Below are 55,363 nucleotides of genomic sequence, written 5' to 3'. Positions count from 1 at the left end.
TCAGGCGCGACACCGTCGGGTCGGTACGCCCGGGGGTGTCGCGCCAGTCCAGGGAACGACGATCCTCGGCCGGTGGTGCAGCGGACACCACCGGCCGGGCGTCGGATCCCCGGTCGTCGCTCACGCGGCGAGGCTACCCGGCCGGAGCGTATTCGACCGCGCCCTGGGGACTACCGCCCTGCGCGCCCTGGAATCCGCCTCCCTGCGCGCCCGGGATCGCGGGGCTCTCGAGTCCCGGGATGCGGTTCTGCGGAGGCGATCCACCCTCGTCGGAGTCGTCGCCGGTACCACCGCCGGTTCCGCCGCCGGTATCCTCGCTCTCCTCCTCCTGACCGCCGTTGCCGGGACGGGAGGGCGCGTTCTGGGTGGTCGCCTGCGGGGCGACACCCGGAACGGGGATGGTGACGCCGGGGAAGATCTCCACGTTCTGCGTGGTGATCTCCGGAACCTCGGGAAGACTCGGCACGACACGCGAGGTGGTGGTCTGCTCACGGGTGGCGGGAGCTGTCGTCGACGCGGTCCACGCCGGCACGCCGGAGACACCGGCGATCGGTTCCGGCTTCGGGAACGACTCGACCTCGGTGCCTTCGAGAGCGCCGTCCATCGTGTCCTTCCAGATGTCCGACGGGATACCCGAGCCGTAGATCATGCCGCCCCAGCTGTTCTCGAGGGGCAGGCCCTCCTCGGTGCCGACCCACACCGCGGTCGACAGCGACGGGGTGTAACCGACCATCCACGCGTCCTTGTTGGAGCCGGTGTCGCCGAGCTGAGCGGTACCGGTCTTCGACGCGGACGGACGGCCGCCGGCCAGGGCGTGGCCGTTCGAGTACGCGGCGATCGGGGTCATCGCGGAAGTGGTGTTGTCGGCCACCGCCGCGTCGACGACCTGCTCACCGGCAGGGGTGCCACGGTCGAGGAGCACCTCGCCGTCGGACGTCACGACCTTCTGCACGAAGTACGGCTCGTGATGACGGCCGGACGCCGCGAGCGTGGCGTACGCCGAGGCCATGTCGAGCACGCGCGACTGGTACTGGCCCAGCACGATGCCGTAGTTGGGGCCGACGCCCCCCGGCTCGGTGAGCGTCTCACCGATGCCCGGCAGTTCCTTCGCGACACCCAGCTTGTGCGCCATGTCGGCGATGGCCTGCGGGCCGTTGTCCATCTCGAGCATCATCCGGTAGAAGCTCGTGTTCAGCGACCGCTTGAGCGCTTCGGCGATGGTGCACTGCCCGCACGACTCGCCCTCGACGTTGCCGATCTTGATGCCGTTGACCGTCAGCGGACCGCTGTCGTAGGTCTGCGACAACGGCACGCCCTGGTCGAGGTTGGCGGCCAGGCCGAACACCTTGAACGACGAACCCGTCTGCAGACCGGACTGGGCGAAGTCGTAACCGACACCGCTCTCCCCGCCGTAGTAGGCGCGGATCGCCCCGGACCGGGGATCGACCGACACCACCGCGGTACGCAACTCCTCGGGTTCGCCCTCGAGATTGCTCTGCGCCGCCTCGACCGCCGACTGCTGGGCCTGGGGGTCGATCGTCGTGGTGATCTGGAGACCGGCCGTATTGAGGAGGTTCTCGTCGATGCCCTCGCGGGCCAACTCGGCGAGCACCTGGTTCTTGATCAGACCTTCGGGGCCGGACGACTGGTCGCCGTTGTCGAGCTCAGCGATCGGAACGTAGGCCGGGTACTTCATACCCGACCGTTCGGCGGCATCGAGCGTGCCGGCGGCGACCATGCCGTCGAGCACATAGTTCCAGCGCGCCTCCGCACCCTCGGGGTTCTGCTCGGGATCGAGCAGCGACGGCAACTGGATCGACGACGCGAGCACGGCGCCCTCCTCGACGGTGAGCTCACCGACGGGCTTGCCGAAGTACGCGTTCGACGCCGCTGCGATGCCGTAGGCACCGCGACCGAAGTAGATGGTGTTGAGGTAGGCCGCGAGGATGTCGTCCTTGGCCCACTGGTTCGCCATCTTCGTCGACAGCACCAGCTCCTTGAGCTTTCGCGTCAACGTCCGCTCGGAACCGACGACGGCGACCTTCACGTACTGCTGGGTGATGGTCGAACCACCACCAGCGCTGTCGCGGCCGAGCACGTTGTCGCGGGCGGCACGCGCGAAGCCGGTGACCGAGAAGCCGGGATTGCTGTAGAAATCGCGGTCCTCGGCGGCGAGCACGGCGTTGCGGACGTGCACGGGGATCGCGTCGAGTTCGACCTCGGTGCGGTTGCCCTCCGGTGGGATCACCTTCGTGATGACACCCTGGCCGTCGGAGTTGAAGATGGTCGCGGCCTGGTTCGTCTGCAGCTCACCGGGGCGCGGCACGTCCTGGACGATGTACGCCAGCATGAACATGAGGATCGGGACGAGGATGCCGGCGGCGACCACGCCGTAACCGATCCGGCGGATCGTGCGCCAGCGGTTGCTCTTGCCGTCGCCCTTTCCACCCCCGGCGCCGCCACCCGAACCGCCACCGGGCGGAACCGTGGGAGGTCCGCCTGCGGGCGGGCCACCGGCAACGCGCGTCGTGGGTGCATCGTCCGCAGCACTCGCACTCTTTGCAGCACTCGCACCGACTGCAGCGCTCGCCGCGGAGACCCGCTGCGTCGGGGCATCCGCTCCGGGACGCTGTACACCTGCCGCGTCCGCTCCGGGACGCTGCGCACCTGCCGCGTCCGCTCCGGGACGCTGTACACCTGCCGCGTCCGCTCCGGGACGCTGCGCACCTGCCGCGTCCGCTCCGGGACGCTGCGCACCTGCCGCGTCCGCTCCGGGACGCTGCGCACCTGCCGCGTCCGCTCCGGGACGCATGGCGACGGTCGGATCGGCCTGCGGCGTGCGCTGGACGGGAGGCACCGCGCCGGGCGGCAACGTGCCGGGACGCGGCGGCATCGACTGGTTGGGATTACGCGGCTGGTTGGCGCCCGGGGCGGGCACCGGTCCGCGCGGTGGGTACGGCTGTCCCGGTCGGCCCTGCTGGGGGCCCGGTCCCTGCCCCTGACCGGGAGCCGGAGGACGCTGTCCCTGGCCGGGGGACTGAGGGCGCTGTCCCTGGACGGGGGCTTGAGGACGCTGTCCCTGACCCGGAGCCTGGGGCGGGTACGGCGGCCGGCTGCCGGGGCGCGGCGGTTGCTGACCTGCGGGACCACCGGGCTGTCCGCCCGGTCGGCCCGGCTGGCCCTGTGCTCCCGGCTGACCCTGCGGGCGCGGTTGCGGCGGCAACGGACGACCCTGCACCGGGCCCTGGGCAGGGCGCTGCTGTCCCGGAGCGGGCTGTCCCGGACCCGGCTGTCCCTGACCGGCACCGGCAGGAGGACCGGGACGTTGCTGCCCGGGTTGCGGTCCGGCGGGACCGCTGCGCTGGGGCGGGACGGCCTTGTTGTCCTCGGGTTCGTTGTCGGGGAAACTCACGTACTCATCTCCAACTGTTCTCGCGACGCATCACGCCGCGGCCTCGACACTGCTCCACGAAGAGCCGATCGGCGATGCCGACGGACGGCAGTCGATCGACGATGTGCGCAGCGGACGACGCGACGATCAGGTCGTGCGGGTCGGACCCAGGAGCGAACTCCACGAGAAAGCGTACGGGCACGTTGCCGGTACCCCTTCACTCGCTGGCGGTACGACGGCTCGATCCCGTCGACCGGCGACGCGGGCTCTTGGGTGCTGGTTGCGATCCCAGGACGTACGACTGCACCAGGTGATTCCAGCTGCAGGTGCGGCACACCTCGACCACGTGAACCGAGAATTCCTCCTGGCTGGCGGCCAGACGCACCAACTCTTCGGGGGTGCGCGCCGACCCGGACACCGGACCGAGTTTGTCGCCGAAGACCCACGAGACAAGAGTCAACTGCTCCTTACGGCAGATGGGGCACATCACATCGCTGCCCCGGCCGTGAAATTTCGCCGCCCGCAGCAGATAGGGGCTCGCGTCGCAGACCTCGCTGACTCCGCGTCGCCCCGAGTAGACCTCTGCGAGCAGCGAGCGCCGCTGCAACGCGTAGTCCACCACCTGCCGCTGAATTCGCACGGCTTCCAGAGTACGTGCGGGCGATGCGGCGAGGGGCGGGGAGTGGCCCACCGGACACCGAAGACGGGTGGTCGAGGTGGCACCGACGCATGTCCGATCGGGTCCGGAGAAGGGTGCCCGCCCGCAACCGGACGTGACACGAACCGTAGGGGGCGTATCGTCGTATATATCGGCGCGATATAGTTCCGTGTCGTATCAATCGGTTGGTTCGAACGGAAACAGGAGGTGACCCGTGCTGGAACTGGCGATACTCGGGCTCCTCCTCGAATCGCCCATGCACGGCTACGAGCTGCGCAAGCGTCTGACCGGGCTCCTCGGAGCCTTCCGCGCCTTCTCCTACGGGTCGCTCTATCCGACTCTGCGGAGAATGCAGGCGGACGGCCTCATCGAAGAGGATCCGGGAATTCCCGGTCCCGTGAAACGACGTGCTCGCCGCGTCTATCAGCTCACCCCGAAGGGTCGAGAACGCTTCACCGAGTTGGTCGCCGACACGGGACCGCAGAACTACACCGATGACGGATTCGGCGTGCACCTCGCCTTCTTCGGTCGCACTCCCGCCGAAGCGCGGATGCGAATTCTCGAAGGCAGGCGCCGCCAGGTCGAGGAGCGCAGAGAAGCGCTCCGCGATGCGATCGGACGAGCCAGCGGCACACTCGATCGTTACACCCGTCAGCTCCATCAGCTCGGCCTCGAGTCCAGCGAGCGCGAGGTGCGCTGGCTCAACGAACTCATCGCCGCCGAGCAGTCGTCAGCAGCACGCAACAAAGAAGGAGAACCCGACCATGGGTGAGAACAGCACCGCGGTGCGCGTGGCCATTGTGGGCGTGGGGAACTGTGCCTCTTCCCTGGTCCAGGGCGTCGAGTATTACAAGGATGCGGACGCCGAGACCACCGTCCCCGGCCTGATGCACGTCGAATTCGGTCCCTACCACGTGCGCGACGTCCAGTTCGTCGCCGCGTTCGACGTGGATGCCAAGAAGGTCGGCTTCGACCTGTCCGAGGCGATCCTCGCGAGCGAGAACAACACCATCAAGATCGCCGATGTGCCGCCGCTCGGCGTGCCCGTGCAGCGCGGCCACACGCTCGACGGCATCGGCAAGTACTACGCCGAGACCATCGAGCTGTCCGACACCGAGCCCGTCGACGTGGTTCAGGCGCTCAAGGACGCCCAGGTCGACGTTCTCGTCTCCTACCTCCCCGTGGGTTCCGAAGAGGCCGACAAGTTCTACGCGCAGTGCGCCATCGACGCGGGCGTCGCCTTCGTCAACGCTCTCCCCGTGTTCATCGCCTCCGACCCCGAGTGGGCGCAGAAGTTCACCGACGCCGGTGTCCCGATCGTCGGCGACGACATCAAATCGCAGGTCGGCGCCACCATCACCCACCGCGTGATGGCAAAGCTGTTCGAGGACCGCGGTGTCGTGCTCGACCGCACGTACCAGCTCAACGTCGGCGGCAACATGGACTTCAAGAACATGCTCGAGCGCGAGCGTCTGGAGTCGAAGAAGGTCTCCAAGACCCAGGCCGTCACGTCGAACCTCAACGGCCCCCTCGCCGGCAAGGTCCACGACCGCGACGTGCACATCGGCCCCTCCGACTACGTGCAGTGGCTCGACGACCGCAAGTGGGCATACGTCCGCCTGGAGGGTCGCGCCTTCGGTGACGCCCCGCTGAACCTCGAGTACAAGCTCGAGGTCTGGGACTCCCCGAACTCGGCCGGCATCATCATCGACGCCATCCGCGCGGCGAAGATCGCCAAGGACCGCGGCATCGGCGGCCCGATCCTCCCGGCTTCGGCATACCTGATGAAGTCCCCGCCGGTCCAGATGGCCGACGATTCCGCTCGTGCCCAGCTCGAGGCGTTCATCATCGGAGCCGACGCGTAAGTCGTTCTCCGGCAGTATTTCCGGCGAAGGCCGCATCCCTCACGTGGGATGCGGCCTTCGCCGTTGCCGCTGTGGGTTCCGGACCCGCCTACGCCATCTTCCGGATCACCGACAGCGGCAGCACCTTCATCGCGTAGCCGAGCGGAATCCACGGCCAGCCCGGCACGTACGCCTTGGCCGGTTCCTTCTCGATCGCAGCCGCCAGTGCGCGACAACCTGTTTCGGTGTCGACGATGAACGGGACCTTCTTCACCTTCTCGTTGATCTCCGACCGGATGTATCCGGGGAAGATCGTGCTCACCGAGATGTCGGTGTCGGCGAGGTCGGCCCGCATACCCTCACCGAGCGAGGCGACGGCGGCCTTCGACGCGGCGTAGGTCGTCAGGTTGCGTGGCATGCCCCGCACCGCGCTCATGGACGAGATGAGGACGACGTGCCCGCGCCCACGGGGCCGCATGAGCTCGAGGGCCGCTTCGCTCTGCGCCAGTGCACCGAGGAAGTTGGTGTTCGCCGTCTGGGCGTTCGCGCGGAAGTAGCCGGTACCGAGCGGTTGTCCCTTGCCGAGGCCGGCGTTGACGATCACCCGGTCGAGACCACCGAGCTCCTCGTCGAACTCGCGGAAGACGGTGAACACGTCGTCGTGCTTGTTCACATCGAGAGCGCGCACGCTCACGGTGATGCCCGGGTACGCGGCGAGCAGTTCGTCCCGCAGCTCCTCGAGCCGTTCGACGCGCCGAGCGGCGAGCGCGAGATTCCTTCCTCGCGCGGCGAATTCACGCGCCATTCCGGCACCGAGGCCGGAACTCGCACCGGTGATGAGGATGTTCCGTCGCTGCGGGCGGCTCATCGGCTCTCCTTCTCGTATCGATCGATCAATGCACTGCAACGGGATTCGAGATAGCCGACCACGATCCAGAAGTCCTTGAAGGCAGGATTGGAGGTGTGGCCGTGGTGATAGCGGTAGTAGATCTGCTGGGCGATCACGGCGAGGCGGAACAGTCCGAACACCTCGTAGAATCCCCAACCGTCCACCGGCAGTCCGGTTCGCTCGGAATAGTATTCGACGATCTCCTGACGAGTGAGCATGCCGGGGAGATCGGACGGCTGTCGCTTCGTCAGTAGCAGCATGTCGTCGTCGTCCGCCTGGACCCAGTAGGCGAGCGACGAGCCGAGGTCCATCAGGGGGTCGCCGATGGTGGCCAGCTCCCAGTCGAGGACCGCGACCGGATTCAGCGGATCGTTCTCGTCGAGGACGATGTTGTCGAGCCGGAAGTCGCCGTGGATCACGGTCTGCGCGACGTCCTGCGGCTGCCGAGCCGCCAACCACTCGGTGACACGGGCGAAGTCGGGGACGTTGTCGGTGCGGGCCTTGGCGTAGCGCGACGTCCAGCCCGCGACCTGCCGTGCGACGTAACCGGATCCGCGACCCAGTTCGGACAGTCCTGCGGACTCCGGATCGATGCCGTGCAGTTCGACGAGCAGATCGACGATGCGCAGGCACAGGGTGCGGGTATCCGCTTCGGAGAGGTCGAGTTGCGTGGGCGGATTCGTCCGCAGGATGGTTCCGGGAACGCGGTCCATGACGTAGAAGTCGCTGCCGAGCACGCTGTGATCGGTGCACAGGCCGATCATGGTGGGCACGTAGGGGTAGACCGGTGCGAGCATCGACTGGATGCGGTACTCGCGTGCCATGTCGTGACCGGACGACGGCTTCGCCCCGGCCGGCGGCCGGCGCAGCACGAGATCGCGATCCGGATAGCGCAGCAGGTAGGTCAGGTTGGATGCGCCGCCGGAGAACTGGCGGACCTCCGGCACTCCGGTGATGCCGGCGTGCTCGGCGAGCCAGGCCGCGACCGCGTCGACGTCGAAGGCGTCCTCCTCGCGAACGGTGCGGGCGTTGTCGGGAAGTGTGGTCATCGTCGAAATCTCCCTCTCACGCGTACTTGCCGAGTTCGAACCGGGCGACGAGCCCCTGGTGCACCTCGTCGGGTCCGTCGGCGAGACGCAGTGCTCGCGCCGCCGTCCACGCACCGGCGAGGGGGAAGTCGTCGGAAAGGCCGCCACCACCGTGGATCTGGATGGCGAAGTCGACGATCTGCTGGGTGACGCGCGGTGCGACGACCTTGATCTCCGAGACCGCCGAGCGCGCTCCGGCGAGTCCCTGCGTGTCGAGCAGCCAGGCCGCGTGCAGGACGAGCAGCCGCAGTTGGTTGATCGCGATACGGGCGTCGGCGATGCGTTCGCGGTTGCCACCGAGGTTGATGATCGGCTTGCCGAAGGCGGTGCGCTCGAGGCCGCGGCGACACGCGAGTTCGAGGGTGTGCTCGGCCAGCCCGACGAGGCGCATGCAGTGGTGGATGCGGCCGGGACCGAGCCGGCCCTGGGCGATCTCGAATCCTCGTCCGGGACCGGCGATGACGGCATCGAGCGGCAGTCGCACGTCGGTGAACGACACCTCGCCGTGGCCGCCGGGCTCGTCGAAGAAGCCCATCGTCGGGAGCATGCGTTCGACCTTCACGCCGGGGGTGTCGAAGGGCACGAGGACCATCGAATGTCGCTGGTACTTGTGGGCTTCCGGATCGGTCAGGCCCATGAAGATGAGCACCTTGCAGTCGGGATGGCCGACGCCGGTGCTCCACCACTTACGGCCGTTGAGCACGATCTCGTCGCCCTCGACCACGGCGGTCGCGGCCATGTTCGTCGCGTCCGACGACGCGACCTCGGGTTCGGTCATGCAGAAGGCCGAACGGATCTCACCGTCGAGGAGCGGGCGCAGCCACTGTTCCTTCTGCGCCTCGCTGCCGTAGTGGTAGAGGACCTCCATGTTGCCGGTGTCGGGGGCGTCGCAGTTGAACACCGCGGAGGCGAACTGCGAGCGGCCCATCTCCTCGGCGAGCGGGGCGTATTCGATGTTCGACAGTCCGGCACCGAGTTCGGCGTCGGGCAGGAAGAGGTTCCACAGGCCCTCGGCGCGGGCCTTGCGCTGCAGCTCGCGGAATTCGGGGGAGACGGCCCACCTCTCGGCGGCGTCGATGTCGCGTCGTCCCTCGCCCGGGGTGCGTCGCTCGGCCCGCAGTCGCTGTTCGACGGGCGTGACCTCGGCGACGATGAACGCTCGGAGGCGTTCGAGATAGTCGCGACTGCGCTCGGACTGTGCGAAATCCATCGGGTGCCTTCCGTCGAGTTCGACCGGGAATCTGCCCGGTCGGGCGGTCGTAACTGAGCGATGCTCAGTTAGGCTATCGGTGTGAGCACCCCGCGACAAGAGGCGTCCAAAGGACGGCGTCGCCTGCCACCCGAGGAACGTCGCCGGCAGCTCGTGGCGATCGGGCTGCAGGAGCTGTCGACGCGCCCGATCCACGCCCTGTCGATCGACCGCGTCGCCGAGATCGCCGGCATCTCCCGCGGCCTGCTGTTCCGCTACTTCCCCACGAAGCAGGACTTCTACGTCGCCGTCGTCGGCGCCGCATCACGCCGGTTGCTCCGCGCGGCGGATCCCGATCCGGACGAGCAGGATCCCCTCCGGGCGGTGCTGCACCCGTTCGTGTCGTTCATCGACCGCCACGGCGACAACTACCAGACGTTCTTCCACAGCGGCGTCGGCTCCGACCCTCAGATCCGCGACATCCACGACTCGATGCGCGACACCATGGTCGAGCGGGTCGTCGCGGCGCTGGGCTGCGATGACACCCCCGTCACCCGCATGCGGCTGCGGGCGTGGTGGGCGTTCGTGGAGTCGCTGGCCATCGACCGGTTCCGCGAAGGCACACCGAGCGTCGACGAGGTCGTCGACTGTTCGGCCGCGCTGCTGCCGGCGGTGCTGGCCGGGCCGTAGACCCGAACCACCTCCCCTCGATGGGCGGAGTGCGGATCTACAAGCCGGGGATCTGGATCGTCACGCCGGGGAACACCTCGATCTGCGAAGGCACCGGGACGGGCAGATCGACCGGCGGCGCGGGAATCGTGATCGGCGGCAGGTTCGACAGGTCGGGCGGCAGCTGGAAGGTCGGCGCCGGGGGAGCGGTGGTGGTCTCGATGCCGGCGTCCTTCGGGACACCCGCCTGACCACCGATCGGCGCCGGCCACGGGAAGCTCTCGACTGGCGTGCCTTCGAGGGCGCCGTCCATCGTTCCCTTCCAGATGTCCGACGGCAGTCCGGAACCGTAGATCGACCCGCCCCAGCTGTTGGTGATCGCCCCGGCGTCGGGGGTGCCCATCCACACGGCCGTCGACAGCGACGGCGTGTACCCGACCATCCAGGCGTCCTTGTTCAACCCGGTGTCGCCGAGCTGCGTGGTGCCGGTCTTCGACGCCGACGGCCGGCCACCGGCGAGCGCGTGCCCGCGCGAGTATGCGGCGATCGGCATCATGGCCTGGGTTGCGTTGTCGGCGACCGCGGCGTCGAAGCGCTGCTCGCCGGGTGACGGCGGACGATCGAGGAGCACGACACCGTCGGCCGTGACGACCTTCTGCACGAAGTACGGCTCGTGGAAGACACCGGACGCGGCGATCGTCGCGTAGGCGGAAGCCATGTCGATGACCCGTGCCTGGTACTGGCCGAGGACGATGCCGCCCTCCGGCGGACCGCCGTTCTCGCTCAGCGTCTGCCCCTCGACCCCGGGGATCGTCAGCGGGATCCCCGCCGCATGCGCGGCGTCGGCGATCTTCTGCGGGCCGTTCGACATGGACATCATGAGCCGGTAGAAGCTCGTGTTCAGCGACCGCTTGAGCGCCTCGGCGATCGTGCAACGTCCGCACGACTCACCCTCGACGTTGCCGATGCGGATATTGCCCACCGTGAGCGGGGAGCTGTCGAAACGCGCGTTGAGGCCGATCCCGTCGTCGAGCGCGGCGAGCAGGCCGAACACCTTGAATGCCGAACCCGTCTGGACGGGGGCCTGTGCGAAGTCGAAACCGGCACCGTCCTCACCGCCGTAGTAGGCGCGCACGGCACCGGAGCGGGGATCGATCGAGACCACGGCGGTGCGCAGTTCCCCGGGTTCGCCGGACAGCGTGGACCGAGCGGCGTCGATCGCCGCCTGCTGGGCCTTCAGGTCGATGGTGGTAGTGATGCGCAGACCTTCGGTGTTGAGGGCCTGTTCGCTGATCCCCGCCGCGGACAGCTCACGCAGCACCTGGGTACGGATGTGACCTTCCGGTCCGGTCGCCTCGGTGGCCAGCACGAGGGTGTCCGACGGCACCGTCGGGGGGAACACCTGGTCCGGCCGCTCGGCCGGGTCGAGGACCTTCATCTCGACCATGCCGTCGAGCACGTAGTTCCAGCGCTCCTCGATGGCAGGCAGGTTGTACTCGGGGTCGAGCGACGACGGTGTCTGGATCACCCCGGCCAGGACGGCGCCCTCGGAGACCGACAGTTCCTCGACGGGCTTGCCGAAGTACGCCTGGGACGCCGCGCCGATGCCGTAGGCGCCGCGACCGAAGTAGATGGTGTTGAGGTACGCCTCGAGGATCTCGTCCTTCGACCACTGCCGCGCCATCTTGGTGGAGATGACGAGTTCGCGCATCTTGCGTTCGAGCGTGCGATCGGAGCCGACGAGCACGTTCTTGACGTACTGCTGCGTGATCGTGGAACCGCCGCCGGCGGTGTCCTTGCCCATGACGTTGTCGCGGGCTGCGCGTGCGAAACCGGTGATCGAGAAGCCCGGGTTGCTGTAGAAGTTGCGGTCCTCCGCCGACAGCACGGCGTTGCGGACGTGCTCGGGGATCTGCGCGATCCCGACCTCGACACGGTTGCCCTCCGGCGGGACCACCCGGGTGATCTCGGTGGCGTCGTCGGATGCGTAGACCCGCGCGAGCTGGTTCGTCTTCATGTCCGCCGGGGTCGGCACCTCCGCCGAGTAATAGGCGGTGGCGAAGATCCCGAGCGGGACGAGCACGGCGAGAACGAACGCGACGAGTACGGCGTAGCGAACGATGCGTCCCCTGCGCTTCTTCGCTGCGGCCGCGGCGGCGCGCGAGGATGTCGACCTTGTCGGGCTCGTCACTCGTTCCACTTTCTCGGTACCGAAAATCCGGACGGGAGGGTCTCCCGCCCACCGTATGGTACGGAAACGACCACGAGACGCCTCCGGAACACCGGTACGGTGCTCTTTCTCACGTCACGGCGGGGCCATCGTCACGACAGGGTCAGCCCGATCGGCGCCACGCGCGGAACGCGAACCCCCACATCACGACGAATGCGAGCAGCACGAGGGACGGCACGATGCCGGGTTGCGGCGACGTCAGCTCGGCGACCGCAGAGATCACGGCCATCACCGTGAACACCGTGAGCAGGCCGAGCAGCATCTCGAGTCGGTTCCGGCGCGGAACCTTCCTCACGACTTGACGCCACCCGCGGTCAGACCCGAGATGATGCGTCGCTGGAAGAGCAGCACCATCACCACGAGCGGCACCATGACGAGCGTGCCGCCGGCCATGATCGACGCGTACGGGGTGACGTACGGGTCGGTGCCGGTGAACCGTGCCATCGCCACCGTCACCGGGGCCGTGCTCTCGCTCGACAGCTGCGACATCAGCAGGTACTCGTTGACGGTCGCGATGAAGGCGAGGATCGCCGTGGTGAACAGCGCAGGTGCCGCGAGCGGCAGCATGACCAGGCGGAACGCCTGCCCGCGCGTCGCGCCGTCCATGCGGGCGGCCTCCTCGAGCTCCCACGGCAGTTCGGAGAAGAACGAGGTGAGCGTGTAGACGGTCAGCGGCAGCACGAACGAGATGTTCGGGATGATCAGCGCCTGGTACTTGCCGATCCAGCCGATGTCGGTGAACAGCTGGAACAGCGGCGTCACGAGCGCGACGACCGGAAACATCGACGCGCCGAGGATGATGCCGGTGACGAAGTACTTACCGCGGAACTCGAAGCGCGACAGGGCGTAGGCGGTGAACACGCCGAGCAGCAGCGCGACCGCCGTGGTGGCGCCGGCGATGATGACGCTGTTGAGCAGCGCCCGCGAGAAGTTGACCTTGGCGTCGGGGTCGAGCGCGTCGGCGAAGTTCTGCAGTGTCGGGTTCGACGGCCACAGGGTCGTGCTGAACGTCTCCGACGGGTCGCGCAGGGCCGTGACGATCATCCAATAGCAGGGGGCCAGGCCCCACACGACGATCAGCGCGACACCCAGATAGGTGCCGACCGTGCTCATCCTGCGCTTGAACGGCACCTTGCGGGTCTGCACCGGCGTGGGCTCCGGCTCCGGCCGGCTCCGAGGAATCTCGGTGGTGACGGTCATACGACCTCCCCCTTACGCTGCTTCTCCTGCGTACTCACCGCGTTGGCGCCGAGGAACCGCACCAGCACGAAGGCGACGGCGAAGATGAGCAGGAAGGTGATCGTCGACAGGGCGGACGCGGAGTTCGAACCCTGACGCATCTGGTCGACGACGAGCACCGAGATCGTGGACGTCGCCGGATTGGACCCCATCATGATCGCGGGCAGGTCGTACATGCGCAGCGCGTCCATGGTGCGGAACAGGATCGCCACCATGAGGGCGGGCTTGACCAGCGGCAGCGTGATCATCTTGAACCGCTGCCAAGCGTTCGCACCGTCGACCTTCGCGGCCTCGTAGACGTCCTGCGGGATCATCTGCAGGCCGGCGAGGATGAGCAGCGCCATGAACGGTGCCGTCTTCCACACGTCGGCGACGATGATCGCGAAGCGCGCGGGCCACGGATCGGCGGTCCACAGGTAGTCGGTGCCGAGCAGTTTGTTGGCGGCACCGTCGTTGGCGAAGATGAAGAACCACAGCTTGGCGGTGACGGCGGTGGGGATCGCCCACGGCACCAGCACCGAGGCGCGCAGCAGGCCGCGACCCCGGAACGACTTGGCCATCACGATCGCCATCGCGAAACCGATCACCGTCTCGAGCGAGACCGTGACGACGGTGAAGAAGAAGGTGTTGAAGATCGACTGCCAGAACTGGGAGCCGAGGGTGCCCGGAGGGCACGGGATCGAGCCGGTGGCGGTGTTGCAGGTCTGGGTGATCCAGCGCGTGTAGTTCTCGATCCCCACGAAACCGCCGGTGACGAATCGGCCCGTCTCGGGGTCGAGTCGCTTCGAGTCACCGTGCAGCGACATCCACACCGCTCGTCCGAGCGGGTACAGGATGATCACGGCCAGGACGAGCATCGACGGGGCGACGAACATCCACACCGGGATCTTGCGCCGCTTCTTCACCGCCGTGACGGGAGGTGCGGGCACGCGGTGACGTCCGCCGACACGTCCGCGGTCGGGACCGGGGACGGTCCCGACCGCGGGGGCGTGTGGCGGATCCGCGGGAGTGTCGACCTGCGGGTCAGCCATGTACTGCTCCTAGAGCATCAGTTGCCGGCGGTCTCGATGCCGGCCCGGGTGTCGTCCAGCGCCTGCTGGACGGTCTTCTCGCCACGGATCGCAGCGTAGGCGTTGTCGGCGATCGCCTTCGACACGGCCGAGTAGTACGGCGACGCCGGACGCGGCTTGGCGGCCTCGAGGGCCTCCTTCAGCGTCGAGAAGTAGGGGTACTGCTCGAGGATCGAGGCGTCGTCGTAGACCTCGGCGAGAACCGGGGCGCCGCCCGCTTCCGCGTAGTACATCTGCGCCTGGCGGGTCTGCATGAACTCGAGGAAGTCGCGCGCGGTGGCGGGAGCATCCGAGAACGCGCTGATGCCGACGTTGTAACCGCCGAGCGTCGAGACGCCGGGGCCGTCGACGCCGGGCAGGACGGCGATGCCGTAGTTGCCGGCGACCGATGAGGTCTCACCGTCGGTGTAGAAGCCGGGCCACGTGCGCAGGAACAGTGCCTCGCCATTGCCGAAGGCGGTCTGCGACTCGCCCTCGGTGTAGGTCTGCGCGGCGGCCGGGATGATGCCGTCCTCGAAGTTGTCGACGATGAACTGCAGGCCCTCGGCCGTCTTGTCGTCGACGGCCGGGGTCAGGCCGTCCTCGGCGACGAAGGAGCCACCGAAGGCGTTGACGATCTCGGTGACGTTGACCGTCAGGCCCTCGTAGTTCTTGAACTGACCGATGTAGCAGGCGATACCCGCCTCCTCGGCCTTCGGGCACTCGGCCTTCAGGTCGTCCCAGGTCGCGGGGGCCTCGTCGACGAGGTCGGTGCGGTAGTAGAGGAACGCGCCGTTGGTGTTCTTCGGGGCGGCGTACAGGGTGCCGTTGTAGGTACCCGACTCGACGGTCGCGGGCAGCAGGCCCTCGGTGTCGATCGCCAGGTCGCCCTCGAGGGCGAGCAGCCAGCCGTTCGCGGCGAACTCCGCCGTGTTGGTGACGTCCACGGCGATGAGGTCGTATTCGTCGCTGCGGGCCTGCATCCGCTGGGCGATGTCGTCGTACTGGTCGTTGGCCTCCTTGGCCAGCGGCTTGAACGTCACCTGCTCGTCGGGATGCTCGGCGTTCCAGTCGGCGATGATGCTCTCGAGCGCCGCGTTCAGGGGATCCTGCCCCTCGACGATCGTGATCGGACCGCGGCCTTCACCGGAAGCAGCGGTATCCTCGCCGCCGGTCGAGGTGTCGTCGCCACCGTTGTCCGACGAGCAGCCCGCGAGAACGAGCGCGGTCGCGGCCGTAGCGGCGATCGCAGCCCTCCGCATCGCCTTCGTATTCAGAACCATCAACAACTCCCCATTTCGAGGTCGTAGAACACACGTCGGTGACCCAGCTGCACCGACACCGGCCACTACTGTGGCACGCAGCACCGGTAAAAGTCGGCATTCCGCCCATCCTGAATCGGTCGAGTGTCGACTCCGCAGACCGATCCCGGAGCGGTGATCAGCCGATCCGCTTCCCGTCGGACGTTCCGAAGACGTGCACGTGCTCGGGGTCGAAGCGCAGGTACAGCCGGTCGCCCTTCTGCGGAGGGTTGCGCCAGTCGCTGCGGGCGACGATCTGCTGGCCGATCCCGCCGACGTCGGCCCGGCCGTAGACGTAGGCCTCCGAGCCGAGCTCCTCGACCACGTCGACATCCATGGCCAGACCCTCGTTCGAGATCTCGAGGTGTTCGGGCCGGATCCCGAGCACGACCTCCTTCTCGGTGACCTGGCCGACCACGTCGCGCGGCACCGGTACGTGGGTGTCGCCGATCATCGCGCCGCGGTCGAAGACCGGGAGGCGGAACAGGTTCATCGCGGGCGAGCCCATGAAACCGGCGACGAAGACGTTCGCGGGCTTGTTGTAGAGCACGCGCGGCGACGCGCACTGCTGCAGGATGCCCTTCTCGAGCACAGCGACGCGGTCGCCCATCGTCATGGCCTCGACCTGGTCGTGGGTGACGTAGACGGTGGTGGTGCCGAGGCGGCGCTGCAGCTGTGCGATCTGCGTGCGGGTCTGCACGCGGAGTTTGGCGTCGAGGTTCGACAGCGGCTCGTCCATGAGGAAGACCTGCGGCTGGCGGACGATGGCGCGCCCCATCGCGACGCGCTGACGCTGACCGCCGGACAGCGCCTTGGGTTTGCGGTCGAGGAACTGCTCGAGGTCGAGCATCTTCGCGACCTCGACGACCCGTTCGCGGATCTCGTTCTTGGGTGTCTTGGCCAGTTTCAGCGCGAAGCCCATGTTCTCCGCGACCGACATGTGCGGGTAGAGGGCGTAGTTCTGGAACACCATCGCGATGTCGCGTTCCTTCGGATCCTGCCCGGTGACGTCCTGGTCGCCGATGAGGATGCGTCCGCTGTGCACCTCCTCGAGACCTGCGAGCATGCGCAGCGAGGTCGACTTGCCGCAGCCCGACGGTCCGACCAGGACGAGGAACTCGCCGTCCTCGATCTCGAGGTCGAGCGCGTCGACCGCAGGCGTACTCGAGCCGGGGAACAGGCACGTGGCCTTGTCGAAGGTCACCGACGCCATCTCGAAGGTCCTTTCCGAAGCGGTACACGCTCGTGCGGTAGGGGAATCTACCGTGCGTCGCTCGATCGGCTCTCGACCGGCGTGACGTCGTCGTCGTTCCACACCTGGATTCCGCGGAGGCCCGGGACGTCACCGGCGCGGAAGACGGGGTCGCGCCCCTGCTTGCGTTGCGCGCTGTAGTGATGGAACAACGCGTAGGCGATACCCGACAGCGGGATCAGGGCGATGAGGTTGACGGTGGCCATGATTCCCATGGCGAGGTCGGCCAGCGCCCACACCAGCGGCAGCGAGCCGATGGCCCCGAGGAAGACGCACAGCACGACCGCCGAGCGCAGGTAGGGCAGAATGCGGCGCGATCCGGTGAGGAACTCCATGTTGGATTCGCTGTAGTAGTAGTTGCCGATCACCGAGGTGAACGCGAGGAAGAAGATCAGCACGGCGAGGAAGTGCACCGTCCAGTCACCGAGTTGCAGCGCGAGCGCGTTCTGCGTCAGAGCGGCGCCCTCGAGACCGCTGCCGAATTCGGGTTCCGACAGCAGGATGATGAAAGCCGTGATCGAGCAGACCAGCAGGGTGTCGAAGTAGACGCCGAGGCTCTGGACCAGGCCCTGCTTGACCGGGTGGGAAACCGCGGCGGCGGCGCCGGCGTTGGGCGCCGAGCCCATGCCGGCCTCGTTCGAGAAGAGACCTCGGCGGATGCCGTTCATGAAGGCAGCGCCGAAGCCACCACCGATGACCTCCTCGAGACCGAAGGCGTTCTCGACGATGAGGCGGAAGACGGTCGGGACCTCGCCGATGTTGAGGACCACGACGATGATGCCGATGACCAGGTAGACGAACGCCAGGACCGGCACGACGATCTGGGAGACGCCGGAGATGCGGCGGATTCCGCCGAAGATCACCGCGCCGACGATGAGGGCGACGGCCAGCCCCACGATCACCTGGAGTGCCATGGTCTTCTCGCCGACGGAACTCGAGACGGCGTCGACGATCGAGTTGGTCTGCACCGCGTTGAACACGAATCCGTAGGTGATCGTGATGATGACCGCGAAGATCATGCCCATCCAGCGTTTCCGCAGCCCGTACTGCATGTAGTAGGCGGGGCCACCGCGGAAGCTGCCGTCCTCGTCGCGCACCTTGTACAGCTGGGCGAGCGTGGACTCGAGGAAAGCGGTCGCTGCACCGACCAGAGCCATCGCCCACATCCAGAACACCGCGCCGGGACCACCGAGGCTGATCGCGATCGCGACACCGGCGACGTTGCCCGTTCCCACGCGGGAGGCGGCCGAGACGGAGAAGGCCCGGAATGCGGACAGGCCCGGTTCCCCGTTGGGTAGTTTCTCGGGTTTCTCCACGACGGAGCGCAGCATGTCGGGCAGGAGCCGGATCTGGATGAACCGGGACCGGATCGTGTAGTACAGGCCCGAACCGATGAGCAGTGCGATCACCGCATACCAGAACGTGTCGTTGATATCGGTGACGAAATCGACCGCAGTGTCCATCTGCACGATCTTGGTGGGTCGCGGGTGGTTTCGCAGGAACTTCGTGCGTGTTCCCGGTCTCGTGGGCGGAGTCGGTGCCAAGCTCTACGCTCGCTGGGTGAGTTCGCACAAGATGTTGAGTCGTATCGGCGGGTTGCTCCGCCAGGCGGAGTCCACCGACAACCCTCACGAGGCCGACGCCTTCCTCGCCGCGGCGCAGCGGCTCGCGACGTCCTCCTCGATCGATCTGGCGGTCGCGCGCAGTCACACGGCGGCGAAGGAACGCCGCGCGACTCCCGTGCAGCGACTGATCACCATCGGCGAGACGGGCAAGAAGGGACTGCGCACCTACGCCCAGTTGTTCATCGCGATCGCCGGGGCCAACGACGTGCAGTGCGACATCACCGCGAACTCCACCGTCATCTACGCCTACGGCTTCGCCGACGACATCGACGTGTGCGAGGCGCTGTACTCCTCCCTGCTCGTGCAGATGGTGCGGGCGTCCGACGCATATCTGCGCGAGGGCACCTACCGGAACGAGACCACGGTGCGCACCGTCGTCGAGGAACGCGGTGGCCGCCGTGTGCGCACACACGTGCGCAAGCCCGTTGCCGCGGTGACGGCCCGGCTGAACTTCCAGTCGGCGTTTGCCGCCCGCATCGGCGCCCGGCTGGCCGAGGCGAAGCAGGAGATCGAACGCGAGGTGGAAACATCCGCGCCCGGTACGGCGTTGGTGTTGCGTGGGAAGAGTCTGGAACTGCAGGACTTCTACCGCAGTACGTCGCAGGCACGGGGCAGTTGGCGAGGAAACCGGGCCCCGTCGGCGCGCTCGGCCGATGCCCGGCGCGCGGGCGACCGCGCCGGACGCGCGGCCCGGCTGGGAACGGCACCCGAACTGCCGTCGGCTCCGAGGAGGCTGGAACGGTGACCAAGGTGCGCGACACCCGCAGAACCGCTGTGTACGAAGCGGAGTCCATCGTACGGAAGATGCTCGACCGCGCCGACGAGCGCGGTCTGCGGACCGTCGAGGTCGCCGGTTCCCACGTCACGCTCCCGGTAGAGAGACGGTTCGCCTCCATCGCCTCGGTCCAGGACTACATCGACGCCGTGCTCGCCCTCGACTGGGTACGCACCCGGTGGGAGCGCGCCGCCGCGCCGGTGCGCGTGCGGGCCCGCGCGGGCAACGCGGCCGCACACTACGAACGCGACTGCGCGACGATCGCTCTTCCCGAACACCGGGTGAACACCGCGTGGGCGTTCCGCGAGATGGTGGTGTTGCACGAACTCGCGCACCATCTCGATCCGCAGGATCCAGACGACGCCACCGAGGGGGCCCACGGGCCGGCCTTCGTCGACCGCTTCCTCGCACTCGTCGGCGAAATAATCGGTCCGGAAGCAGCATTCGCTTTGCAGGCGACAGGGATCGCCACCCCGGTGCATCCGCGGCGATAACCTCCGGTTTCCGGAATCCTTACCGGCTCGAGAACCTTTCTTCGGCATGCCCGCGGACGGCCGGTCGAGATCTGTAGCAGGCCTCGTATCCTGCTGCACAACATACTGATTGGTGCTTTTCGAGCCCGTCGTTCACTCCGGAATCCGCATGCCTACGAAGCACGCGAATCAAGGCCTCGAGTGACGTACCGTGGTTTGCATCACACAAAGACGCGCATCGGCTGCGTACCGTACCGAGACCTCCCCGGCCCCTTCCGAGCACGCCACACGACGCGCGGCATACGAAGGAGAACGGTGATGAAACCCGGAGCACGAGTCGCCCTCGGTGTGGCATCGGATATTTCCTCGGCCGTACCAAGACGAAGAGGAAGAGCCCGAACCGCCTCGGAAACGTGCGCCCGCCAAGCGGACCCGGGCGACGAAGAGCACCGGTACGCGCTCGTCCCGCTCGAGAGGATCCCGGTCATGACCATCCAACCTGCAGGGGGCGGCGGTGGAGGCGGCGGGGGCGGTATGGCCCGTCCCAACTCGTCCGGCCTCGCCGACGTCATCGACACCATCCTCGACAAAGGCCTCGTCATCGACGCGTTCGTGCGTGTCTCGCTCGTCGGTATCGAACTGCTCACGATCGACGCCCGCCTCGTCGTGGCCAGTGTCGACACCTATCTGCGTTTCGCGGAAGCGGTGAACCGGCTCGAGATCTCCGACAACGAGCCGAAGGGCCTTCCGGATCTCGTCGGCGACATCACCTCCGGCGGTTCCAAGCACAAGACGAAGGGCGCGCTCGAGGCTGCGGGGGAGAAAGTCAGCGAGTTTCTCGGGGACGTCCAGGAGGAGCGGCAGCCCGCTCGACGATCACGCAGGGGTGAGGACTGATGTCCACCGAACAGACCGAACGACCCGAGCAGGGCGACAGCGACGAAACCGCCACGACCACTGCGGTCTACGTCTACGGCATCGTCCCGTCGGATGTGGAACCGGAGGAGCATGCGGAAGGGGTGGGCAATCCGCCGGCCGAGGTGTCGGTGGTCAAGTCCGGTCGCATCGCTGCACTGGTGAGCGAGATCCCGACCGATCGCGCTCTCGGCACACCGGACGATCTCGAGGCGCACGCCGCGTTGCTCGACGGGACCGTGACGGTCGCCCCCGTGCTCCCGCTGAGATTCGGTGCCGTCCTCACCGACCGGGACGCGGTGGCCGCGGAATTGCTCGAGGGGAACGAGGACGAACTCGCCTCGGCCCTCGACCAACTCGACGGTCTCGCACAGTTCGTCGTGAAGGGACGGTACGACGAGAGGGCGATCCTGCAGGAGATCCTCGAGGAGAACTCCGAGGCGGCGCAGTTGCGGGAGCAGATCCGTGGGCAGTCCGAGGACGCGACCCGCGAGGCGCGAATGGCGCTCGGGGAAATCATCAACGCGACGATCGAGGCCAAACGGAACGAGGACACGCGCCGCACGGTCGAGGCCCTGTCGTCGCTCGACCCGATGGTCAACGAGCGGCAACCCACGCACGAGCAGGATGCCGTGCACATCGCCGTCCTCATCGAACTCGAGCGGCAGGACGAACTCGAACAGGCCCTGCAGGAACTGGGTCGGGAATGGGAAGACCGGGTCGAGATCTCGTTGCTCGGCCCGATGGCGGCCTACGACTTCGTGGCGAAATCCGACCCCGGCGAAGGAGGTTGACGATGGGTCTGCTGACCTCCCTGCTCACGCTGCCCCTCGCTCCCGTCAGGGGAGTGATGTGGCTCGGAGAGATCATCCAGGAGCAGGTCGAACAGCAACTGCACGATCCCGCCAACGTGCGGCGCGAACTCGAGCAGATCGAGGAAGCGGCGGAGGCGGGTGAGCTGACCCCCGAGGAGAAGGACGAGGCGCAGCAGGCCGTGCTGAACCGCATGATCTCCCGGGGCGGCTCCGGCCCCGCCGGGGGAAAGGAGTGATCCCGTGGCGCAGGACACCGGCCCGCCCGCGATCTCGGCGGCCGAGGCCGCATCGGCGGCCCTCACACATCTGAAGGAACTGACCTCGAAGGAAGCTCAGGGGGTCACCTCCGTCGAACCCACCGAGGACGGATGGGTCGTCGAGGTGGAGGTCGTGGAAGACCGGCGGATTCCGTCGTCGGCCGACATGCTCGCGCTCTACGAGGTGGAGGTCGATCTGGACGGTGATCTGCTCGCGTACCGGCGGACCCGGCGTTACGGACGCGGCAGCAGCGACATCGGCGCAAGGACCGGGTCATGACGGTGGTCGGTGGGGGAGGCGGCATGTCGTCGCCGCAGCCCTACGGGGGTGGAGGACGGTCGACCAATCTCGGCGACATCCTCGAACGTGTCCTGGACAAGGGGTTGGTCATCGCCGGCGACATCCAGGTGAATCTGCTCGACATCGAACTGCTCACGATCAAGCTCCGCCTCGTCATCGCATCGCTCGAGACGGCCAAGGCCGTCGGGATCGACTGGTGGGAGAGCGATCCGTGGTTGACGAGCAAGGCTCGCTCACCCGAGGTCGATTCGAGCCGGGTGGAACTCGAATTGGAGAACCGGCAGCTTCGCGAACGGTTGGCCGCACTCGAGGCCCGAGCGGAGGAACTGGAGCCGGAACCGGCGGAGATCGTGGACGAGGAGAACCGTGACTGACACGACCGGGACCTGGATGTACGCCGTGACCGACGGGACGCTCGTCGGCCACGAGACCGAGGGCGCCTCCGGCGTCGCCGGCGAGCAGGTCCGCACGGTGCAGGAGGGCGGACTGACCGCCGTCGTCGGAACGGTGCCCCTGGACGATTTCGGCGAGGCCGCACTGGCTCGCAATCTCGAGGACCTGGACTGGCTGGAAAGAGTGGCCCGCGCCCATGATTCGGTCGTCGCCGGATTGGCACGGCACGTCTCCGTGGTACCCCTTCGACTCGCGACCGTCTGCCTCGACGACGAACGGGTCCGGGCCCTGCTCACCGAGCACCGGGAGCAGTTCGCGTCTGCGCTCGCCCTCGTGACCGGTCGTACCGAATGGGGGGTCAAGGCGTTCGCCGATCGCAAGGCGCTGACCGCGGCCGCCGCGGAAGCGCATGCGGAGGGTGCGGGTTCCGGCAGGGGCACGGCCTATCTGCTGCGTCGCCGCGCGCAACTCGCAGCGCAGGAGAGCATCGAACGCGATGCGGCCGGACGCGCCGCCGATATCCACGATCGGTTGCTGCGTGTGTCGGCCGCGGGTCGCCGGAGCGCGCCGACCGATCCGGCACTGAGCGGCAGCCAGGAGTGGATGCTGCTCAACGGGACATATCTCGTCGACGACGACAGGGCGGACGAATTCTATTCCGAGGTGGAGGAACTCGGGTCCCTGAATCCGGGGATCAGGCTCGAGACGAGCGGCCCGTGGCCGCCCTACTCGTTCGCTGGAGCAGAACGGATCTCGCCGTGAGATACGCCGACGGATCGGTGGACGAGGAACGGCGGATCGCTCTGATCGATCTGCTGGATCGGGTGCTGTCGGGCGGCGTGGTCATCACCGGCGACATCACACTGTCGATCGCGAGTATCGATCTGGTGCGGATCTCGTTACGCGCGTTGATCTCGTCGATCAGTACCCTGTCGCTGCCCGGGGTCGACGTCCCCGTTCCCCGTGGGGCCCGGGAGGGTTCGTGAGCGAGCCGGCGAACTTCCCGTCGCGTATCGACGCCGATCCCGAATCCGTGGAGCGGGGTCTGGTGACGCTGGTGCTCACGCTCGTCGAACTGCTCCGGCAGCTGATGGAGCGTCAGGCCCTGCACCGCATGGATGCAGGGGATCTCAGCGACGAGCAGATCGAACGGCTCGGCACGACACTGATGCTGCTCGAGCAGCGCATGGGCGAACTGCGCGACCATTTCGGGCTCACCCCCGAGGATCTCAACATCGATCTCGGTCCGCTGGGGACACTGCTGCCCCGGGAGTGAGCCCGATCGGTCACATTCCGGCGATCTCCACGAGCTCGTAGTCCTTCACACCGCCGGCGAGCACCCGCAGGTGATCGTCCATGGTGCCGAGGGTGTGCTCGATCGCGGTCAGGCGGCTCAGGTAGTGGCCGATGGAGTGCTCGGCCGTGACACCGATGCCGCCGTGCATCTGCACGGACTCCTGGCCGATCTTCCGAGCGGACCGGCCGACCTGCAGCTTGGCGCGCGAGGCGATGGTCGGGTCGACGATGCCGTCGGCGAGGGCCATGGTCGCGTACAGGCTCATGCTCGACGCCAGCTCGTACAGCACGTACATGTCGGCCGCACGGTGGGTGAGCGCCTGGAACATCGACAGCGGCACACCGAACTGCTTGCGCTGCTTGAGGTAGCTCGTGGTCAGCTGCACCGAGGAGTCGAGGGCACCGACCGCCTCGGCGCACAGTGCCGCCTGCGCGTGCACCTGCGCCGCGGTGATGGCGGCGGACGCGTCGGCCGCCTCACCGAGCGGGGTCGCCGCAACATCGTCGAGCACGAGTTGCGCACCGCGACGCTCGTCGTGGGTGCGGTACGGCGTGCGGACCAGACCGTCCGCCGATGCGTCGACGACGAACAGTCCGACGCCACCCTCCGGGAGCTTCGCGGAGACGATGAAGGTGTCGGCGCAATCACCGTGCAGCACAGGATTCTTGCGACCGGAGACGGTCCAGGAGTCGCCGTCGCGCGCCGCGGTGGTGGCCACCTCGGTGTGCGGCCAGCGGCTGCCCGGCTCGTCGTGCGCGAACGCGAGGAGCACGGTGCCCTCGGACAGTTGCGGCAGGATGTCGGAGCGCTGCGCGTCGGTGCCGACCTCGGCGACGAGCCGGCCGGGCAGGTAGACGCAGTCGAGCACGGGCTCGGGTGCGAGCGCGCGGCCGATCTCGGTCATGACGGCCATGACCTCCACCGGTCCGGCTCCCATGCCGCCGTGCTCCTCCGCGAAGGGCAGGCCGAGCACGCCGAGTTCGCCGAGTTGCTTCCATACGTCGCGGTTCCAGCCCAGGTCACCTTCGGCCACCCGGTTGCGCGACTCGACGTCGTACGCGCCGGAGAGCAGGTCGCGGACGGTCGCGCGGAGCATGTCCTGTTCGGTGTCGAGTTCGAAGTTCATGTCCGGGGCCTCACAGTCCGAGAATCGAGGAAGCGATGATCGAACGCTGAACCTCGTTCGACCCGCCGTAGATGGTGACCTTGCGGTTGTTGAGGTAGGTCGGCATCGTCAGCTGCGCCCAGTCGGGCGAGTCGATACCGGCCTCGCCGGCGGGCAGCGAATCGGGGCCGGCGATGTCGACGAGCAGTTCGGTCGCGGCCTGCTGCAGCTCGGAGCCGCGCATCTTGAGCAGCGACGATGCCGGGTTGGGCTTGCCGTCGGCCGAGCCGGCGACGACGCGTAGCTGGGTGAGCTCGAGAGCGAGCAGCTCGTTCTCGAGTTCGGCGAGGCGTGCCGCGAAGATCGGGTCGTCGAGCAGCGAGCCGCTGCCGTAGCGGGTCTCGGCCGCGAGGGACTTCGCCCGCGCGAGCTTGACCTTGGTGGCGCCGACCCGGGCGATGCCGGTGCGCTCGTTGCCGAGCAGGAACTTCGCCTGCGTCCAGCCGGTGTTCTCCTCGCCGACGAGGTTCTCGGCGGGAACGCGCACGTCTTCGAAGAAGACCTCGTTGACCTCGTAGCTGCCGTCGATCAGTTTGATCGGACGGAGGGTGACGCCCGGGGTGTCCATCGGGAAGAGCAGCATCGAGATGCCGGCCTGCTTCTTCGCGTTCGGATCGGTGCGGACGAGGCAGAAGATCCAGTCGGCGTGCTGCGCGAGCGTCGTCCACGTCTTCTGACCGTTGACGATGTAGTCGTCACCGTCGCGGACGGCGCGGGTCTTGAGGGACGCGAGGTCGGAGCCGGCCTCGGGCTCGGAGAAGCCCTGGCACCACCAGATGTCGAGGTTGGCGGTGGCGGGGAGGAAGCGTTCCTTCATCTCCTGCGAGCCGAACTGTGCGATGACCGGCCCGATCATGGACGCGTTGAACGGCAGCGGGTCGGGCACCGACGCGAGCTGCAGCTCGCTGAGCCAGATGTTGCGCTGCATCGGCGTCCAGTCCTGACCGCCCCATTCGACGGGCCAGTTGGGAACGGCGAGGCCGCGCGAATGCAGGATGCGCTGGACGGCGACGTAGTCGTCCTTGCCCAGCGGAGTGCCGGAGGCGGTCTTCGCACGCACTTCGGCGGGGATCTCGGTGGTGAAGAAGGTGCGCAGTTCGTCGCGGAACGCACGCTCCTCCTCGGTGAGCTTCAGGTTCATGGAGGGACCTTCCAGGGATGCCGGCGCCGTAGCGCTTCTCGCGATTCCAAACTAACCTTACATTGTTAGCTCGTCCAGGCCGGGCCGGAAGGAGGACGATGGATGGCGCGCCCGCGCACGCCTCTGCTCAGCCGTGAGCTCATCCGCGACGTCACGCTACGACTCGTCGACGAGCACGGCCTCGACGCCGTCTCGATGCGTCGGATCGCCGCCGAACTGGGTGTTCGCGCCCCGTCGCTGTACAGCCACTACGCCACCAAGGAAGAACTGCTCGACGACATCGCCGACGCCATCGGTGAATCGGTCGACGTCAGCGGGTTCGCCGAGGACGACTGGCAGGAAGCTCTCCGACGCTGGGCTCGCACCTACCGCGACGCGCTCGCCGCGCACCCGAATATGGTGCCCTTCCTCGCCTCGAGTCCCGGCACCCGGCCCGTCTCCCTCCAGGCGTCCGACGCCATCCACGGCGGCCTCACCCGCGCCGGCTGGCCGCCCCGCTTCGCGACGATGATCGGAGCCTCGATCAAGTACATCGTCATCGGTTCCGCGATCACCTCGTTCGCGGGCGGATTCGACGATCACATCGACACCTACAACGAGCGGTATCCGCATCTGTCGCAGGCGCATCGGCTTCGCGAGTACGCCGCCGAGATCGATGCCGAGAGCTTCGACCTCGTTCTCGAGTCCTTCCTGCGGGAACTCGGGCGACGATACGAGATGTTTCCTTAGCCCGAATGCACCGATCAGCTGAGCGCGTTGCTGTGAATATGGTTGTGCGGTAACGATCGCTCTGCTGGCATGGCTGATCGTCCGACCACTCGGGTCGGGTTGTTCCACTGGATCGTCAAGTCCCGAGTTTTGTTGAGGCTGAGCGTGTGTTCAGTCCTCAGGCCGCAGGTGCGGCCGGTGGTTGTGCGTAGTAGGCGGTCTCGATCTCGGTCGGGGTGCGGTAGTCGAGTATGCCGTGGACCCGTTCGGTATCGAACCAATGCACCCATTGCACGGTGGCCGCTTCGACGTCTTCCCGGCCGGTGTTCTCCGACAGAACGCGACAGATCGGTTCGATCCCCCAGCGGTGTTTGTGTTCGTCGATGAACACAGGCGATTACTTCAGTCGGCGTGGGGCCACCTCCCACTTGCGGGGGACGAACTCCGCCTTCGCGAAAAACACTGTGGCAGAGCGAAGTATCTCCATCAACTGCCGTAGTTCGCGGTTCTCTTTCTCCGGACGGCGGATGCGCGCTTCGGCATCGACCGGCTCGGTCGGGAGCTCGTCGTCTTCGGCTTTGCGCACCCAGGTCCGCAGGGCTTCCTTGTGGACGCCGGTCTGCTCGGCGATCCGGTTGATGGCGCGCCGGTGCGTGTGTCGGGGTCACGGCGGGCTTCGACGGCGAGTCGGGTCGCTCGCTCACGCCAGTTCCTGAGGGTATTTGTAGTTCGCCATGATGAGTCTGGGGTGATCCTTCCGGGATGCCTGGCTCACCCTCGATGAGATCAGGGACGATTCAGTAATCATGCTCGACGATGACGTGATCGCCGTGCTCAGCACGGCGTGGCGTCGAACCGCTGGATGGGGCGCGGTCTATCGAGCGCGCGTGGCAGTCGCCGCGCCTTCCGCACGAAACGGCAGGACGTGGCATCGGCTGCTGCGGCGTTCAGCCTCACCCCGAGGCGTGAGCGTTGCGCCAGGCCGCCCACACCTGGGGACGGAGCCGGCCACGATCGGGGACCTTCATGCCCTCGCCGCGGGCCCACGCGCGTACGTCGGCGGTGGACGGTTCCGCGGTGGGAGCGTCCTTGTGCTGCGGTGTGATGCGGTCACACGCCGCGTCCTCGACGCCGGTCCACTCGTGCGCGGCGGCGAGATAGCGGTAGGTCCACTCCTCGGCGAGCTGACGAGTCTCGCAGAACACGATCGGCACACCGGGGTAGCGGACCTGCAGCTCGGCGAGACCGTCCGCGATCATCGCCGGCCGGACCCGTTCGAACTTGAACACCGCCGAGTAACGGTCTTCGACCACCACTGCGGCGCGGGGCAGGGCAGCGAGCTCGGCCATCGCGAAACGCAGCCTCCCGCTGGTCAGGCTGCCTACCAGGTCGGCCAACGACTTGCGTTCGACCGAGGCGACCAACCGGTCGTCGACGAGCAGACCGTAGTCTCCGCACGCCAGCGCACGGCGGACGGTGTCGACCTGCTGCCCGGGGAATTTGTAGGGGTAACGCTCGTGGGAATCGACGACGATCGTCAGTTCGGCGATGCCGGCGGCTCGGGCGGTGGGGGTGCGCACATTCGGACGTGCCTGCTTCCGAGTGCGCGGGGATTGCCAGAACACGGCATCGCGCCCCCGAGCTTGGGTGAACACGATCTGCGACCGGTTCTCCCGTCCCCGGTCCAGGACCACGTCGATCGCGGCGCCGCGACGCACACACGAACGCAACCGAACCTGCTCGACGATCTCGGGGTCCTCAGGCCACTCGTCGGCCGGAACGGGATAGCAGAACAGGGCTTTGGTACGCGGCCAGGTGTCGGAGGTGCGAAACACCAGTCCGTCCGACAGGGGCAGGCGCAGTAGGAACGGCAGCCGTGATTCCGGGTCCGGGTTGCGGGCGATCACCATGTCCACGAAGTTCGGCGGCCTTTCGCTCGGCGATACATACCGAGCAGTGTCCGATACCGATCGCCCGCCGACAAGCCTGCCGGACACGCGTGTGCGAGGCAGGAATGCATCGGGTGGGCGCGACAGAAACCGGTCGTCGATGAAAGGTCCTGCCACATGTCCGACAAGAGCAGAGGTTCGGCCGGGCAGAAGCGTGCCGCGAAAGCCAAGAAGCGAGCGCAGAAGAACCAGGGGACGGTGGTCTCGCTCGCAGATCGCTCTCGCCGAACCGCGGTCGACGAGTACCAGCGGCTCATACCCATATTCCATGCGTGGCTGCTCGACAGCGGCATAAGCACCGGGGTGGAGATGGCCGCGGCGCACGTCGTCGGTGTCGGGCAGGCAGTGGACTTACTCGCTCAGGACACGATCCGGTTCTCGGCGACCGCGTGGCGTACATCGGCCATCGACCATCTGCTCCGCGCTGCGTGCGGCTCGCCGGCACTGACGGTGGGCAACACCGACCAGCAGTTCCCGTCCGCCGAGCTCGACACCACCGCATTGATCGCGGCACCCGAGCCGGTGGACTGGTCCGAACCCGACCAGTTCGACATCGCCGCGGCCGTCGAAGGTCCGGACCAGTGGAGCGGCGAGCACAGTGGCCGGGTGTATGTCTCGGTGCATGTCGACTGTCGCTGACCTGCAAGCAACCCCCCGACCATCGGCAAGGATGTGTCTGCGGTTGCTCAGTCAGAAGTGATAATCCTGCCCGGATTCGGTCGTCGGACCGTGGATCGGGTCAGTAGTGGTAGCGGGCGGCGATGATGACCAGGGCACCGTCGATGACCTCGTAGACCAGGCGGTGTTCTTTGTCGATACGTCGAGACCACAGTCCTGACAGGGCATGTCTGAGCCGTTCGGGTTTGCCGATCCCCGAGTACGGGTCTCGTTGGCAATCCCTGACCAGCTCGTTGACACGCTTGAGCTGTTTTCTGTCGGTCGAGATCCAGAACTGGTAGTCGTCCCAGGCTTCGTCGGTGAAGGTGATGTTCACTCGATGAGTTCCCTTTCGGTGTATTCACCTCCGCGAGCTCTCTGCATGCTGGCGAGCAGTCGTCGGGCGTTGGCCGGAGACTGCATCAGGTACGAGGTCTCGAGCATGGCGTCGTAGTCATCCTTCGACATCAGGACGGCATTGCCCCGCTTGGATACGATTTCCACAGGGGTGTGGTCCTTGTTGACCTGTTCGAGCAGCGGAAAGAAGTTTTTTCTCGCTTCGGTAGCAGTGATGGCAGCCATAAGTACTCCTTCCCCGAAGTCGCTCGGCCCAGCTCTTGAACCGGTACATTAAACGGTACCACTTCGGTACGGCATTCGGTACCAAAAGGTGCGAGGTGCGGCTTTCGTTCTCTCTGCTCGTCCATCTGCCGGCGCTGCGCTCCGGGTGCACGCACGCTGGCTCGTCCACCATCGACATCGACACCACCGACGGCGACACCCCCGCACGAATCCTTACCTTCAGCGGACCGCCGATCGGCGAACCCGTGGTGCTCGGCGGACCGTTCGTCATGAACACCAAGGTGGAAATCACCAATGCATTCGAGGACTTTCACGCCGGTAAATTCGGCGACATCCCCCGCCGGTCCCGACTGCAGTACCTCTGATCGACCTTGTCATTGCCGGTGGCGCCGCCAGCGATCGATTCCTCGACGGTAAGCCCGTCGTTCTACTCATCACCCGCGGCAGCTCTTACGGCGCCGGCGCCCCGCGCGACGGCTGGGATCACAGCACCGCGTTCCTCGTCCGAATCCTCGGCGACCTGTGTGTGGCGACGTCACCGTGATCGGACGCGATTCACACTCGTCGGCGTGAATCCTGCCCTCGACCAGTTCGCCGAGACCGCAGCGACTCTGGAGAAGGACGCGCGGGAAACTGCCGACATGGCCCCGGACCCGGCCCGCCGTCCGGCTGCGCCCGAGCTGGAGGTCATCGTCGTGCGCGTTCCCCTCGTCCGCCGATCGCTATCGATCCCTGCGGGGAACATTTCGTCGGGTTCCTCCATCTCGGTGCTGCACTCACTTGCTTCAAGAAGCCGTCCACATGAGACACACTCTCTTAACCTGGACTCCATGACGCGCCCCATTCGCATCGGACTCCAACTACAGCCCCAGCAGCAACCCGATTACGGCGTCATCCGCGACACCGTGCTCCGCGCCGAGGACGCAGGCGCCGACATCGTGTTCAACTGGGACCACTTCTACCCGCTCTACGGCAACCCCGACGGCGCCCACTTCGAGTGCTGGACGATGCTCGGCGCCTGGGCGGAGCAGACTGAGCGCGTGGAGATCGGCGCACTGGTCACCGGTGGCGGCTACCGCAACCCCGACCTGCTCGCCGACATGGCCCGCACCGTCGACCACATCAGCGGCGGTCGTCTCATCCTCGGCATCGGCTCGGGCTGGTTCGAACGAGATTACGACGAGTACGGCTACGAGTTCGGCACCAAGGGCTCCCGCCTCGACCTGCTCGCCGAGTACATGCCCCGCATCGTGAATCGCCTCGGCAAGCTGAACCCGCAGCCCACCCGGCACATCCCCATCCTCATCGGTGGCGGCGGCCCGAAGAAGACGCTTCCGATGGTCGCGAAGTACGCGGACATCTGGCACAGCTTCGGCGAGATGGAGACCCACGCCGAGAAATCCGAGATCCTCGCGCAGCGTTGCGCCGAGGCCGGTCGTCGACCCGAGGACATCGAACGGTCCACCTCGTGGCCCGGCGCCGACGCGGCCCCGTCCTATGTGGAGCTCGGGATCACGCAGTTCACGGTGGGTGTCGGTGGTCCCGACTACGACCTCACCGAACTGCGCGAAGCCATCGCGTGGCGAGACGACAACTCCGCACCCCCGCTGACGGGGCTGAGCTGATCCCGGCCCGTGCCGACGGACCCTGAGCCGAGCACAGTACGTCGGTAGCATCGGTGGTGCATGTCGAACGCACCATGGCTACCGCCCTGCACCGCCGACGACTGGGACGACGGTCGGCGGCGGCGACGTCTCCGCGATACCCGCGCCGGTCATCACTGGGTACGGTTCGGCCGGCTTCGACGAGCCCTCGCGCGCACCGCCGTCGCGGCGCTCCCGCTCGTCGCCCTGTTCACCCAGTACTGGGCATGGGACGTCGCGCCGGTCCGTGAGCGACTCGCTCTCACGCAGCCACAGCTACATCCGATCCACGACGCGGCGACGCGGGAGGACCGCGACACGGCGGTCGTCGACCTGGTGGGCCTGGGCAACCTCGACGCGACCGAGACCGCCACGGCACTGCCCGCACTGAGCGAACTCGGGCAGGTGTGGGCGGTCGAGTACGACAACAGCGGTCTCGACACCGCCGTCGTCAGCCGCCTGATCCGCGAGCGTGCCGCGTGGTCCGGGATCGAGAACATCGTGCTCACCGGGCACAGCATGGGTGGGATCATCGCCCTCGAGGTCGCCCAGCACCTGTATCAGGACACCGATCTCGAGGTGACCGGCGTGATCCTGGACTGCACGCCGCTCGACCTGCACGCCGTGCGGGCCGACGCGCGCGACGCCGGTGAGGACCTGTTGCGCTGGATCGGCTGGCTGCCCGGCGCACGGGAGAGCCGCAGCATGCGCATGCTCGTCGAGGTCGTCGCCCGCATGGACCGTTTCGTGCTCCCCTCGGACCGGTGGTACCGCCGTATCGACACCGAAGAGTTGCACGACGTCGCGGTCGAGGTGCTCCACGACAAGATCTTCTCGACCGACGCCGCGAGCAACGGGCTGATCGAATCGCAGTTCCGGGCGATCGTCGCCTCCGGTGCAATCGACAACCTGAGGGCACTCGCCGACGAACGCGACGACAAGATCCGTCCCGCCATAGCGTTCCTCCGGCCACGGAACGCCGTGAACGACAACGTCGTCGACGTCGAGTACAGTCACCGGATCCTGATCGACCAGTCCGGCGGTGTCGACGGCACGCTGCTGGTGTCGAAACTCGACCGCACCGGACACGCCAATCCGATCCAGGCTCCCGCGGAATACAACACCGCGATCACGAACCGGGTGGTGCCCTTCGTCGACGGCAGGCCCGGCGAGGTCGAGGACGACGAGGAGGAGTCGCCGGACGGCGCGTTCTTCGATGACGACCGTCCCGGTGTCCGGCCGATCGTGGATCCCGACCGCATCGCCCCGGGCGGACCTCGGCCCGTTCTGTGACCGCCGTCTCACGGCCGCCGAATGCTCATCGGGTGTTCACCTTCTCGTTCCGTCCGACTCGCCTGACGCTCCTACGGTTCCGGCGTCGAACCGATTTACGAGGAGAACGTTGTGGCCCGTAGAGTCCTGCCCTTGTTCGTCACGCACGACGGCATATCGTCGCGCTCGAACATCACGTGCAAGTACAAGTGCGGGGATGCCTGTTCGCACGCCGTCCCGAACACCTCCCGCAGTGAATACTTCGGCGACATCGTGCGCGCGGCCGTCTCGCGTCGCGGGGTCCTGCGGGGCGGGGCCATGGCCGTGCTCGCCGTCGGCGCCGGTGGCGTTCTGACGGCCTGTGCGGACGATTCCACTGCCGCCGCCGGTAGTGACGCTGGGGCGGCAGGCGATCTCGGGCCGGTGCCCGACGGCACGAACTTCACGGCGGTCGCACCGAACACCGATGACGCGGTGACGGTTCCGGAAGGATACGAGAACGACGTCGTCATCCGGTGGGGGGATCCGGTGCTGCCCGATGCACCGGCCTTCGACATCGGCAACCAGACGGCGACCGCACAGGAGAAGCAGTTCGGGTTCAACAACGACTTCGCCGGTCTGCTCCCGGTGGACGGCCGACCCGACACCTACCTGCTCGTCGTCAATCACGAATACACCGCCGAGCCCTTCATGTTCGCCGACTACGACGCGGACGACCCGACCGAGGAACAGGTACGCATCGGCATCGCCGGTCACGGGCTGTCCGTCGTCCAGGTGAAGGGCGAGCCCGGGACCGGGCGCCTGACACCGGAATTCGGCGAATACAACCGTCGTATCACCGGAACAACCGAGTTCCTTCTCACCGGACCGGCCGCGGGCAGCGGCCTGCTGAAGACCACCGCCGACCCGACGGGCACGCGGGTCGCGGGGACGTTCAACAACTGCGCCGGCGGGCTCACCCCGTGGGGCACCGTGCTGTCGGGCGAGGAGAACTTCAACCAGTACTTCGCCAACGCCGAGAGCGTCACCGACCCGGTCGTTGCCGAACGTCTCGCCCGGTACGGACTCGAGGGCGCGGAAACCGAACGGAAGTGGGAACGATTCGACCGGCGCTTCGACATCGCCGCGGAACCCAACGAGGTCAACCGGTTCGGGTGGATCGTCGAGATCGATCCGTGGGATCCGAATTCGGTGCCCGTCAAGCACACCGCGCTGGGACGGTTCAAGCACGAGGCGGCCACCGTCCACATCACCGACGACGGCACCGTCGTGTCGTACAGCGGTGACGACGAACGCTTCGACTACATGTACAAGTTCGTCTCGTCGCGGAAGATGCAGCCCGGAAACTCGCGAGCTGCGATGCGGCACAACATGACCCTGCTCGACGCCGGCACGCTCTACGTCGCGAAGCTCAGCGGTGACCATCCGGACGAGATCGACGGATCCGGAACACTTCCCGAGGCCGGCGAGTTCCGCGGCAGCGGCGAGTGGATCCCGCTGCTGCGCGCGAACGAGGACGGCAGCGCCGAGTCGCTGGTCGACGGCATGAGCGCCGAAGAGGTCGCGGTGTTCACCCGCCTCGCCGGCGACCGGGTGGGCGCGACGAAGATGGATCGCCCCGAGGACTTCGAACCGAATCCGGTCACCGGCAAGGTCTACGTCGCACTCACCAACAACACCAAGCGCGGCGTCGACGGCGCCGCGCCGGCCGACGAGGCGAATCCGCGCGAGAACAACAAGAACGGTCAGGTCCTCGAGATCGACGACGACCACGCGGGTACGTCCTTCACGTGGAGGCTGCTGCTCGTGTGCGGGGACCCGAACGAGGCCGACACTTACTTCGGCGGCTTCGACAAGTCGCAGGTCAGTCCGATCTCGTGCCCGGACAACCTGGCCTTCGATTCGTACGGCAATCTGTGGATCTCGACCGACGGCAACGCACTCGGCTCCAACGACGGATTGTTCAGCGTCGTCCTCGACGGTCCGCGTCGCGGTGAGACGAAGCAGTTCCTCACCGTGCCGATCGGCGCCGAGACGTGCGGGCCGATCGTGCAGGACGGCCGGGTCGTGGTGTGCGTGCAGCATCCCGGGGAGACCGACGACGCGTCGTGGGCGTCGCCGGCCTCGCACTGGCCCGACGGAGGCGACTCCCAGCCGCGTCCCGCCGTGGTCGCGGCGTGGAAGTCCGACGGCGGACGTATCGGGGTCTGACACCTCGTGCGTGGTTCCGGTCGCGCTCGCTCCCGGAACCACGCACGGGTCATCCGAGCCAGTCCAATACCGCTGCGGCGGTCCACGACTGCTGCATGCTGCCGAGCGGGTCGCCGGTGAACGGTTCGTAGTACTCGGCGAAGGTGCCGTCGCTCGCCTGCCGGAGTCCTTCCGCGCGAAGCACGTTGGCCCGTTCGGCCCAGCCACGACGGGCGAACGCCCACGAGAACAACCACGTCATCACGGGCCACACCGGTCCGCGCCAGTACTCGCGGGGACGGAAGTCGCCCGAGACGGGGGACGTCGACGGCGGTACCGCATAGCGAAGATCCGGATGCCCGCAGAACTTCGGCCCTTCGAAGGTGCGCAGCAGCGCCCTCTCGGCCTGCCGGTCGAGACCGCCGCACAGCAGTGGCGCGAACATCGCGAGTGTGTCGGTGGCGACCCACTTCCCGCTGCGTAGATCGAAATCCTTCGCCGCGCCCGTGCGGGAGTCGGTCGTGGTGATCACGCCCTTCCGGAACCGCTCGGCCCACTGATACAGCTCGCGCACATCCGCGTTGGGACGGGAATGCTCCTCACCGATGGTTGCAAGTACCTCGCACGACAGCGAGAACACCGCGCTGACGAAGACGTCCTCGACCGCGAAGCTCATGGCCTTCGCGAGCACGCTGTCCTCGTAACGCGCCGTCTTCATCTCCTCGAGCAACCACAGATAACGCGCGTATTCACGGTCGGTGGGTCGCTGGGTGGCGTCGGCGACGTGCTCGAGATCCTCGCGATGGAAGGGCGGCACCGGACCGGCGATAACGTTGGCGTACGCCGTATCCCAGCGCGGGGAGTTGTCCATGCCCGACTCCCACCCGTGGTACAGCGCGATGCGGCCGTTGCCGTCGAGATCGCGTGCGTGCGCGAGCCAGCGGTGCCACCGCACGAGATCCGCCCACCGGCGATCCAGGAACTCCTCGGCGACAGCACGTGTCGAGCGGCCGTGCCGTCGTGAATGCTCGAGGATGCGCTGTACGGCGATAGCGTGCACGGGAGGCTGTGTGATACCTGAGGTCTGCACCTGCGCCGGTGCGTGCGCGGCCAGTTCGGAGACCGCCCAGCGCGCTGGGCCCGGGAAGTAGCCGTCGACACCGTTGGCGAAGACGATGTGTGGGATCATCCCGTTCTTCCACTGCGCCGAGAGCAGGGTGTCGAGTTCGACCACCGCCCGTTCGACACTGAGCGGCGCGAGCCCCACGGCGACGAACGCCGCATCCCAACTCCACATGTGTGGATAAAGCTTGGGAGCGGCACTCGTCATGGCGCCCAGGTCGTTCCCACGCAGCAGGTACGCCGCGCGTGCGGCGAGCTGTGTGGAGGTGAATCCTCGGTCCGGCATGGCCCCCATTCTCTGTGCTGCGGACGGATCCGCACGACGAGGGCCGCAGCTGTAACAGCGCCGACACATTTCGCGCCGGCGCTGTGTCGAGCTGTGCTGTATCGATGTGTCAGGGGATGGTCAGTGCGCGGAGGGCAGGAAGGCCGTCGAGCCCGACAGGTCGCCCGGGCGGTGGGAGGCCGGGGCGAGCAGGCCGCGATGCTCGAGGATCGGACGCACGCCCTCATCGAAGCGGTAGGCCTCCTCGAGATGCGGGTAGCCCGACAGCACGAAGTGGTCGAGTCCGATCTCGGCGTACTCGGCGATGCGGTCGGCGACCTCCTCGTGGGAACCCACGAGCGCGGTGCCCGCGCCACCACGGACGAGTCCGACGCCCGCCCACAGGTTGGGGGAGACCTCGAGGCTGCGGGCGTCCTTACTCGCGGCGTAAGCGCTGCCGCCGCCGTGCAGCTCGACCATCCGGCGCTGCCCCTCGGAACCGGAGCGGGCCAGGCTCTGCTGGGCCTTCTCGATGGTCGCGGGGTCGAGCGCGGAGAGCAGGCGGTCGGCCTCGGCCCAGGCCTCGTCGGAGGTGTCCCGGCTGATGACGTGCAGGCGGATGCCGTAGTCGAGGGTGCGTCCCTGGATGTCGGCAAGGCCGCGGATCCACGCGATCTTGTCGGCGACGGCGGCCGGCGGCTCACCCCACGTGAGATAGATGTCGCAGAACTGCGATGCGACGGTGCCGGCGGCGGGAGAGGACCCGCCGAAGAAGAGCGGCGGCACCGGATCGGGGATGCGCTGGAGCTGGGCGTTCTCGACCTGGATGTATTCGGCCTTGAAGTCGACCGGGCCGTTGCCCGCCCGTGTGTGAATGTGTCGGACGTGGTTGGCGTCGCCGGGTTGCACGCTGTCCACCACCGGGAATCGAGTCCGTGACCACGCTGTCACAGCCCAGTTCCGCACCCGAGTCCGATCTCGATCGTCGCAGGAGACTACGCACCGTGGTCGCGGCGAGCCTGCTCGGCACCACGGTGGAGTGGTACGACTTCTTCCTCTACGCGACGGTGCGAGCCTGGTGTTCAACCAGCTGTTTTCCCCGACCAGAGTTCGTTCGTCGGCACGATGCCGGCCTTCGCGACCTTCGCCGTGGGTTTCGTGGTCCGACCCATCCGCGGTGTCGTCTTCGGCCACATCGGCGACCGCGATGATGCGCAGGGAGGACCTCCACCTCTGATCCGAGGCAAACGAGCCGGTACTAGGCTCGTCGCATGAGCAGGCAACGAGGTGGCCGCGCCGCATCGTCGCCGCGCAAGGAGAAGACGGGTGCACCGGGCGGCCCGGCCGAGGGGTTGTACGACATCGACACGGGTACGTGCGAGCTCGTCAAGGACCGCTATCTCGCCGACGGATGGGTCCTCGAGATCAACGGGGTGCCCAGCTCGCACATCGACCTGAGCGACCCGGCCCTGCTCGAGTTCGAGTACATGCGGTGGATCGCGATGCTCGTCGAGAGCAGGTTCGAACACGACTCGAGATTGCGCGTGCTGCACCTCGGTGGGGGTGCGTGCACGATGGCGCGCTACTTCGCCGCGGTCTACCCCGACGCTCGGCAGGTCGTCGTCGAGATCGACGGTCGCCTCGCCGAACTCGTCCGCCACTGGTTCGATCTGCCCCGCGCTCCGTTGCTGCGTATCCGGGTGGGGGAGGCCCGTCAGGTCCTCACCTCGCTCTCCGACGCGAGCCGCGACGTGATCGTGCGGGATGTCTTCGCCTACAACCGCACTCCCGTCGCACTCACCACCCTCCAGTTCACACAGCACGCCCGACGCGTGCTCGCGCCCGGCGGTGTCTACGTCGTCAACTGCGGCGACTTCCGCGACCTGACCGTCGCGAAACGTGAGGCCGCGACGATCGGTGAGGTCTTCGAGCACACCGTGATCATCGCCGACCCCGCGATGTTCAAGGGACGCCGCTACGGCAACGTCGTCATCGCCGGCAGCGACCTGCCGCTCGGTGACTCCCCGGCCCTGGCCCGCGACCTGCTCGGCGGAGCCGTCCCCGCGCAGATCCGGCTGGGTGACCAGGTCGAGAAGTTCGCCGCCGGGGCGCGCGTGCTCGACGACAGCGAGGCCACCACACCGCCCGGAACAAAGAGCACGGGCACGTAGTTGCACGGGTCATGACGTCAGCAGCCCCTACTCCGGTACTCCAGGTCTTCCGGCTCGGTATGCCCTGGCAGACGATCGATCCCTTCCTGTTCGTCGCACACCACGTCGACGCGTATCCGGCGGGCAACGACGAGCTCGGACCCGACGCGTCGCTCGACGGCCGCCCGATCGGCCAGGACTTCGGCAACCCGGCGGGCTGGAGCATGTACCACGGCACCACCGTCCCAGGATTCCCCGGCCACCCGCACCGCGGCTTCGAGACGGTGACCTTCGTGCGCTCGGGTTTCGTCGACCACTCCGATTCGGTGGGTGCGGCGGCGCGTTTCGGTGAGGGCGACACGCAGTGGCTCACCGCCGGCAACGGGGTCGTCCACAGCGAGATGTTCCCTCTGCTGAACAAGGATTCGGACAATCCGCTCGAGTTGTTCCAGATCTGGCTGAACCTGCCCGCCGAGTCGAAGACCGTCGATCCGCACTTCTCGATGCTGTGGAACGAGGAGACCCCCACCGTGACGGTCACGGACGAGGACGGACGCACCGTCTCCGTCCGCGTCATCGCCGGTGAGCTCGACGGCGCGACTCCGCCGCCGCCCCCGCCGAATTCGTGGGCGTCCCGACCCGGCACCGACGTGGCGATCTGGAACATCGACCTGTCGTCCGGTGCGCGCTGGGAACTGCCGGCCGCGCGCGGTGAGCAGACGCAACGGGTCCTGTACGTGTACAACGGTTCCCCCGTGCGGATCGGTGACCGGACGATCGAGTCCGGGCACGGGGTCGTCGTCGACGCGTCGGTGCCGGTGCACCTCACCGGCGGCGACGAGGGCACGCAGATCCTGATGCTGCAGGGTCGCCCGATCGGCGAACCCGTCGTCTCGTACGGCCCGTTCGTGCTCAACGACGAGGCGGGTGTCCGCCAGGCGTTCGAGGACTACCGCCGCACCGGATTCGGCGGATGGCCCTGGGACAGCGACGGTCCCGTGCACGAACGTGACGCCGGCCGGTTCGCGCGGTATCCCGACGAGAAGCTCGAGCAACGCTGACGGCGTGCGCAGATCCTGTCGATTTCCGGCGGGATCTGCGACGAGAACTACTCGTTCGACGGCTGCACATCCGGGACGAGGTACTCGGAGACCTCCATCGACCGGATCTCCCGCGCCTGATCGTCGTCGGGTCCGCTGCCGCGGAAGTCGTCGAGGTGTGCCTGTGACTCCCACCGTTCGTAGATGCAGACGCGGTCGGGCTCGATCAGGTCGGCGGTGACAGCGAAGTCGAGGCAGCCCGGCGCTCTACGGGCGGCCTCGACGACGGACCTGCAGGTCGCCAGATAGAACTCACGCCTGTCGGCGTCGACGGTGAGATGTCCTGCGACGATGATCATGAATTCCCTCCCGTGGTCACTGCCTCGTCGTGGATAGGACCTGCGAACGGGGTCGAACTCATCGCGGCCCGTCGTACCATGCCGGAGTGACCCAGCCCGGATACGATGCCCTCGCGGATCTGTACGTCGAGCTGTTTCCCGATCCGTACCTGACTCCGCTCGAACGCCACACCGTCGCCGCCTTCGCCGAGATGGTGTGCCAGAGCCAGGTGCAGGGTGTCGTGCTGGACGTGGGCTGCGGGCCCGGATACGTGGCCGCGGATCTCGCCGACCGCGGACTCGACGTGATCGGCCTCGATCCCAGCACCGAGATGCTGCGCATCGCGCGGGGCGCCTACCCCGCGCTGCGATTCGTGCGGGACGACGCGCGACTCGGGTCCGACGAACTCCGCGGAGTGGTTCCGAGCGCGATCATCGCACGGTGCAGCCTCATCCATGTTCCGCCGTCCGAGATCCCCAGGATCCTCGACGCGTGGTCGGAGCGGGTTCCGTCCGGCGGCGTGGTGCTCATCGCGGGCCAGACCACCGACACCCCCGGCGAAGTGGTGGAGTTCGATCACGCGGTGGCGCCGGCGTGGCGGTGGCACCCGGATCGTCTCGCCGCGGCCCTGTCCGACGCCGGATTCGACGAGGTGTGGCGGACGGTCGGCCGCCCCGACACCGATCATCGCTTCCCCGACGTCCACCTGGCGGCGCGGCGGCGCTGACGGGTCAGGGCGTGAACTGCATCGATTCGTCGACACGCCCGAGCCGCATGGTGGGCAGGTCGAGGAGATAGTTCTGCCGCATCAACCACGGGCTGCGCGCACCCTGTTTGGGCAGAGCACCTTCCGCGCGGTGGATGTACCCGGCGTCGAGACCGAGAAGCGGGCGGGTACGCCCGTCGCCCGAATACCTCGGCACCGCCGAACGGTAACCGTTGCGTCGCATGTACCGCAGCAACCGGCACACGTAGAGGGACGCGAGATCGGCACGCAGGGTCCACGACGCGTTGGTGTAGCCGAGACACATCGCGGCATTGGGCAGGCCGTCGAGCATCATGCCACGGTAGATGAACCGGGCCGAGAGGTCGATCTTCTCCCCGTCGACGACGAACTCGATTCCGCCCGCAGGCACCAGTTGCAGACCCGTCGCGGGGATCAGGATCTCGGCCTCGAGTTCGCGGCCGGACTCGAGGCGGACACTCTTCTCGGTGACGGTGTCGATCCGGTCGGTGACGATCTCGGCCTTCCCCACGCGCAAGGTGCGGAACAGGTCGGAGTCGGGGACCACGCACAGTCGCTGATCCCACGGGTCGTAGCGCGGTGAGAAGTGGGGATCGACCGGGATCCTGCCGCGTAGGCGACGTTCGGTGAGGGTGCGCAACATGCGTTTCGCGGCCGAGGGGAACCGCTGGCAGAACTGGTAGAAGCCGAGATTGGCTACGACGTTCTTCATCCGCACTGCGCGGTGGGCCACCCTGTCCGGCAACAGGCGTCGAATCCGCGTCGCGATCGGGTCGCGCGCGGGCAGCGACATCACGTAGGTGGGGGAGCGCTGCAGCATCGTCACGTGCTCGGCCTTCTCAGCCAGGGCGGGCACGAGCGTGACGGCCGTGGCGCCACTGCCGATCACCACGATCCTCTTCCCCTCGTAGTCGAGGTTCTCGGGCCAGAACTGCGGATGCACGACCGTGCCCGCGAAGTCCTGCAGACCGGGGATGTCGGGGAGGTAACCCGACTCGTAGCTGTAGTAGCCGCTGCAGAGATAGAGGAAGGAACAGGACATCTCGACGGTTCCCTGCCCGGTCGAGGCACGCACCGTCCACCGGGCGTCCTCCGACGACCAGGATGCATCGATCACCCTGTGGCCGAATCGGATCCGTCGGTCGATGCCGAATTCGGCGGCGGTGTCGCGGATGTACTGCAGGATGTCGGGGCCGTCGGCGATGGACTTCTCGCCCCGCCACGGGCGGAACGGGAAGCCGAGCGTGTACATGTCGCTGTCCGATCGGATCCCCGGATAGCGGAACAGATCCCACGTACCACCGATCGCGTCGCGACTCTCGAGGATGGCGTACCCGAGATCCGGGCACTGTGTCTGCAACCGGTAACCGGCATCGATGCCGGACAATCCGGCTCCCACGATCAGTACGTCGACGTGTTCCACGCGCATCTCCTACCTGTCGGCCCACGCCAGCAGGTCGTCGATCTCCCAGGTGTTGATCACCTGTTCGGGTTCGACACCCCGCTCGACGGCACGTTCGCAACCGTACCCGAGCCAGTCGAGCTGCCCGGGTGCGTGCGCATCGGTGTCGATGGAGAACAGGCAGCCCGTCTCGAGCGCGAGGTCGATGAGACGCGACGGCGGGTCGCGGCGTTCGGGCCGGCAGTTGATCTCGACGGCGGTGTCGTGGTCGCGACATGCGGCGAAGACCTTCTCGGCGTCGAACTTCGACTCGGGACGGTTTCCGCGCCCCCCGGCGACGAGCCGGCCGGTGCAGTGCCCGAGGACGTCGACGTGGGGATTCGCCGCCGCACGCAGCATGCGTTTCGTCATCGCCGACCGGTCGGCCCGCAAGTTCGAGTGCACGCTCGCGACGACGACGTCGAGTTCGGCGAGCAGCCCCTCGTCCTGGTCGAGCGACCCGTCGTCGAGGATATCGACCTCGATACCCGTGAGAATCCTTGAACCACTGTCGTTCTCGTTGATCTCCGCGACGACGGCGAGCTGCGAGCGCAACCGCTCCGCGGTGAGCCCGTTCGCGACCTTCAGGCGAGGGGAGTGGTCGGTGAGGGCGAAGTACTCGTGCCCGATCATCGTCGACGCGACGCGGTGCATCTCGTCGATCGGACTGCCGCCGTCGGACCAGTTCGAGTGGGTGTGCAGGTCGCCGCGCAGGGACTCGAGCAGGTCGCGGCCACCGCGCCCGATCGGGTCGGCCTCCTCGCGTAACTGCTCGAGATAGGCGGGCACTTTGTCGAACGACTCCCGGACGACCGTCGCGGTCTTCTTCCCGACGCCCGGCAGATCGGTCCACGAGTCGGTCTTCCGCAGAACCTCCCGCTTGTGGTCGCTCACCTCGGCGAGCACCTCCGCCGCGCGTCGATAGGCCTGCACACGGTAGGTGTCGGCGTGTTCGCGTTCGAGCCAGAAGGCGACTTCGCGGAGTGCGTCGACGGGGTCCACCGCTCCATTGTGGCCGCCGGGCGTCCGTAATCTGGGACGCATGCTCGAATCCGTCCGGTCGTCGTCCCCCCTCGGTGCGGTCTCCGCACTGGTCGTCGGTGCGGTGTCCGCGCTGACACTCGTCTCCGCCCGCGTGGCGTCCGAAGCGAAGGACCTCATGTACGAGGTGGACGGCGCGCCGCCCGCCCCGGTGGTGATCGTGCCGGGCGCGCGGGTGCACGAGGGCCGTCCGATGCGGGTGCTCCGCAGCCGCCTCGACGTCGCGGTCGCGTTGATGGCACGGGGACGGGTGCAAGCCGTGCTCGTCTCGGGCGACGGGGCCGGAACCTCGGGCGACGAGATCGAGGCGATGATCGCGTATCTCGTCGAGCAGGGTGTGAACCGGGAACGGATCGTCGCCGACCCGTACGGTCTCGACACCTACGACACCGCCCGGCGTGCGGTGGCCACCTACGGCGTGCGGCAGGCGCTGATCACGACCCAGGCCTTCCACCTTCCGCGCGCAGTGGCGTTGTGCCGGCGGGCGGGCATCGACATCGCCGGAGTCCGCGCCGCGAACGACGTGCGACTGCGCACGCGGCTGAGGAATCTGGCGCGCGAGTACGTGCTGTCGCGACCCAAGGCGTTCCTCGAACTCCGGTTCCCGCGCGACCCGGCGGTGGAGACCCCTCCGGACGACCGGCTCGCCGAGATCCTGGCCGGTCTCGAGCACGGTGCGGTGGCCGCCCCACCGTCTGCTTCCTAGGCTCGTGATCATGCGCCCCACAGCTCTCGTCACCGGAGGGGGTCGCGGTCTCGGCGCCGCGATCGCCCAGGAACTCGCTCCCACCCACGATCTGCTCCTCGGCGGACGACGTCGCGAGTCGCTCGATGCGATCCTCGAGGAACTGCCCGACGCCACGCCGTGGCCCGTGGACCTGCTCGATCACGTCGCCGTCGCCGCGGCCGCCGCCGACATCGATCGGCTCGACGTGCTCGTCCACAACGCGGGCGTCGCCGAACTGGGCACGATCGCCGACAGCGAGCCCCGGCAGTGGCGCGAGACGTTCGAGGCGAACGTCGTCGCCGTCGTCGCCCTGACGCAGGTGTTGCTACCGGCCCTGCGGACCGCGAACGGCCACGTGGTGCTCATCAACTCGGGGGCGGGTCTGCGCGTTCGCCCCGGGTGGGGTGCCTACGCCGCGAGCAAGTTCGCACTGCGGGCGTTCGGCGACGCGCTGCGCGAGGAGGAACCCGCGCTGCGGGTCACCTCGATCCACCCGGGCCGGATCGACACGGACATGCAGCGCGCGATCGTCGCGTCGGAGGGCCGCGAGTACGACCCGTCGCAGTTCCTCAGCCCCGGCACGGTGGCGCGTGCGGTGCGGCAGGTCGTCGAGGCGCCGGTCGACGCCCACCCCACCGAGGTCGTTCTGCGTCCTCGCTGACGACTCGAAAGAGCTGACGGCTCAGAACGGCAGGCGGCTCAGAACGGCAGGGGGATCACGACCGGGGGAGCGCCCGGAATCTGGATCTGGATCTGCGGAGGCGGCGGCGCGGGAGCCCGCGGCGCCGGCGGGGGTGCCGGTGCCGGAGCGGGTTCCGGAGCCGGCGGCGGTGGCGGCGGTTCCGGAGCGGGGGGAGGCGGAGGCGACGGTTCCGGGAGAGGAGGCGGTGGTGGTGCCGCGGCTTCCGGCACCGGATCGCGCCGCGGTGCAGGAACGGGTACCTGCAGCGCCTCGGTCTCCGGGCGGGTTTCCTCCGTGGTCTCCGGTGCGGCCGGAGCCATGGTTTTCGGCAGGGCCTCACCGACCGGCACGGGGACCATCGCGCCGGTCGTGATGTCGATGACCTCCAACTCCCGCACGGCAGTCGCGGCGGGCTGGACGACGAACATCCGCTCGGCGTTCAGTCCGGGCCATTTCGGACCTTCGAGTTCGTCGTTTCCGGTGAGCACCGGCGCGGACAGCGGATTGCCGCGCACGCACCGCACGCGCGGAACACCGAGTTCGTCGACGAGGACGATCGTGCCGCGTTCGAGCAGCGACTGCACGGGCCGCGCCGCACCGTCGCGGTACTCGTGCATGGTCACCCGGGTGTCGGCGCGCAACAGGACCGCCGTGAGGGTGTCGGTGTAGCCGCGGATGTCGGGCACGCCGAGGACACCGCGCCACGCTTCGGCCTTGGCGGGATCCTCCTCCAGATGACGGATGAGCCCTTCGCGATCGCACAGGGGCCGGTCGAGACTGCCCCCGTAGAGCGCCGGCCGATCACCGGAAACGGCCGGGGTCCCGGCGGTCGCGGTGACCGGATCACCGCCTTCCTCGACGACTTCGGGGGGAGCTGGCGGCACCGCGACCGGCACCTGCGGCGGCACGAGACGCGGCGTCCACGGGTCGTCCTGCGCGGTGGCGACATGCAGTTGCACGGGCGTCGTCGTCTCGACCGAACTGCCCGACGAGCAGGCACCCGCCACCAGTGCCGTCAGGGCGAGTGCCAGACCGAATCCACGAACCGTGTCGCTGGCCACGCCGTCATGCTAGGTCGATGATCGCCGGTGAAAGTGTTGTTCGGCGGTTCTCGTCGGTATCCGGATCCGGAGAGGAAACGCAGGAGGAGGTTGTTCACCTCGTCGCGACGTTCCATCTGCACGAAATGCCCCGCGCCCTCGAGCAGGTGGACACCGCGCAGATCGGGGACGAAGGCACGCATCCGTTCGCGCGCCGACGACCCCGACATCGTGATGACGGGATCCCGGTCGCCGGCCACGAACAGCGTCGGTACCTGCACCTTCGCGCCCTCGTAGGGACGCGACGCCTCCCAGTTCGCGTCGTAGGCGCGATACCAGGACAGACCTCCGCCGAATCCGGTGCGGGCGAACTCGGACGCGTAATGGGCGAGTTCGTCGTCGGTGAGCCAATCCCACGGCAACTCGGGAGCGGTGTGCAGCACGTCGAGGTATCCGCGTCTCTCGGACGGATGCGACCATACGTCGCGATAGCGGTATCCGCCGGACCGGCGACGCGGTCCGGATGTCGCAGCGCCGTCGTCCATGCGACGGGCGCACCGAAGTCGTGACCGACGACGACCGCGCTGTCGATCCCGAGGACGTCGAGCAGTCGGACGAGGCGATTGGAAATCGCGACGTTCGTGTACTCCTCGGCCTCCCGGGGGCGGCCGGTTCGGCCGTAGCCGGGCATGTCGGGGGCGACGGCACGGTATCCGGCATCGACGAGCGGCGCGAACTGGTGCCGGTAGCTATACCCCAGGCCGGGGAAGCCGTGGCACATGACGACCGCGGGTCCGTCGCCCCGATCGTCGATGTTCCACGTGAAACCATCGACCTCGACGATGAGGCTGTCCATCAGGAGGCGGGGACGGTCTGCATGTCCTCCTGGCTCCAGAACGCCCTCATGCTCGTGATCCTCGCGTCGTCGTCGAAGGTCATCACGTCGACGACCTCCATGACCAGATCCTGCTCACCCAGGTGCGTGACCAGGCGGAACACGAAAGCGGCGTTGTTCTCCGCGACCTTGAGGGTTATCACCTCACCGGTCTGCGCGAGCGGTTCGACCACTCCGTAGAACTCGCGGATCTCGGCCTCGGTGGCGCGGACCGGCGTGCCGACCGGATCCTCGACCGTAGCGCCCGGTGCGTACAGCGCGAGGACATCGTCGACGGTGCCGGAGGCCACGGACTTCACGTAGTTCTCGACGGTGGTGCGGATCGCGTCCCGACTCGGTGCCATAGGGTCTCCTTCGTTCGAATCGGGAACACGTTTCAATTCGACGGTAGTGGGCCGGATCCGCGGATGCACTCGCGATTCCCACTCGGAAGACCCCCGCGCCGGAGGAGGATGACATCGCCATCACCCGGAACGATCGGAGACCCGATGATCGACGCTGTCGCCTTCACCCTCGACGGACACGCCGGTGCTCTCGCAGCCCGCACGTGGGTCGGCGAGGCCCCGCGCTACGTGGCGTTGTTGTGCCACGGTTACGGCGAGCACTGCGGACGCTACGAGTATGTGGCCGCGCGCCTCGTCGCCGACGGCGCCGCCGTCTACGCGGTGGACCACATCGGTCACGGTCTCAGCGACGGCGAACGCGTCCTGATCGACGACTTCGAGAAGGTGGTCGACGATTTCCGTCTGCTCGATCTCACGGCGCGACGCGAGCATCCCGACCTGCCGGTCGTGCTCGTCGGACACTCGATGGGTGGCATGATCGCCGCCCGGTACGCGCAGCGATACGGCTCGGAACTGGCCGCGGTCGTCCTGTCCGGCCCGGTCCTCGGCAGGTGGGCGGCCGTCGACGCCCTGCTCACGACCGAGGAGATCCCCGATACCCCCATCGATCCGTCCACCCTCTCCCGTGATCCCGAGGTGGGTCGCGCCTACGTGGCCGACCCGCTCGTCTGGCACGGCCCGTTCAAGCGCACCACCGTGCAGGCGCTGAAGACCTGCATCGACACGATCACCGCCGCCGGTGCCGTCGACGACGTGCCCGTGCTGTGGTTGCACGGCGAGGACGATCGACTGGTTCCCCTCGACGGCACCGCCACCGGATGGTCGTCGCTGGCAGGTCGCGGGGCGTCGTCGAAGACCTATCCCGAAGCGCGGCACGAGATCTTCAACGAGACGAATCAGGACGAGGTCCTGGGCGATGTCGTCGACTTCGTCGGCGCGCACATCCACCCTCTCGAGACTCTCGAGGATTGAAGCCGACCGCGTCTGGCTACCCCAAGCCATGGGGGCCGTCCCCTTCGTGTCCCGTACGGAAGGAGATGACCGTGGTCGAAGACAACACATCCGACAGGGCTCGCCCTGGTGCATCCGACAGGGCTCGCCCCGGTCCGGCCGACAAGGCACGCCTCGGGTTGAAGCAGACCGTGGTCGGTAAGGCGAAGGAGGTCGCCGGCGCTCTGACCGGCAACGACTCCCTCACCACCGAAGGCCGTCTCGAACAGGAGCAGGCTCGGCAGACCAGGAAGGCCGACACCCTTTCGCACATGGCCGAGGCCGAGAGCGACGAGGCGGTCGAACAGCTCGACGCCGTCCGCGAGGCCGGACAACAGGAACGCGAGGCCGTGCAGCAGCGGACCGGCGCCGTCGAGTCGCAGGCCGAGCGGGAGGCACGGGTCCGCAAACAGGCCGCCGACCTCGAACATCAGGAGAACATCGTCCGAGGGCGATCCGACGCCGCCCGTGAGGCCACAGCCGCCGAACAACAGGCACGTCGCGAGGAGAACGAGCAGGTCACGGATGCCGCCGCAGAGGTCGCGGCCGCCCACGAGGACCACCGACGAGCCTCCCACGACGCCGAACGTGCACGCCTCCAGGCCGAAGAGGAACGCCGCAAGGCCGAAGCCCTCGAACGCACGCTGACCGACGAGCCGGATCGCTGACGAACACCACCGACATTCCCTACCGGAGCTGTACCCCCATCGAAGTTGGAGATGCGCCCATGAACCTCGCCACTCTGCCCAAGAGCGTTCTGCGACTGCAGTACAAGATCGCCCGCTTCCCACTGGGATTGATCGAGCAGCAGTTGCGGTTCCTGCCCACCGACGCCCCGCCGCGCCTGATGTACGAGCGGGGGCTGGGCATGCTGGACGGCATCGTCGGCAGCGTGCTCGACGACCAGGAGATCGCCACCCGCGGGGCGCTCGCCACCGAACGCGCCGAGGCGGTGAAGCGCGCGGAGAAACTCGACGCGCAGGCCGCGGCCGAGAAGCGCGCGGCAGACGCCGAACTCCGTCGAACGCGTGAACGTGCCGCTGCCCAGCAGGAAGCCGCGCGACGCGACCGCGAGAACGAAGTCGAGCAGGCCCGGGAGCGTGCGCAGGAACGCGCGAAGCAGGCGGAGAAGGAGGCCGAGCAGAAGAAGGCCGCCGAGACCGCGAAGGCCGACCAGGAGGCCGCCGCGAAGCGCCAGGCCGCCGAGACCGCGAAGAAGAAGGACGAGGAGCGCATCCGCAAGGCCGAGCAGGAGGCCGCCGAGCCCGCCAAGGTCTCCCTCAAGGATGCCGTCGCCAAGCAGCTCGAGGCGAAGGAAGCGGAGGAGCGCGCGCACGATGCGGGCGAGGTCGCCGAGTTCGAGAAGATCGAACACAAGCACCCCTGATCCCGGTTGTAGTCGACGAGACCCCGGTGCATCCTGTGCACCGGGGTCTCGTCCGTCGTAAGCGGTTGCTACTTCACGACATTGACCATCTTGCCGGGAACCACGATCACCTTGCGCGGTGCGGCACCGCCGAGCAAGTCGGCGATCTTCTCGTCCACGAGCGCGGCGGCCTCGATCGCGTGGGGTGCGGCGTCGGCCGGGACGGTGATGCGGCTACGCACCTTGCCGTTGACCTGGATCGGGTACTCGACGCTGTCCTCGACGAGCCACTTCTCGTCGGCGACCGGGAACGGGCCGTGCGCAAGCGATTCGGTGTGTCCGAGACGCGACCACATCTCCTCGGCGAGGTGCGGGGCGACCGGGCCGAGCATGAGCACGAGCGGTTCGACGGCGCTGCGCGGCGCACCCGACGGGTACTGCTTGGTCAGGTGGTTCGTGTACTCGATGAGCTTGGCGATCGCCGTGTTGTCGCGCAGGTGGGTGAAGTCGTCCGACACACCCGCGACCGTCTTGTTGAGCGCCCGCAGCGTGTCGTCGCCGGGGGTGTCGTCGGTGACGCGCAGCGCGCCACCCTCCTCCTCGACGACGAGACGCCACACGCGCTGCAGGAAGCGGTGCGCGCCGACGACGTCCTTGGTCGCCCACGGACGCGACTGGTCGAGCGGGCCCATCGACATCTCGTAGACGCGCAGGGTGTCGGCGCCGTACTCGTCGAAGATCTGGTCGGGGCTGACGGAGTTCTTGAGCGACTTGCCCATCTTCCCGTACTCGCGAGCGACCTCCTGCTCACCGTCCGGGCCGGTCCAGTAGAACGTGCCGTCGCGCTCGACGACCTCCTCGGCCGGCACATACACGCCGCGCGAGTCGGTGTAGGCGTAGGCCTGGATGTAACCCTGGTTGAACAGGCGACGGTACGGCTCCGAGGAGGTGACGTACCCGAGGTCGAAGAGCACCTTGTGCCAGAACCGCGCGTACAGCAGGTGCAGCACCGCGTGCTCGACACCGCCGACGTAGAGATCGACGCCACCCGGGTCGTTCGGGCCGTGCAGTTCCGGCCGCGGGCCGGTCCAGTACGCCTCGTTCTCCTTGTCACAGAAGGCTTCCGAGTTGGTGGGGTCGATGTAGCGCAGCTGGTACCACGAGCTGCCGGCCCACTGCGGCATCACGTTGGTGTCGCGCGTGTAGCGCTTCAGGCCGTCGCCGAGATCGAGCTCGACGTTCATCCAATCCACCGCCTTCGCGAGCGGCGGGGACGGTTCGGAATCGGCGTCGTCCGGATCGAAGGAGACCGGCGCGTAATCCTCCACCTCGGGAAGTTCCACGGGCAGAGCGGATTCGGGCAGAGCATGGGCGCGTCCCTGCTCGTCGTAGACGATCGGGAAGGGCTCGCCCCAGTACCGCTGCCGCGCGAACAGCCAGTCGCGCAGCTTGTACTGGATGGTGCCGCGTCCGGCGCCGTCCGCCTCGAGCTTCGCGACGATCGTCTTCTTCGCCTCGGCGACGTCGAGACCGTCGAGCAGGCCGGAGTTCACCAGCACACCGTCGCCGGTGTACGCCTCGGCGGTGACGTCGCCGCCGGAGATGACCTCGCGGATGGGCAGACCGAAGGCGGTCGCGAACTCCCAGTCGCGCTGGTCGTGGCCGGGAACGGCCATGATCGCGCCGGTACCGTAGCCGGTGAGGACGTAGTCGGCGATGAAGATCGGCAGTCGCTCGCCGTTGACCGGGTTCACGGCGTAGGCGCCGAGGAAGACACCGGTCTTCTCCTTCGACTCCTGCCGCTCGAGATCGGACTTCGCGGCGATCGACGCGCGGTAGGCCGCGACCGCGGCAGCCGGATCGGCGGCGCCACCGGTCCAGCGCTGGTCGACGCCCTCGGGCCAGGACGCGGCGACGATCCGGTCGACGAGTTCGTGCTCGGGAGCGAGGGTCACGTAGCTGGCACCGAACAGGGTGTCGGGCCGGGTGGTGAACACCTCGATCGCCGAATCGTGGTCGGCGACGGCGAACTTCACCTGGGCGCCGTGCGAGCGCCCGATCCAGTTGCGCTGCATGGACTTGACCTTGTCGGTCCAGTCCAGATGCTCGAGATCGTCGATCAGGCGGTCGGAGTAGGCGGTGATCCGCATCATCCACTGGCGCAGGTTCTTCCGGAAGACCGGGAAGTTGCCGCGCTCGGAGCGGCCGTCGGCCGTGACCTCCTCGTTGGCGAGCACCGTGCCCAGACCCGGGCACCAGTTGACGAGCGAATCCGACCGGTAGACCAAGCGGTACGAGTCGATGACGTCGGCGCGCTCACCCTCCGACAGCGACGCCCAGTCGCGTCCGTCCTCGAGACGACGCGTGCCGTCGGCGAATTCGGCCTCGAGTTCGGAGATGCGACGCGCCCGGCCGGCCTCGCGGTCGTACCAGGCGTTGTAGATCGTCAGGAAGATCCACTGCGTCCAGCGGTAGAAGTCGACGTCGGTCGTCGCGACCGAGCGACGCTCGTCGTGCCCGAGACCGAGCCGGGAGAGCTGCCGCTTCATGTTCCCGATGTTGGCCTCGGTGGTCGTGCGCGGGTGCGTGCCCGTCTGCACGGCGTACTGCTCGGCCGGCAGACCGAAGGCGTCGTAACCGAGGGTGTGCAGCACGTTGCGGCCCTGCATGCGGTTGAAGCGCGCATACACGTCGGTGGCGATGTACCCGAGCGGGTGCCCCACGTGCAGGCCCGAGCCCGAGGGGTACGGGAACATGTCCTGCACGAACAGCTTGTCGGAGGGCACCTCGCCGGCGAGATCGCCCACCGGATTGGGGGCGTGGAAGGTGCCGCGCTCGCGCCAGAGCTCCTGCCAGCGCTGCTCGATCCGCCCCGCGAGCTCGGCGGTGTACCGATGCTGCGGAGTGCTGCCGGGTTCGTGCTGGGAGGTCTGTTCGGGACGGGTCACGGTGATCACTATCTACTCGGCCGGGCGTGTGAGTGCTCCCACCAGGGTAGAACGTGCCCGCACCCGCGCAGACCGGTGGCACCACCGGCCGCGTATCCTGGTCGGGTGCTCATCGTCGCTGTCCTGCTCTTCGTGCTCGCTCTCGTCGTCGGCGCGGTGGGTGTCGCGGCACTGACCGGCAAGCTCCCGCGCAACCGCTGGGCCGGTGTGCGCACCCCCGACGCGCTGCGTGACGACGAGGCGTTCGCCCTGGCCAACAAGGTTGCCGCACCCAGCATGCTCGGGTCCGCGGTGCTCCTCGCCCTCGGTGGTGTCGCGTCGCTGACGCTGCCCACCGTCGCCGGGATCATCGCAGTCGTCGTCACCGTGGTGGCCGCCCTGATCACCGCCGGAGCCGGCGGATCCGTCGCAGCGCGGGTCGCTGCGGCGACGAAGCCGGAGGAGACAGCCGGCTGCGGTACCTCGTGCGGGGCGTGCAGCCTGCGCGGGGCGTGCGAGCCGACCGCCTGACGGTCCTCCCACCGGCAGTCCTCACGCCCAGCGGCGCTCCCGTGCGTAGCGCGGTGTCCACCAGAACCGGTTGAGCACCCGCGCCGGTACCGGGAGACTCTTCAGCACGACGGCCACGCGGTCCTTCGGTGCTCCATCGAAGAGGTAGGGCAGCATTTCGGAGACCTCGCGCTTGTCCAGTTGCGCGAACGCCCGCATCGAGATGTCGTGCCATTCCTCCTTGGTGATGGATTGTTCGATCAGCGGGAAGGCGTCCCGTTCCTCGTGCGCGAGGTGAGCACCCAGCGACGTGACGAGACCGTCGAGCAGACCGCCGAGCCGCTCGGTCGCCGTCTCCCGGTCGTCGAGCACAGCCTCGATCTCCGCCAACGCCGGGTCGATCACGGAATGTTCGGCCTCCATCGCATCGAGCACCTCCATCGCCCCCGCATCGTGTGCGAGGCGTGGCCGCATGAACGGCCAGACGTAGACGTCCTCGACGGAGTGGTGCGTGTGCAGTTCGGCGCTGAATCCGTGCCGGCCGAGGAGCAGCGCATCGTGCGTGCCGGGATCGGCGGTCCGCCACTTCTGCGCGAAGTCGGCGAGACGTTCGGTGTCCCGGCGTAGAGCGGAGTGGATCAGATGCACGACCTCCAGATCCTCGGCGGACAACGGCGTGGCGTGAGTGGTGGTCATGGCGGGTACCTCGACTTCCGTATGAATGTCCCCGTGTCCATGGAGCCTCGTCGCCGCGTGAGGTGTTCTCAATCCCACATTCGAGGGGGATACTTCGGGATATGCGCTCTGCACAGCGGTTGAGGGCAGGCATCCACGGCGCAGCATCCGCGGCTGCGGACGGGGCGCAGTTTCGCGAGTTCGTGATGGATGTGCTCGGCGCTTTCATTCCGTACGACGGTGGTTGTGTCGCACCCGTGGACCCGGCCGTCGGGGTTCCCACCGGCTTCACCACCCGCGGCCTCGACGACCCAGCCGAGGTACTCCGATTGTCGATCGAGTTCGAGTACGGTCCGGACCTCGATCCGGACAGCCTCTACGCGCTCATGCAGCACCGGTCCGGAGTGCGGCGGATCGAAGAACCCTCCGGCCGCGGACCGGGATACGGCAACAGGCGGTATCTCGAACTCGTGTCGCATCTGGGCATGAGACACGAAGTGCAGCTGGTCTTCCGGGACGGAGACCGTCGGTGCTGGGGTGTCGGTGATCTGCTCCGCGCGTCGGGCCGAGGTTTCTCCGACGCCGAACTCACGATGCTCGACGACGTTCTCGACGACATCGCGAACGGATTCCGCACCACGTTGATCCGGCACGCATCCGCACGAACACGGAACACGGTCGTCGAGGGCACCGCCTGCGAATGCTCGGGTCCGGCCGTGGTGGTAATCGGGGCGGACGACGAATTCGATTCCGTCACTGCCGCAGCGATGATCTTCTTCGAACGCCTCGGCTGGGAGAGTCCCGCTCGGGGGCGCCCCGGACCGGCGCATGTGATCGCCCGTCAGGTCCGTAGAACACGACCCGTGCCCGCGGATGTGCGTGTCCGCACCCTCGACGGCGAATGGCTCGTACTGCGCGCCGCGATCTTCGACGAGACCGGCCGCGTCGTCATGACCTTCGAGCGGGCACGCCTGCCCGAGATCGTCGCCCTGGTCACGGCCGCCTACGGTCTGACGCCACGCGAATCGGAAGTACTCGTCGAAGTGCTCGCCGGACGGTCTCGCAACGAGATCGCGAGTCGGTTGTTCATCAGCCCGTACACCGTGCAGGACCACCTGAAGAACATCTTCACCAAGACCGGTGTGAACAGCCGGCGCAGCCTAGTCTCGCGACTCGCGTGTACCGAGTGCATGCCCCGGTTCGGTGGCGACCTGCGACCCGACGGATGGTTCGACGAGAGCGGAACGAGGACGGCGCCGGTGGAGGCCCGCACCCTAGGCTGACCCCCATGACGACGCGTCAGGTCGACCCCGTCGGTGCGCTGCTCGGACTGGCCGTTCCGTTGCTGTGTGCCGTGGCCGTACTCGTGCTCACCCGCTCGTGGATCCCACGATTGCCCGAGGAGATCGCCACGCACTGGTCGGGCACGACACCCGATTCGTTCGGGTCACCGATGACCTCGGCGTGGACCGCCGCCCTGCTGATCGTGCTCGTCGGGGGAGGGTGCTGCGCGATCGCCGCGATCGCGCAGGCGCAACTGCTCATGCGTCGCTACATGCTCGCGATCGGTCTCGGGGTCACCGGCACGATCACCGCACTGTTCCTGGCCGGTCTCGCGGGGCAGCTCGACACGACCGACGCCACGCAGGCCGCGTTGGAGGGCTGGCCGGCGGTGCTCGGCATGTGGGTGGGTATCGCGGTGGGCTGGTTCGGGGGACGGCTCCTGCGCGACGGTCGGGAGCGGAAGGCGGCGACCGCCGCTCCGGATCCGGCGCTGCCGCGCGGTCGTGCCGAACTGCCGATCGTCGAGCAGGTGGGCACCGGTGTGGGCACGACGGCGGGACTGTCGCTGCTCGTCCTGATCCCCGCGCTCGTCGTGTGCGGTGCGACGCAGAGCTGGTGGCCGCTGGGTTTGATCGCGCCCGTCGCTCTGCTCGTGCTGGGTCTGCTCCGCTACACCGTGGTGGTCGACGCGGACGGGATCCGGGTGTCGAATCTGGCCACCGACGCGCTCGGATACGACCTCGACGAGATCGTCGGGGCGAAGGTCACCGAGACCCGCCCGTTCCAGGACTGGGGCGGCTGGGGCCTGCGGGCCAAGGGCGGC

At 67.7% G+C, this 55,363-nt stretch carries 58 protein-coding genes and 3 pseudogenes (2 of these 61 only partly in view); 31 read left to right on the top strand and 30 right to left on the bottom strand.

Annotated elements, in window-relative coordinates:
* The 4 genes from ACQR3U_RS13960 to ACQR3U_RS13945 form a co-directional block, all read right to left on the bottom strand.
* Positions 1-124, bottom strand: the 5' end (the start) of a protein-coding gene (locus ACQR3U_RS13960; RefSeq protein WP_006550818.1) for a glycosyltransferase family 87 protein. The gene continues 1,469 nt to the left of window position 1, outside the view; only the first 124 of its 1,593 coding nucleotides appear in the window; the start codon lies at positions 122-124; its stop codon lies beyond the left edge, outside the window.
* Between the two features lie 9 nt (positions 125-133).
* A complete protein-coding gene (locus ACQR3U_RS13955) occupies positions 134-2,893 on the bottom strand; it encodes a transglycosylase domain-containing protein (protein WP_428692127.1) in 2,760 nt (919 codons plus the stop codon).
* A gap of 523 nt (positions 2,894-3,416) precedes the next feature.
* On the bottom strand, positions 3,417-3,593 hold the full coding sequence (locus ACQR3U_RS13950; protein WP_153811623.1) for a hypothetical protein: 177 nt from the start codon (positions 3,591-3,593) through the stop codon (positions 3,417-3,419).
* 15 nt (positions 3,594-3,608) lie between these two features.
* Positions 3,609-4,031 carry a DUF5318 domain-containing protein gene (locus ACQR3U_RS13945; protein WP_172414849.1) on the bottom strand — a complete coding sequence of 141 codons (423 nt, stop codon included), beginning with the start codon at positions 4,029-4,031 and terminating at the stop codon, positions 3,609-3,611.
* Positions 4,032-4,263: 232 nt separating this feature from the next.
* On the opposite strand from ACQR3U_RS13945, the gene ACQR3U_RS13940 reads away from it, so the two are divergent.
* The gene (locus tag ACQR3U_RS13940; RefSeq protein WP_006550821.1) at positions 4,264-4,821 is read left to right on the top strand and encodes a PadR family transcriptional regulator; all 558 of its coding nucleotides are present in this window, start codon (positions 4,264-4,266) and stop codon (positions 4,819-4,821) included.
* Entirely contained in the window at positions 4,814-5,914 is a 1,101-nt protein-coding gene (locus ACQR3U_RS13935) for an inositol-3-phosphate synthase (protein ID WP_006550822.1), read from the top strand. The genes ACQR3U_RS13940 and ACQR3U_RS13935 overlap by 8 nt, the downstream gene beginning before the upstream one ends.
* 88 nt (positions 5,915-6,002) lie before the next feature.
* On the opposite strand, the gene ACQR3U_RS13930 is transcribed toward ACQR3U_RS13935, so the two are convergent.
* The 3 genes from ACQR3U_RS13930 to ACQR3U_RS13920 are packed head-to-tail and all read right to left on the bottom strand — an operon-like array spanning position 6,003 to position 9,080.
* Complete coding sequence (locus ACQR3U_RS13930) at positions 6,003-6,761, bottom strand: SDR family oxidoreductase (protein WP_006550823.1); 759 nt, start codon at positions 6,759-6,761, stop codon at positions 6,003-6,005.
* Entirely contained in the window at positions 6,758-7,831 is a 1,074-nt protein-coding gene (locus ACQR3U_RS13925) for a phosphotransferase family protein (protein WP_006550824.1), read from the bottom strand. Before ACQR3U_RS13925 ends, ACQR3U_RS13930 begins: the two co-directional genes overlap by 4 nt.
* 16 nt (positions 7,832-7,847) lie before the next feature.
* Positions 7,848-9,080: an acyl-CoA dehydrogenase family protein gene (locus tag ACQR3U_RS13920; RefSeq protein ID WP_006550825.1), complete on the bottom strand. Its 1,233-nt coding sequence runs from the start codon at positions 9,078-9,080 to the stop codon at positions 7,848-7,850.
* An 81-nt stretch (positions 9,081-9,161) separates the two neighbouring features.
* On the opposite strand from ACQR3U_RS13920, the gene ACQR3U_RS13915 reads away from it, so the two are divergent.
* On the top strand, positions 9,162-9,749 hold the full coding sequence (locus ACQR3U_RS13915) for a TetR/AcrR family transcriptional regulator (RefSeq protein WP_033098472.1): 588 nt from the start codon (positions 9,162-9,164) through the stop codon (positions 9,747-9,749).
* 37 nt (positions 9,750-9,786) lie between these two features.
* Here ACQR3U_RS13915 and ACQR3U_RS13910 read toward each other — a convergent pair whose 3' ends face one another.
* From ACQR3U_RS13910 to ACQR3U_RS13880, 7 genes are all read right to left on the bottom strand, one after another.
* The gene (locus ACQR3U_RS13910) at positions 9,787-11,919 is read right to left on the bottom strand and encodes a transglycosylase domain-containing protein (RefSeq protein WP_230810707.1); all 2,133 of its coding nucleotides are present in this window, start codon (positions 11,917-11,919) and stop codon (positions 9,787-9,789) included.
* 142 nt (positions 11,920-12,061) lie between these two features.
* Positions 12,062-12,253: a hypothetical protein gene (locus ACQR3U_RS13905; protein ID WP_006550829.1), complete on the bottom strand. Its 192-nt coding sequence runs from the start codon at positions 12,251-12,253 to the stop codon at positions 12,062-12,064.
* Complete coding sequence (locus ACQR3U_RS13900; protein WP_033098494.1) at positions 12,250-13,071, bottom strand: carbohydrate ABC transporter permease; 822 nt, start codon at positions 13,069-13,071, stop codon at positions 12,250-12,252. Before ACQR3U_RS13900 ends, ACQR3U_RS13905 begins: the two co-directional genes overlap by 4 nt.
* 83 nt (positions 13,072-13,154) lie before the next feature.
* Complete coding sequence (locus tag ACQR3U_RS13895) at positions 13,155-14,228, bottom strand: carbohydrate ABC transporter permease (RefSeq protein WP_019290533.1); 1,074 nt, start codon at positions 14,226-14,228, stop codon at positions 13,155-13,157.
* Positions 14,229-14,245: 17 nt separating this feature from the next.
* Positions 14,246-15,529 carry an ABC transporter substrate-binding protein gene (locus tag ACQR3U_RS13890; RefSeq protein WP_230810706.1) on the bottom strand — a complete coding sequence of 428 codons (1,284 nt, stop codon included), beginning with the start codon at positions 15,527-15,529 and terminating at the stop codon, positions 14,246-14,248.
* Positions 15,530-15,686: 157 nt separating this feature from the next.
* On the bottom strand, positions 15,687-16,760 hold the full coding sequence (locus ACQR3U_RS13885) for an ABC transporter ATP-binding protein (protein ID WP_006550833.1): 1,074 nt from the start codon (positions 16,758-16,760) through the stop codon (positions 15,687-15,689).
* A 47-nt stretch (positions 16,761-16,807) separates the two neighbouring features.
* Entirely contained in the window at positions 16,808-18,262 is a 1,455-nt protein-coding gene (locus ACQR3U_RS13880; protein ID WP_230810705.1) for an alanine/glycine:cation symporter family protein, read from the bottom strand.
* A 97-nt stretch (positions 18,263-18,359) separates the two neighbouring features.
* Here ACQR3U_RS13880 and ACQR3U_RS13875 point away from each other — a divergent pair, with 97 nt between their 5' ends.
* The 10 genes from ACQR3U_RS13875 to ACQR3U_RS13830 all read left to right on the top strand — a co-directional run bounded on the left by ACQR3U_RS13875 (position 18,360) and on the right by ACQR3U_RS13830 (position 23,629).
* On the top strand, positions 18,360-19,169 hold the full coding sequence (locus ACQR3U_RS13875; protein WP_230810704.1) for a DUF2786 domain-containing protein: 810 nt from the start codon (positions 18,360-18,362) through the stop codon (positions 19,167-19,169).
* Positions 19,166-19,693, top strand: a complete 528-nt coding sequence (locus ACQR3U_RS13870; protein WP_230810703.1) for a TIGR04338 family metallohydrolase — start codon at positions 19,166-19,168, stop codon at positions 19,691-19,693. Before ACQR3U_RS13875 ends, ACQR3U_RS13870 begins: the two co-directional genes overlap by 4 nt.
* 465 nt (positions 19,694-20,158) lie before the next feature.
* Positions 20,159-20,569: a gas vesicle protein GvpJ gene (gvpJ, locus tag ACQR3U_RS13865; RefSeq protein WP_230810702.1), complete on the top strand. Its 411-nt coding sequence runs from the start codon at positions 20,159-20,161 to the stop codon at positions 20,567-20,569.
* Positions 20,569-21,381, top strand: coding sequence for a GvpL/GvpF family gas vesicle protein (locus ACQR3U_RS13860; RefSeq protein ID WP_230810701.1), 813 nt, complete (start codon positions 20,569-20,571; stop codon positions 21,379-21,381). Before gvpJ (ACQR3U_RS13865) ends, ACQR3U_RS13860 begins: the two co-directional genes overlap by 1 nt.
* Positions 21,382-21,383: 2 nt before the next feature.
* Entirely contained in the window at positions 21,384-21,638 is a 255-nt protein-coding gene (locus ACQR3U_RS13855; RefSeq protein WP_019290525.1) for a gas vesicle protein GvpG, read from the top strand.
* Between the two features lie 4 nt (positions 21,639-21,642).
* Positions 21,643-21,939, top strand: a complete 297-nt coding sequence (gene gvpO / locus ACQR3U_RS13850) for a gas vesicle protein GvpO (protein WP_019290524.1) — start codon at positions 21,643-21,645, stop codon at positions 21,937-21,939.
* Positions 21,936-22,334, top strand: coding sequence for a gas vesicle protein GvpJ (gene gvpJ, locus ACQR3U_RS13845; protein WP_024102486.1), 399 nt, complete (start codon positions 21,936-21,938; stop codon positions 22,332-22,334). Before gvpO ends, gvpJ (ACQR3U_RS13845) begins: the two co-directional genes overlap by 4 nt.
* Positions 22,327-23,115, top strand: a complete 789-nt coding sequence (locus ACQR3U_RS13840; RefSeq protein ID WP_230810700.1) for a GvpL/GvpF family gas vesicle protein — start codon at positions 22,327-22,329, stop codon at positions 23,113-23,115. The genes gvpJ (ACQR3U_RS13845) and ACQR3U_RS13840 overlap by 8 nt, the downstream gene beginning before the upstream one ends.
* The gene (locus ACQR3U_RS13835; RefSeq protein WP_230810699.1) at positions 23,112-23,339 is read left to right on the top strand and encodes a gas vesicle protein; all 228 of its coding nucleotides are present in this window, start codon (positions 23,112-23,114) and stop codon (positions 23,337-23,339) included. The genes ACQR3U_RS13840 and ACQR3U_RS13835 overlap by 4 nt, the downstream gene beginning before the upstream one ends.
* Positions 23,336-23,629, top strand: a complete 294-nt coding sequence (locus ACQR3U_RS13830; protein WP_230810698.1) for a gas vesicle protein K — start codon at positions 23,336-23,338, stop codon at positions 23,627-23,629. Before ACQR3U_RS13835 ends, ACQR3U_RS13830 begins: the two co-directional genes overlap by 4 nt.
* A gap of 10 nt (positions 23,630-23,639) precedes the next feature.
* On the opposite strand, the gene ACQR3U_RS13825 is transcribed toward ACQR3U_RS13830, so the two are convergent.
* Both ACQR3U_RS13825 and ACQR3U_RS13820 read right to left on the bottom strand, forming a co-directional pair.
* Positions 23,640-24,776, bottom strand: coding sequence for an acyl-CoA dehydrogenase family protein (locus ACQR3U_RS13825; RefSeq protein WP_006550847.1), 1,137 nt, complete (start codon positions 24,774-24,776; stop codon positions 23,640-23,642).
* Between the two features lie 10 nt (positions 24,777-24,786).
* A complete protein-coding gene (locus tag ACQR3U_RS13820) occupies positions 24,787-25,956 on the bottom strand; it encodes an acyl-CoA dehydrogenase family protein (RefSeq protein ID WP_064256074.1) in 1,170 nt (389 codons plus the stop codon).
* A gap of 102 nt (positions 25,957-26,058) precedes the next feature.
* On the opposite strand from ACQR3U_RS13820, the gene ACQR3U_RS13815 reads away from it, so the two are divergent.
* A complete protein-coding gene (locus tag ACQR3U_RS13815; protein WP_006550849.1) occupies positions 26,059-26,685 on the top strand; it encodes a TetR/AcrR family transcriptional regulator in 627 nt (208 codons plus the stop codon).
* Between the two features lie 376 nt (positions 26,686-27,061).
* Here ACQR3U_RS13815 and ACQR3U_RS13810 read toward each other — a convergent pair whose 3' ends face one another.
* Together ACQR3U_RS13810 and ACQR3U_RS13805 are read right to left on the bottom strand one after the other, a co-directional pair.
* On the bottom strand, positions 27,062-27,304 hold the full coding sequence (locus ACQR3U_RS13810) for a transposase (RefSeq protein WP_082331778.1): 243 nt from the start codon (positions 27,302-27,304) through the stop codon (positions 27,062-27,064).
* A 313-nt stretch (positions 27,305-27,617) separates the two neighbouring features.
* On the bottom strand, positions 27,618-28,574 hold the full coding sequence (locus ACQR3U_RS13805) for an ERCC4 domain-containing protein (RefSeq protein ID WP_019290518.1): 957 nt from the start codon (positions 28,572-28,574) through the stop codon (positions 27,618-27,620).
* A 156-nt stretch (positions 28,575-28,730) separates the two neighbouring features.
* Between ACQR3U_RS13805 and ACQR3U_RS13800 the strand changes: the two genes are divergently transcribed.
* Complete coding sequence (locus ACQR3U_RS13800) at positions 28,731-29,252, top strand: hypothetical protein (protein WP_230810697.1); 522 nt, start codon at positions 28,731-28,733, stop codon at positions 29,250-29,252.
* 100 nt (positions 29,253-29,352) lie between these two features.
* Here the strand turns inward: ACQR3U_RS13800 and ACQR3U_RS13795 are convergent, their stop codons facing one another.
* Positions 29,353-29,607, bottom strand: a complete 255-nt coding sequence (locus tag ACQR3U_RS13795) for a Txe/YoeB family addiction module toxin (protein WP_230810696.1) — start codon at positions 29,605-29,607, stop codon at positions 29,353-29,355.
* The gene (locus ACQR3U_RS13790; protein ID WP_006550855.1) at positions 29,604-29,852 is read right to left on the bottom strand and encodes a type II toxin-antitoxin system Phd/YefM family antitoxin; all 249 of its coding nucleotides are present in this window, start codon (positions 29,850-29,852) and stop codon (positions 29,604-29,606) included. Before ACQR3U_RS13790 ends, ACQR3U_RS13795 begins: the two co-directional genes overlap by 4 nt.
* A gap of 95 nt (positions 29,853-29,947) precedes the next feature.
* On the opposite strand from ACQR3U_RS13790, the gene ACQR3U_RS13785 reads away from it, so the two are divergent.
* The 4 genes from ACQR3U_RS13785 to ACQR3U_RS13770 all read left to right on the top strand — a co-directional run bounded on the left by ACQR3U_RS13785 (position 29,948) and on the right by ACQR3U_RS13770 (position 34,978).
* Complete coding sequence (locus ACQR3U_RS13785; protein WP_269572349.1) at positions 29,948-30,217, top strand: pirin-like C-terminal cupin domain-containing protein; 270 nt, start codon at positions 29,948-29,950, stop codon at positions 30,215-30,217.
* A 465-nt stretch (positions 30,218-30,682) separates the two neighbouring features.
* The gene (locus ACQR3U_RS13780) at positions 30,683-31,477 is read left to right on the top strand and encodes an LLM class F420-dependent oxidoreductase (protein ID WP_006550857.1); all 795 of its coding nucleotides are present in this window, start codon (positions 30,683-30,685) and stop codon (positions 31,475-31,477) included.
* A gap of 60 nt (positions 31,478-31,537) precedes the next feature.
* A complete protein-coding gene (locus tag ACQR3U_RS13775; RefSeq protein WP_230810695.1) occupies positions 31,538-32,788 on the top strand; it encodes an alpha/beta fold hydrolase in 1,251 nt (416 codons plus the stop codon).
* A 111-nt stretch (positions 32,789-32,899) separates the two neighbouring features.
* Positions 32,900-34,978, top strand: coding sequence for a PhoX family protein (locus ACQR3U_RS13770; RefSeq protein WP_230810694.1), 2,079 nt, complete (start codon positions 32,900-32,902; stop codon positions 34,976-34,978).
* A gap of 49 nt (positions 34,979-35,027) precedes the next feature.
* Here ACQR3U_RS13770 and ggh read toward each other — a convergent pair whose 3' ends face one another.
* Together ggh and ACQR3U_RS13760 are read right to left on the bottom strand one after the other, a co-directional pair.
* Positions 35,028-36,365: a glucosylglycerate hydrolase gene (gene ggh, locus ACQR3U_RS13765; protein ID WP_024102503.1), complete on the bottom strand. Its 1,338-nt coding sequence runs from the start codon at positions 36,363-36,365 to the stop codon at positions 35,028-35,030.
* A 120-nt stretch (positions 36,366-36,485) separates the two neighbouring features.
* A pseudogene (locus tag ACQR3U_RS13760) lies at positions 36,486-37,208 on the bottom strand (LLM class flavin-dependent oxidoreductase); the annotation flags it as partial.
* A gap of 80 nt (positions 37,209-37,288) precedes the next feature.
* On the opposite strand from ACQR3U_RS13760, the pseudogene ACQR3U_RS13755 reads away from it, so the two are divergent.
* The 3 genes and pseudogenes from ACQR3U_RS13755 to ACQR3U_RS13745 all read left to right on the top strand — a co-directional run.
* A pseudogene (locus tag ACQR3U_RS13755) lies at positions 37,289-37,550 on the top strand (MFS transporter); the annotation flags it as partial.
* 65 nt (positions 37,551-37,615) lie between these two features.
* The gene (locus ACQR3U_RS13750) at positions 37,616-38,515 is read left to right on the top strand and encodes a spermidine synthase (RefSeq protein WP_006550863.1); all 900 of its coding nucleotides are present in this window, start codon (positions 37,616-37,618) and stop codon (positions 38,513-38,515) included.
* Positions 38,516-38,574: 59 nt separating this feature from the next.
* Positions 38,575-39,555 (top strand): pirin family protein, encoded by a 981-nt coding sequence (locus tag ACQR3U_RS13745; RefSeq protein ID WP_230810708.1) that lies wholly within the window; start codon positions 38,575-38,577, stop codon positions 39,553-39,555.
* A 47-nt stretch (positions 39,556-39,602) separates the two neighbouring features.
* Here the strand turns inward: ACQR3U_RS13745 and ACQR3U_RS13740 are convergent, their stop codons facing one another.
* The gene (locus ACQR3U_RS13740; protein WP_006550865.1) at positions 39,603-39,893 is read right to left on the bottom strand and encodes a putative quinol monooxygenase; all 291 of its coding nucleotides are present in this window, start codon (positions 39,891-39,893) and stop codon (positions 39,603-39,605) included.
* Positions 39,894-39,979: 86 nt separating this feature from the next.
* Here ACQR3U_RS13740 and ACQR3U_RS13735 point away from each other — a divergent pair, with 86 nt between their 5' ends.
* Positions 39,980-40,600, top strand: a complete 621-nt coding sequence (locus tag ACQR3U_RS13735; RefSeq protein WP_193902864.1) for a class I SAM-dependent methyltransferase — start codon at positions 39,980-39,982, stop codon at positions 40,598-40,600.
* A gap of 4 nt (positions 40,601-40,604) precedes the next feature.
* Here ACQR3U_RS13735 and ACQR3U_RS13730 read toward each other — a convergent pair whose 3' ends face one another.
* Together ACQR3U_RS13730 and ACQR3U_RS13725 are read right to left on the bottom strand one after the other, a co-directional pair.
* Positions 40,605-42,047, bottom strand: coding sequence for a flavin-containing monooxygenase (locus ACQR3U_RS13730; protein ID WP_230810693.1), 1,443 nt, complete (start codon positions 42,045-42,047; stop codon positions 40,605-40,607).
* Positions 42,048-42,050: 3 nt separating this feature from the next.
* Positions 42,051-43,061, bottom strand: coding sequence for a PHP domain-containing protein (locus ACQR3U_RS13725; RefSeq protein WP_019290504.1), 1,011 nt, complete (start codon positions 43,059-43,061; stop codon positions 42,051-42,053).
* 40 nt (positions 43,062-43,101) lie between these two features.
* On the opposite strand from ACQR3U_RS13725, the gene ACQR3U_RS13720 reads away from it, so the two are divergent.
* Both ACQR3U_RS13720 and ACQR3U_RS13715 read left to right on the top strand, forming a co-directional pair.
* On the top strand, positions 43,102-43,806 hold the full coding sequence (locus tag ACQR3U_RS13720; protein WP_006550869.1) for a SanA/YdcF family protein: 705 nt from the start codon (positions 43,102-43,104) through the stop codon (positions 43,804-43,806).
* Positions 43,807-43,816: 10 nt separating this feature from the next.
* A complete protein-coding gene (locus ACQR3U_RS13715; RefSeq protein ID WP_037217432.1) occupies positions 43,817-44,488 on the top strand; it encodes an SDR family oxidoreductase in 672 nt (223 codons plus the stop codon).
* 38 nt (positions 44,489-44,526) lie between these two features.
* On the opposite strand, the gene ACQR3U_RS13710 is transcribed toward ACQR3U_RS13715, so the two are convergent.
* The 3 genes and pseudogenes from ACQR3U_RS13710 to ACQR3U_RS13700 all read right to left on the bottom strand — a co-directional run bounded on the left by ACQR3U_RS13710 (position 44,527) and on the right by ACQR3U_RS13700 (position 46,788).
* Positions 44,527-45,570 carry a DUF6777 domain-containing protein gene (locus tag ACQR3U_RS13710; RefSeq protein ID WP_230810692.1) on the bottom strand — a complete coding sequence of 348 codons (1,044 nt, stop codon included), beginning with the start codon at positions 45,568-45,570 and terminating at the stop codon, positions 44,527-44,529.
* Positions 45,525-46,405: pseudogene (locus ACQR3U_RS13705) on the bottom strand (alpha/beta fold hydrolase). Before ACQR3U_RS13705 ends, ACQR3U_RS13710 begins: the two are co-directional and overlap by 46 nt.
* Entirely contained in the window at positions 46,405-46,788 is a 384-nt protein-coding gene (locus ACQR3U_RS13700; protein ID WP_024102517.1) for a nuclear transport factor 2 family protein, read from the bottom strand. Before ACQR3U_RS13700 ends, ACQR3U_RS13705 begins: the two are co-directional and overlap by 1 nt.
* A gap of 144 nt (positions 46,789-46,932) precedes the next feature.
* Here ACQR3U_RS13700 and ACQR3U_RS13695 point away from each other — a divergent pair, with 144 nt between their 5' ends.
* The 3 genes from ACQR3U_RS13695 to ACQR3U_RS13685 all read left to right on the top strand — a co-directional run bounded on the left by ACQR3U_RS13695 (position 46,933) and on the right by ACQR3U_RS13685 (position 49,165).
* Positions 46,933-47,760, top strand: coding sequence for an alpha/beta hydrolase (locus tag ACQR3U_RS13695; RefSeq protein WP_230810691.1), 828 nt, complete (start codon positions 46,933-46,935; stop codon positions 47,758-47,760).
* 65 nt (positions 47,761-47,825) lie between these two features.
* Positions 47,826-48,446 (top strand): CsbD family protein, encoded by a 621-nt coding sequence (locus ACQR3U_RS13690; protein ID WP_230810690.1) that lies wholly within the window; start codon positions 47,826-47,828, stop codon positions 48,444-48,446.
* 59 nt (positions 48,447-48,505) lie between these two features.
* Positions 48,506-49,165: a hypothetical protein gene (locus ACQR3U_RS13685; RefSeq protein WP_019290499.1), complete on the top strand. Its 660-nt coding sequence runs from the start codon at positions 48,506-48,508 to the stop codon at positions 49,163-49,165.
* 68 nt (positions 49,166-49,233) lie between these two features.
* Here ACQR3U_RS13685 and leuS read toward each other — a convergent pair whose 3' ends face one another.
* Positions 49,234-52,101, bottom strand: coding sequence for a leucine--tRNA ligase (leuS, locus tag ACQR3U_RS13680; RefSeq protein ID WP_006550876.1), 2,868 nt, complete (start codon positions 52,099-52,101; stop codon positions 49,234-49,236).
* 96 nt (positions 52,102-52,197) lie between these two features.
* Here leuS and ACQR3U_RS13675 point away from each other — a divergent pair, with 96 nt between their 5' ends.
* The gene (locus ACQR3U_RS13675; protein WP_016691037.1) at positions 52,198-52,602 is read left to right on the top strand and encodes an SdpI family protein; all 405 of its coding nucleotides are present in this window, start codon (positions 52,198-52,200) and stop codon (positions 52,600-52,602) included.
* Between the two features lie 21 nt (positions 52,603-52,623).
* Here the strand turns inward: ACQR3U_RS13675 and ACQR3U_RS13670 are convergent, their stop codons facing one another.
* A complete protein-coding gene (locus ACQR3U_RS13670) occupies positions 52,624-53,277 on the bottom strand; it encodes a hemerythrin domain-containing protein (RefSeq protein WP_230810689.1) in 654 nt (217 codons plus the stop codon).
* A gap of 101 nt (positions 53,278-53,378) precedes the next feature.
* Between ACQR3U_RS13670 and ACQR3U_RS13665 the strand changes: the two genes are divergently transcribed.
* Together ACQR3U_RS13665 and ACQR3U_RS13660 are read left to right on the top strand one after the other, a co-directional pair.
* The gene (locus ACQR3U_RS13665; RefSeq protein ID WP_230810688.1) at positions 53,379-54,539 is read left to right on the top strand and encodes a helix-turn-helix transcriptional regulator; all 1,161 of its coding nucleotides are present in this window, start codon (positions 53,379-53,381) and stop codon (positions 54,537-54,539) included.
* Between the two features lie 5 nt (positions 54,540-54,544).
* Positions 54,545-55,363, top strand: partial view of a DUF1648 domain-containing protein gene (locus tag ACQR3U_RS13660; RefSeq protein WP_230810687.1) — the 5' portion only. It continues 135 nt past the right edge of the window; 819 of the gene's 954 nt are visible here — the first part of the coding sequence; it begins with the start codon at positions 54,545-54,547; its stop codon lies beyond the right edge, outside the window.

This window comes from Rhodococcus sp. IEGM1339 (assembly GCF_050321925.1).
In the GTDB taxonomy this organism is placed as follows: Bacteria; Actinomycetota; Actinomycetes; order Mycobacteriales; family Mycobacteriaceae; genus Rhodococcus; species Rhodococcus pyridinivorans.
This window is presented reverse-complemented; position numbering and strand designations above follow the sequence as displayed.

Bases quoted from the DNA above. Each gene is read 5' to 3' on its own strand.
- ACQR3U_RS13955 (WP_428692127.1), bottom strand. From the start codon at position 2,893: ATGCCGCCGCGTCCCGGCACGTTGCCGCCCGGCGCGGTGCCTCCCGTC.
- ACQR3U_RS13935 (WP_006550822.1), top strand. From the start codon at position 4,814: ATGGGTGAGAACAGCACCGCGGTGCGCGTGGCCATTGTGGGCGTGGGG.
- ACQR3U_RS13930 (WP_006550823.1), bottom strand. From the start codon at position 6,761: ATGAGCCGCCCGCAGCGACGGAACATCCTCATCACCGGTGCGAGTTCC.
- ACQR3U_RS13925 (WP_006550824.1), bottom strand. From the start codon at position 7,831: ATGACCACACTTCCCGACAACGCCCGCACCGTTCGCGAGGAGGACGCC.
- ACQR3U_RS13920 (WP_006550825.1), bottom strand. From the start codon at position 9,080: ATGGATTTCGCACAGTCCGAGCGCAGTCGCGACTATCTCGAACGCCTC.
- ACQR3U_RS13900 (WP_033098494.1), bottom strand. From the start codon at position 13,071: ATGAGCACGGTCGGCACCTATCTGGGTGTCGCGCTGATCGTCGTGTGG.
- ACQR3U_RS13895 (WP_019290533.1), bottom strand. From the start codon at position 14,228: ATGGCTGACCCGCAGGTCGACACTCCCGCGGATCCGCCACACGCCCCC.
- ACQR3U_RS13890 (WP_230810706.1), bottom strand. From the start codon at position 15,529: ATGGTTCTGAATACGAAGGCGATGCGGAGGGCTGCGATCGCCGCTACG.
- ACQR3U_RS13885 (WP_006550833.1), bottom strand. From the start codon at position 16,760: ATGGCGTCGGTGACCTTCGACAAGGCCACGTGCCTGTTCCCCGGCTCG.
- ACQR3U_RS13880 (WP_230810705.1), bottom strand. From the start codon at position 18,262: ATGGACACTGCGGTCGATTTCGTCACCGATATCAACGACACGTTCTGG.
- gvpJ (WP_230810702.1), top strand. From the start codon at position 20,159: ATGACCATCCAACCTGCAGGGGGCGGCGGTGGAGGCGGCGGGGGCGGT.
- ACQR3U_RS13860 (WP_230810701.1), top strand. From the start codon at position 20,569: ATGTCCACCGAACAGACCGAACGACCCGAGCAGGGCGACAGCGACGAA.
- ACQR3U_RS13855 (WP_019290525.1), top strand. From the start codon at position 21,384: ATGGGTCTGCTGACCTCCCTGCTCACGCTGCCCCTCGCTCCCGTCAGG.
- gvpJ (WP_024102486.1), top strand. From the start codon at position 21,936: ATGACGGTGGTCGGTGGGGGAGGCGGCATGTCGTCGCCGCAGCCCTAC.
- ACQR3U_RS13825 (WP_006550847.1), bottom strand. From the start codon at position 24,776: ATGAACTTCGAACTCGACACCGAACAGGACATGCTCCGCGCGACCGTC.
- ACQR3U_RS13820 (WP_064256074.1), bottom strand. From the start codon at position 25,956: ATGAACCTGAAGCTCACCGAGGAGGAGCGTGCGTTCCGCGACGAACTG.
- ACQR3U_RS13815 (WP_006550849.1), top strand. From the start codon at position 26,059: ATGGCGCGCCCGCGCACGCCTCTGCTCAGCCGTGAGCTCATCCGCGAC.
- ACQR3U_RS13805 (WP_019290518.1), bottom strand. From the start codon at position 28,574: ATGGTGATCGCCCGCAACCCGGACCCGGAATCACGGCTGCCGTTCCTA.
- ACQR3U_RS13800 (WP_230810697.1), top strand. From the start codon at position 28,731: ATGTCCGACAAGAGCAGAGGTTCGGCCGGGCAGAAGCGTGCCGCGAAA.
- ACQR3U_RS13790 (WP_006550855.1), bottom strand. From the start codon at position 29,852: ATGGCTGCCATCACTGCTACCGAAGCGAGAAAAAACTTCTTTCCGCTG.
- ACQR3U_RS13780 (WP_006550857.1), top strand. From the start codon at position 30,683: ATGACGCGCCCCATTCGCATCGGACTCCAACTACAGCCCCAGCAGCAA.
- ACQR3U_RS13775 (WP_230810695.1), top strand. From the start codon at position 31,538: ATGTCGAACGCACCATGGCTACCGCCCTGCACCGCCGACGACTGGGAC.
- ggh (WP_024102503.1), bottom strand. From the start codon at position 36,365: ATGCCGGACCGAGGATTCACCTCCACACAGCTCGCCGCACGCGCGGCG.
- ACQR3U_RS13750 (WP_006550863.1), top strand. From the start codon at position 37,616: ATGAGCAGGCAACGAGGTGGCCGCGCCGCATCGTCGCCGCGCAAGGAG.
- ACQR3U_RS13745 (WP_230810708.1), top strand. From the start codon at position 38,575: ATGCCCTGGCAGACGATCGATCCCTTCCTGTTCGTCGCACACCACGTC.
- ACQR3U_RS13740 (WP_006550865.1), bottom strand. From the start codon at position 39,893: ATGATCATCGTCGCAGGACATCTCACCGTCGACGCCGACAGGCGTGAG.
- ACQR3U_RS13730 (WP_230810693.1), bottom strand. From the start codon at position 42,047: ATGCGCGTGGAACACGTCGACGTACTGATCGTGGGAGCCGGATTGTCC.
- ACQR3U_RS13720 (WP_006550869.1), top strand. From the start codon at position 43,102: ATGCTCGAATCCGTCCGGTCGTCGTCCCCCCTCGGTGCGGTCTCCGCA.
- ACQR3U_RS13715 (WP_037217432.1), top strand. From the start codon at position 43,817: ATGCGCCCCACAGCTCTCGTCACCGGAGGGGGTCGCGGTCTCGGCGCC.
- ACQR3U_RS13700 (WP_024102517.1), bottom strand. From the start codon at position 46,788: ATGGCACCGAGTCGGGACGCGATCCGCACCACCGTCGAGAACTACGTG.
- ACQR3U_RS13695 (WP_230810691.1), top strand. From the start codon at position 46,933: ATGATCGACGCTGTCGCCTTCACCCTCGACGGACACGCCGGTGCTCTC.
- ACQR3U_RS13690 (WP_230810690.1), top strand. From the start codon at position 47,826: ATGACCGTGGTCGAAGACAACACATCCGACAGGGCTCGCCCTGGTGCA.
- ACQR3U_RS13685 (WP_019290499.1), top strand. From the start codon at position 48,506: ATGAACCTCGCCACTCTGCCCAAGAGCGTTCTGCGACTGCAGTACAAG.
- ACQR3U_RS13670 (WP_230810689.1), bottom strand. From the start codon at position 53,277: ATGACCACCACTCACGCCACGCCGTTGTCCGCCGAGGATCTGGAGGTC.
- ACQR3U_RS13665 (WP_230810688.1), top strand. From the start codon at position 53,379: ATGCGCTCTGCACAGCGGTTGAGGGCAGGCATCCACGGCGCAGCATCC.